At 47.5% G+C, this 43,059-nt stretch carries 32 protein-coding genes (1 of these 32 cut by a window edge); 23 read left to right on the forward strand and 9 right to left on the reverse strand.

Features of this window, described 5'->3' with window-relative positions; all coding sequences use genetic code 11:
* From AAGC78_RS09430 to AAGC78_RS09490, 13 genes are all read left to right on the forward strand, one after another.
* On the forward strand, positions 1 to 604 hold the end of the coding sequence (locus AAGC78_RS09430) for an ammonium transporter (protein WP_435783817.1). Its footprint begins 662 nt before the window's first position; only the last 604 of its 1,266 coding nucleotides appear in the window; the start codon falls outside the window, past its left edge; it ends in the stop codon at positions 602 to 604.
* Between the two features lie 198 nt (positions 605 to 802).
* Positions 803 to 1,141 carry a P-II family nitrogen regulator gene (locus AAGC78_RS09435; protein ID WP_007639554.1) on the forward strand — a complete coding sequence of 113 codons (339 nt, stop codon included), beginning with the start codon at positions 803 to 805 and terminating at the stop codon, positions 1,139 to 1,141.
* A gap of 617 nt (positions 1,142 to 1,758) precedes the next feature.
* A complete protein-coding gene (locus AAGC78_RS09440; RefSeq protein ID WP_435783818.1) occupies positions 1,759 to 2,079 on the forward strand; it encodes a hypothetical protein in 321 nt (106 codons plus the stop codon).
* Positions 2,080 to 2,386: 307 nt separating this feature from the next.
* A complete protein-coding gene (potA, locus tag AAGC78_RS09445) occupies positions 2,387 to 3,487 on the forward strand; it encodes a spermidine/putrescine ABC transporter ATP-binding protein PotA (RefSeq protein WP_435783819.1) in 1,101 nt (366 codons plus the stop codon).
* A complete protein-coding gene (gene potB / locus AAGC78_RS09450; protein ID WP_435783820.1) occupies positions 3,477 to 4,349 on the forward strand; it encodes a spermidine/putrescine ABC transporter permease PotB in 873 nt (290 codons plus the stop codon). Before potA ends, potB begins: the two co-directional genes overlap by 11 nt.
* Positions 4,333 to 5,100, forward strand: a complete 768-nt coding sequence (gene potC, locus AAGC78_RS09455) for a spermidine/putrescine ABC transporter permease PotC (protein WP_435783821.1) — start codon at positions 4,333 to 4,335, stop codon at positions 5,098 to 5,100. Before potB ends, potC begins: the two co-directional genes overlap by 17 nt.
* A gap of 1 nt (position 5,101) precedes the next feature.
* Positions 5,102 to 6,190, forward strand: a complete 1,089-nt coding sequence (locus AAGC78_RS09460; RefSeq protein ID WP_435783822.1) for an extracellular solute-binding protein — start codon at positions 5,102 to 5,104, stop codon at positions 6,188 to 6,190.
* Positions 6,191 to 6,332: 142 nt separating this feature from the next.
* On the forward strand, positions 6,333 to 7,274 hold the full coding sequence (hemC, locus tag AAGC78_RS09465; RefSeq protein WP_435783823.1) for a hydroxymethylbilane synthase: 942 nt from the start codon (positions 6,333 to 6,335) through the stop codon (positions 7,272 to 7,274).
* A gap of 3 nt (positions 7,275 to 7,277) precedes the next feature.
* Positions 7,278 to 8,126 (forward strand): uroporphyrinogen-III synthase, encoded by an 849-nt coding sequence (locus AAGC78_RS09470; protein WP_435783824.1) that lies wholly within the window; start codon positions 7,278 to 7,280, stop codon positions 8,124 to 8,126.
* Positions 8,127 to 8,130: 4 nt separating this feature from the next.
* Positions 8,131 to 9,231, forward strand: coding sequence for a uroporphyrinogen-III C-methyltransferase (locus AAGC78_RS09475; RefSeq protein ID WP_435783825.1), 1,101 nt, complete (start codon positions 8,131 to 8,133; stop codon positions 9,229 to 9,231).
* Positions 9,231 to 10,439 carry a heme biosynthesis protein HemY gene (locus AAGC78_RS09480; RefSeq protein ID WP_435783826.1) on the forward strand — a complete coding sequence of 403 codons (1,209 nt, stop codon included), beginning with the start codon at positions 9,231 to 9,233 and terminating at the stop codon, positions 10,437 to 10,439. Before AAGC78_RS09475 ends, AAGC78_RS09480 begins: the two co-directional genes overlap by 1 nt.
* A gap of 23 nt (positions 10,440 to 10,462) precedes the next feature.
* Complete coding sequence (pbpC, locus tag AAGC78_RS09485; protein ID WP_435783827.1) at positions 10,463 to 12,877, forward strand: penicillin-binding protein 1C; 2,415 nt, start codon at positions 10,463 to 10,465, stop codon at positions 12,875 to 12,877.
* 99 nt (positions 12,878 to 12,976) lie between these two features.
* Positions 12,977 to 14,233 (forward strand): dicarboxylate/amino acid:cation symporter, encoded by a 1,257-nt coding sequence (locus AAGC78_RS09490; protein ID WP_435783828.1) that lies wholly within the window; start codon positions 12,977 to 12,979, stop codon positions 14,231 to 14,233.
* A gap of 87 nt (positions 14,234 to 14,320) precedes the next feature.
* Here AAGC78_RS09490 and AAGC78_RS09495 read toward each other — a convergent pair whose 3' ends face one another.
* Positions 14,321 to 15,538 (reverse strand): DUF418 domain-containing protein, encoded by a 1,218-nt coding sequence (locus AAGC78_RS09495; RefSeq protein WP_435783829.1) that lies wholly within the window; start codon positions 15,536 to 15,538, stop codon positions 14,321 to 14,323.
* A 281-nt stretch (positions 15,539 to 15,819) separates the two neighbouring features.
* Between AAGC78_RS09495 and AAGC78_RS09500 the strand changes: the two genes are divergently transcribed.
* Genes AAGC78_RS09500 through AAGC78_RS09510 form a run of 3 tightly spaced genes read left to right on the forward strand, consistent with a single transcriptional unit; the run spans position 15,820 to position 18,086 of the window.
* Complete coding sequence (locus tag AAGC78_RS09500; protein WP_435783830.1) at positions 15,820 to 17,199, forward strand: MATE family efflux transporter; 1,380 nt, start codon at positions 15,820 to 15,822, stop codon at positions 17,197 to 17,199.
* Between the two features lie 34 nt (positions 17,200 to 17,233).
* A complete protein-coding gene (locus AAGC78_RS09505; RefSeq protein WP_435783831.1) occupies positions 17,234 to 17,623 on the forward strand; it encodes a hypothetical protein in 390 nt (129 codons plus the stop codon).
* 4 nt (positions 17,624 to 17,627) lie between these two features.
* Entirely contained in the window at positions 17,628 to 18,086 is a 459-nt protein-coding gene (locus AAGC78_RS09510) for a GNAT family N-acetyltransferase (RefSeq protein WP_435783832.1), read from the forward strand.
* Positions 18,087 to 18,282: 196 nt separating this feature from the next.
* Here the strand turns inward: AAGC78_RS09510 and AAGC78_RS09515 are convergent, their stop codons facing one another.
* From AAGC78_RS09515 to AAGC78_RS09545, 7 genes are all read right to left on the reverse strand, one after another.
* Positions 18,283 to 19,143, reverse strand: a complete 861-nt coding sequence (locus AAGC78_RS09515) for an HNH endonuclease (RefSeq protein WP_435783833.1) — start codon at positions 19,141 to 19,143, stop codon at positions 18,283 to 18,285.
* Entirely contained in the window at positions 19,130 to 20,707 is a 1,578-nt protein-coding gene (locus tag AAGC78_RS09520; RefSeq protein WP_435783834.1) for an AAA family ATPase, read from the reverse strand. Before AAGC78_RS09520 ends, AAGC78_RS09515 begins: the two co-directional genes overlap by 14 nt.
* A 311-nt stretch (positions 20,708 to 21,018) precedes the next feature.
* Positions 21,019 to 21,435 carry a hypothetical protein gene (locus AAGC78_RS09525; RefSeq protein WP_435783835.1) on the reverse strand — a complete coding sequence of 139 codons (417 nt, stop codon included), beginning with the start codon at positions 21,433 to 21,435 and terminating at the stop codon, positions 21,019 to 21,021.
* A 33-nt stretch (positions 21,436 to 21,468) separates the two neighbouring features.
* Positions 21,469 to 23,436, reverse strand: coding sequence for a putative bifunctional diguanylate cyclase/phosphodiesterase (locus AAGC78_RS09530; RefSeq protein ID WP_435783836.1), 1,968 nt, complete (start codon positions 23,434 to 23,436; stop codon positions 21,469 to 21,471).
* A gap of 145 nt (positions 23,437 to 23,581) precedes the next feature.
* Positions 23,582 to 23,935 (reverse strand): DMT family protein, encoded by a 354-nt coding sequence (locus AAGC78_RS09535; protein ID WP_435783837.1) that lies wholly within the window; start codon positions 23,933 to 23,935, stop codon positions 23,582 to 23,584.
* Positions 23,936 to 23,949: 14 nt separating this feature from the next.
* Positions 23,950 to 24,342, reverse strand: coding sequence for a hypothetical protein (locus AAGC78_RS09540; RefSeq protein ID WP_435783838.1), 393 nt, complete (start codon positions 24,340 to 24,342; stop codon positions 23,950 to 23,952).
* A 13-nt stretch (positions 24,343 to 24,355) separates the two neighbouring features.
* Positions 24,356 to 25,201, reverse strand: coding sequence for a 23S rRNA (adenine(2030)-N(6))-methyltransferase RlmJ (locus AAGC78_RS09545; RefSeq protein WP_435783839.1), 846 nt, complete (start codon positions 25,199 to 25,201; stop codon positions 24,356 to 24,358).
* Positions 25,202 to 25,374: 173 nt separating this feature from the next.
* Between AAGC78_RS09545 and AAGC78_RS09550 the strand changes: the two genes are divergently transcribed.
* From AAGC78_RS09550 to AAGC78_RS09565, 4 genes are all read left to right on the forward strand, one after another.
* Positions 25,375 to 27,165, forward strand: a complete 1,791-nt coding sequence (locus AAGC78_RS09550; protein WP_435783840.1) for an autotransporter assembly complex protein TamA — start codon at positions 25,375 to 25,377, stop codon at positions 27,163 to 27,165.
* Between the two features lie 65 nt (positions 27,166 to 27,230).
* On the forward strand, positions 27,231 to 31,328 hold the full coding sequence (locus tag AAGC78_RS09555; protein WP_435783841.1) for a translocation/assembly module TamB domain-containing protein: 4,098 nt from the start codon (positions 27,231 to 27,233) through the stop codon (positions 31,326 to 31,328).
* 102 nt (positions 31,329 to 31,430) lie between these two features.
* Entirely contained in the window at positions 31,431 to 32,525 is a 1,095-nt protein-coding gene (locus tag AAGC78_RS09560) for a glycoside hydrolase family 5 protein (protein WP_435783842.1), read from the forward strand.
* A gap of 294 nt (positions 32,526 to 32,819) precedes the next feature.
* Complete coding sequence (locus AAGC78_RS09565; protein WP_435783843.1) at positions 32,820 to 33,953, forward strand: pectate lyase; 1,134 nt, start codon at positions 32,820 to 32,822, stop codon at positions 33,951 to 33,953.
* A gap of 88 nt (positions 33,954 to 34,041) precedes the next feature.
* Here AAGC78_RS09565 and AAGC78_RS09570 read toward each other — a convergent pair whose 3' ends face one another.
* A complete protein-coding gene (locus AAGC78_RS09570) occupies positions 34,042 to 34,938 on the reverse strand; it encodes a hypothetical protein (protein WP_435783844.1) in 897 nt (298 codons plus the stop codon).
* A 372-nt stretch (positions 34,939 to 35,310) separates the two neighbouring features.
* Here AAGC78_RS09570 and AAGC78_RS09575 point away from each other — a divergent pair, with 372 nt between their 5' ends.
* The 3 genes from AAGC78_RS09575 to AAGC78_RS09585 all read left to right on the forward strand — a co-directional run.
* Positions 35,311 to 38,574 carry a glycosyl hydrolase gene (locus AAGC78_RS09575; RefSeq protein ID WP_435783845.1) on the forward strand — a complete coding sequence of 1,088 codons (3,264 nt, stop codon included), beginning with the start codon at positions 35,311 to 35,313 and terminating at the stop codon, positions 38,572 to 38,574.
* A 361-nt stretch (positions 38,575 to 38,935) separates the two neighbouring features.
* Entirely contained in the window at positions 38,936 to 42,079 is a 3,144-nt protein-coding gene (locus AAGC78_RS09580) for a TonB-dependent receptor (protein ID WP_435783846.1), read from the forward strand.
* Between the two features lie 149 nt (positions 42,080 to 42,228).
* Positions 42,229 to 43,059: tryptophan halogenase family protein (locus tag AAGC78_RS09585; protein WP_435783847.1), on the forward strand; the 831-nt coding region annotated here is incomplete at its 3' end.

The following is a 43,059-nucleotide window of genomic DNA, read 5'->3' on the forward strand; positions in this document are numbered from 1 at the left end:
GGCAACTTTGGGTACATTGATCCTCTGGTTCGGCTGGTTCGGCTTTAATGGTGGATCAGTGCTCAAACTGGGTGATATCGCCAGTGCCAACTCGGTTGCTGTGGTGTTTGTAAATACCAATGCGGCGGCGGCGGGTGGTCTTATTGGTGCATTAATCGTCGCGCGTATCCTGTTTGGTAAAGCTGACCTCACCATGATCCTCAACGGCGCCTTGGCAGGTTTGGTTGCGATCACCGCAAGCCCGGATACTCCAAGTCCATTGGCATCTGCTGTCATTGGTGTGATAGCCGGCGTATTGGTTGTGTTCTGTATCCTGACTCTGGATAAGCTGCGTATCGATGATCCGGTTGGTGCTATTTCGGTACACGGTGGTGCAGGCTTATTTGGATTATTGGTCGTCCCCTTCACTGCTGAAGGCACCAGCTTCCTCGGTCAATTAACCGGTGCGCTGACCATTTTCGGATGGGTATTCAGTGTTAGCCTGGTGGTGTGGTTTGCGATCAAACTCGTCATGGGCATCCGCGTTACAGAGGAAGAAGAGTTCGAAGGTGTGGATTTGGTCGAATGCGGTATGGAGGCCTATCCAGAGTTCACTAACAAGTAATTGCTCGACAAAACCGGGTGGCGATTGATGTGCTTACATCGGTCGCCACTGTAAAAACCCTTATCACTTACTAAAGTTGTTGTTGATTCGCGAAGCTTGGGTGTATCTTTACCTCAAGTTACCGGACTTAAGCTAACCCGATGTTAGTATGAGTTTTCCGGCACCAGCATTCACAAGACTCCAGCAAAGGAATTAATAATGAAACTGATTACAGCTGTTGTAAAACCTTTCAAACTCGACGACGTCCGCACTGCTCTGTCAGATGTTGGTGTTCAGGGGATGACGGTGACTGAAGTTAAAGGCTTTGGCCGTCAAAAGGGTCACACCGAACTTTACCGCGGTGCTGAATACGTAGTTGATTTTTTACCGAAAGTAAAAATCGAGTTGGCAGTAGACGACTCAATGGTTGAGCAAGCGGTAGAGGCAATTACCAAAGCAGCACAAACTGGCAAAATTGGTGATGGTAAAATTTTCATCGCTCCGCTGGATGAAATTATTCGTATCCGTACCGGCGAAACCGGTTCTGATGCTGTTTAATTAAACTGCTGGTTTACAGTCGTTAACAAACGGCTGTGGATAATAAAAACGTCACCTAATCAGTGGCGTTTTTTTATGGTAAAAATTCACTGCGTTAATTTGTATCAATCAATAAAGTTGTGCGCGGGATAAAAAATACGCAAAAAAAGTTGCTCATTTATACGGCTGGATCTATAGGTTGTATACAGACAGTGGTGAGCGATGCAGGAAAATTTTTTCTGCAACAAAAGCGTGTAATGATATTGAATTATGCTCGCGAGTTGCGCTCAATATTGGGTGAGCAATTACCGTGGATTGTGTCTATACAAAGGGATGGTATAGAGGTGCGGCCAGTGTTAGCCAGGACACATATAGCAGCCTGTTGAGTAAAAAATCAGCCACTGCTGTAACTTTTTTTCACGCTTAATGTCAGCTCTAGACTTGCGTAGGGTTAATAACTAAAATCCGCCGCAATGGCTGTCAGTAAGAGAAAAAAAGCCTAAAAATTCATCACCAATTATCATGACGTTTGAAAGAGTCTGCGCTATAAATTAGCCGGAGCCGTCAGCGAAGTGAAGTTAGGCTTCGGCGGGATGAAAATACTAAGAACTCACATTGTAAAAGTTTCAGGTGACATTATGACTGATGAAGATTCCATTAACGACGAAGAGCTGGATGATACTGGTGCAGACGGCGAGGATGATGCTGACGATGGCGATGATGCTGTTGATAGCGATAGTGATGGAGCAAGTTATGCCAGTTCGTCCTCCAAGGCGGCTGCTGAATCAGAAGCGCTAGAGGATTTCAGTATTGCATCGCGCCAGAAGGCACGCGATGAACTGGAAGATCAAATTGCGGCGTTCCTGGCGCGCGGTGGCAAGATCAACGAAGTGCCGGCTAACGTTACTGCTGATCCACCAAAAAAGCCGACCCCTGACTACGGTGGTCGCCCCATCTAAAAAGTCGCTGTCCGCTATCGGCTCCTAACGGGAGCCGATTTGTTTTCAGGGATTTGTCGGATCAAATCGTTTCTTCTTTAAATCCATAGGCTTAGCTCAAGTCGCCTGGTTGATTTTTGCGCTGCCGAATGCTGGATTTTTATCTCTTTCTTTGAGTAGAATGGCGTGGCTTTTGCGTAGGTTCCACACCTTACCCAGTGCCGGTTTTTACTACCACTTTTACTACTGTTGTTACTACCAATGTCCCGACTGCACATCGCGCGTGACTACTGATCCCTGTCAAAATAACTAGAGGAGCTCTGTCGAGGTGAATGAACCGCGCGCCCTGCTAAATCTCAATAATCTGTCCAAGACGTATGGCAGTAACCGAGTTCTCGACAATTTCGATCTCACCATTTTTGACGGTGAATTTTTCACCTTGCTAGGCCCGTCTGGCTGCGGCAAAACTACCGTGCTCAGAATGATCGCGGGGTTGGAAGATACTGATACCGGCAATATCCAGTTAGATGGCCAGGATATTGGCCAAGTGCCTGCTGAAAAGCGTCCGATCAATACCGTATTCCAAAGTTACGCGCTCTTTCCCCATATGACGGTGTTCGACAACGTCGCCTTTGGCCTGCGTATGAGTGGCGTAGCCAAAGAAGAAATCGCCCCCCGTGTGGCGGAAGCATTGGAAATGGTGCGCCTTGGTGATTTTGCCCAGCGCAAGCCGTCGCAACTCTCAGGCGGCCAGCAGCAGCGTGTTGCTATCGCGCGCGCGGTAGTGAATCGCCCCAAATTGTTATTGCTCGACGAATCCCTCTCGGCGCTCGATTACAAATTGCGTCAGCAAATGCAGATCGAACTCAAGCGCCTGCAGCGCAAACTCGGCATCACCTTTGTGTACGTGACCCACGATCAGGAAGAAGCGCTGTCCATGTCAGACCGCGTAGTGGTAATGAACAAGGGCAAGGTGCAGCAGTTGGGTACGCCGCGCGAAATCTACGAGCAGCCTGCGAATTTGTTTGTGGCCAAATTTATCGGCGAGATCAACCAGCTTGCCGGCGAGATTGTCGAGATCGATGGCAATCACGAATACGAAGTAAAAGTAGAAGGTTTGAAGTGGCGTTTGCACGCCGAGCACAACTTCAAAGTGGGCGATAAGGTAAATGTGTTGCTGCGCCCGGAAGATGTGCGCGTGGAATACATCGATGACCCGCATCCCGACCAGTATTTGGTGGGTACGGTGATCGAGCGCAACTATAAGGGTAAAACCCTCGACTCCCTGATTCGCTTACCTTCCGGTATTGAAGTTATCGCCAGCGAGTTCTTCGATGAAGATGATCCTTCATTCGATTACAGCCTGAACCAAAAGGTGGCGATCAAGTGGGTGCCGGGCTGGGAAGTGGTGTTGCCTCATGAAGACTAATGTCGGCCAGTTCCGTTTTTGGGCCATTGGGCTCGCCAGTGTCTGGCTGACACTGTTTGTTTTCTTTCCCAATTTATTGGTGATCTTCACCAGCTTTCTCACGCGCGATCCACAGGCGACCGTCAGTTTGCCGATCAACGCCGATAGCTACATCCGCACCCTGGATTTTCTGTATCTGAAAGTATTGTGGGATTCGCTGCGCATGTCGCTGCTGGCGATGATTGTGTGTCTGTTTATCGGCTATCCCTTTGCGATGGCAATTGTGAGTTTGCCCAAACGTTGGCAACCGGTGATTTTGTTTTTGGTGATTTTGCCTTTTTGGACCAACTCGCTGGTGCGTACCTACGCGATCCAATTTATTTTGGGTAACCAAGGCATCATCAATAAATCGCTCATAGGCTTGGGGTTGATCGATAAACCACTGCAATTGCTCTATACCCAGTTCGCGGTGATTCTCGGCCTCTGTTACATCCTGTTGCCGTTTATGGTGCTGCCACTTTATTCTGCGCTGGAAAAACTCGATGTGCGTTTGCATCACGCCGCGCGCGATTTAGGGGCGGGCCCACTGAGCCGTTTTTGGCATATCACCGTGCCGCTCACATCGCCCGGTATTGTGGCGGGTTGTTTGATGGTGCTGTTGCCAGCGATGGGTATGTTCTACATCTCCGACTTGCTTGGCGGGGCCAAAAACTTGCTGCTCGGTAACGTGATCAAAACTCAATTTCTGCATACCCGCGATTGGCCGTTCGGTTCGGCATTCAGCGTTATTTTGATTGTGCTGCTCGGATTTATGCTGTGGCTCTATTTCCGTGCATCCCGCTTTGTCAGCAAGCAAGGAGGACTCAATGGCTCCGATTTTTAGATGGGGTTTCATGGGGCTGATCCTGACGCTGATCTATATCCCCATTTTGGTGCTGGTCGTGAACTCTTTTAATGCATCCAAGTACGGCATTAAGTGGGGCGGCTTCACTTTCAAGTGGTACGAAAAGTTTTGGAACAATGATGGTTTAATGACGGCAGCCCTGAATTCGCTGACGGTTTCGATAGTGGCGGCCAGTGTCGCGACGATCATTGGCACGCTTGCTGCTGTTGCATTACACCGTTATCAGTTCAAGGGTAAAGCGCTGCTGTCGTCGATGGTGTTTGTGAGTATGCTGACACCGGAAATTGTGATGGCAATTTCGCTGCTGATTGTATTTATGGCGCTCGGTATCAAACTGGGCTTTGTGTCGCTGGTGATTGGCCACATCACTTTCTGTTTACCGTTTGTGATTGTGGCTGTCTATTCGCGCCTCAAAGGGTTTGATATGAAAATGCTGGAAGCCGCACGCGATTTAGGCGCGAGCGAGAGCCGTATTTTCTGGAAAATTATCCTGCCGCTGGCATTGCCTGCAGTGTCGGCGGGTTGGCTATTGAGTTTTACCCTGTCGCTGGATGACGTTATCGTGAGTGCGTTTGTCACTGGCCCCGGATATGAAATCCTGCCGCTCAAGGTGTATTCCATGGTGCGCGTAGGTGTATCGCCCGAGGTAAATGCGATATCGACGATTTTGCTCGTTGTTTCTTTGGTACTGGTTGTTATTTCCCAACTTCTCTTACGTGAGGATAAATAAGATGAAAAAATGGTTGGCTCTGGCCGCTGCCTTAATGATCGGTGGATGTTCCGATAAACCTGCAAATCAGGCTCCTGCTGAAACTGCAGCCACACCAGCAGCGCAAGCTCCTGCTGGCCCACAAAAAGTTGTGATCTACAACTGGACCGAATACATTCCCGCTGCCGTTCTGGAACAATTCACCAAAGAAACCGGTATCGAAGTTGAATACGCCACTTACGAAAGTAACGAGGCGATGTATGCCAAAATCAAATTGATGGAAGGTAAGGGCTACGACATCGCCGTGCCATCTACTTTCTATGTAGAAAAAATGCGCAAAGAAGGCTTGATCCAACCGATCAAAAAAGACTTGCTGACTAACTACGGCCATCTCGATCCAAACATGATGAACAAGCCGTACGATCCCAATAACGATTTCAGTGTTCCCTACCTGTGGGGCGCGACTTCGATTGCGATCAACAACAAAGACGTTGATGCCAGCAAAATCACCAAGTGGGCTGATTTGTGGAAGCCGGAATACAAGGGCAAGTTGATGATCATGGACGACGTCCGTGACAACTTCTACGTAGGTCTGCGCGTTGCTGGTTTCCAGAACAACAGCACCAATGAAGAAGAAATCAAAGCGGCTTACGAGAAGCTGAAAACCCTGTGGCCAAGCATCAAGGTGATCAACTCCGACTCGCCAAAAACCCCATTGATCCAGGGTAACGTCAGCATCGGCGCTATCTGGAACGGCGAAGCCTACATGGCGCAACAAGAGATGGAAGACCTGCAGTACATCTATCCTGAAGAAGGTGCGGTACTTTGGGTAGACAGCTTTGTGATTCCAAAAGGTGCTGCTAACGTAGAAAACGCGCACAAGTTCATCGATTTCATGCTGCGTGCTGAAAGTGCTAAAGCGGCTATTGAAGAGCTGGGCTACGCTGCACCAAACACTGCCGGTATCGCGCTGTTGGACGAAGCATTGCGCACCAACAAAACTGTATTCCCTGCGGCGGAAGATATTGCCAAAGGCAGCTTCCACCAGGATCTGGGTGATACCGTTCTGGTTTACGAAAAATACTGGGAATTGCTGAAAGCGGGTCAATAATCCGCCGCGCGATTCACGAAAAAGCCAGCCTCAGTGCTGGCTTTTTTTCGCCCTAAATTCCGCTCCGCCAATATCGACCGTCCCCATCCTGAATCAGAGTGGTATCATGGCCGCTATTAAACGAATAGCGTGATTTTTTGCCATGACCTACACCTCGCGCCCTTTGCGCATCGCCACCCGCAAAAGTTTGCTTGCCCTCTGGCAGGCAGAATACGTCAAAGCCGAATTGGAAAAACACCACCCCGGCCTGCAGGTCGAGCTGGTTCCGCTCACCAGTCGCGGTGATAAAATTCTCGACGTTCCCCTCGCCAAAGTCGGTGGCAAAGGCCTGTTCGTTAAAGAGCTGGAGCAGGCGCTGCTGGCCAATGAAGCGGATATCGCCGTGCACTCCATGAAAGATGTGCCGATGGAATTTCCGCAGGGCTTGGGCTTGTCGGTGATTTGCCCGCGTGAAGACGCACGCGATGCATTCGTCTCTAACCGTTTTGCTTCCCTTGATGAATTGCCGCAAGGCGCTGTTGTGGGCACTTCCAGCTTGCGCCGCCAATGCCAATTGCTGGCGAGTCGCCCTGATTTAGAGATCAAATTTTTGCGTGGCAACGTACAGACGCGTCTGCAAAAATTGGACGATGGTGAATACGATGCAATTATCCTCGCCGCCGCGGGTCTTATCCGTCTGGAATTGAAAGAGCGTATCCGCGCCTACATCACACCCGAGCAAAGTTTGCCGGCGGGTGGGCAAGGTGCGGTGGGAATTGAATGCCGGTTGGATGATGCGGCTACCATCGAATTGCTTAAACCTTTGCATCACCAAACCACTGCCGAACAAGTGCTGGCTGAGCGCGCGATGAATCGTCACCTGCAAGGTGGCTGTCAGGTGCCCATCGCCTGCTACGCGCTGCATCAAGATGACAATTTATGGCTGCGTGGTTTGGTAGGCTCACCTGACGGTAGCCAAATGTTATTTGACGAAATTACCGGGCCAGTCGCCGATGCTGAAAAAATCGGTATTGAATTGGCCGAGCGTTTACTCGCGGCGGGTGCGGATAAAATCCTCGCCGAGGTGTATGCGGACGCGGAATAAACCATGGTTGATTCGCTGCAAGAACATCGCATTGTAATAACCCGGCCAGAGGCGCAAGCAGCACCTTGGGCTGCGCAATTGGAATCATTGGGGTTTACCACCGCGCGCCTGAATTTATTGGCGATTAGCGCGGTGGAAGATGAAGCCAAAATCCGCGCGATTAAAAACAAAATCCTGGATTTTGATCTCTACCAGAAAGTGATTTTCGTCAGCCAGAATGCAGTCGACTATGGCATGGAGTGGTTGGAAAATTATTGGCCGCAGCTGCCGATAGGAATTGATTATTTTGCGGTGGGTTCGACAACGGCAAAAAAATTGGCCAGCTATGGATTGCGCGTGCAAGATTTGGCCGTAAGTGAAAGCGGCGGCATGACCAGTGAAGACTTGTTAAGTGCGGAGCACTTGCAGGGTGTCGATGGTGAAAAAATTCTGATCTTTCGCGGCTGTGGTGGGCGCGGTCATCTCGCAGAAGAATTGCGTAAACGTGGTGCCAAGGTTGAGTACTGCGAATTGTATGAGCGCCAATTGCCTGCAGGGGCAAACGCGCAATTAACGGAAATAATCGCCGCTGCAGAAACACAATCCGGTGCAATAATTTTGTGTTTGCACAGCGGCGAGAGTTTGCAGAATCTGCATCATTTAATTAATGGTTTGGGTTCTCCGCTTCGAGAAAAAGTGCTGGCTTTATTTCAATCCACTTTATTGTTAGTGCCAAGCCAGCGCTTGGTGAGTGCAGCCCAAGCAGCAGGATTCAAGCGCATCATTTGTGCAGAGAATGCTACGGATAACGCCATGACGGCGGCTTTGTTAAATTATTGTCGCACGCAAGAGTGCATTTCATTACAGGATTAACACAGTGACTGATTACGATTCGACCATCGAGCAACAACCTGTCAGCCCCGCGCCTGCTGCAGCACCAGCGCCCGCAAAAAAACAATCGGCCAACGTTGGCTTGTTGTGGTTGTTCGTAATTTTGATTATCACCGCAATTGGTTTTAGCGTTACCTTTTTCTATAAGCAGACGCAAACCCAGGAGCAAATCATTAGCGATTTGCGTGCGCAGGTTGAGCAGCAAACCCAGGCTGTTGAAGCTCGCCAACAAGTACTGGAAGACACGCTCGATAAAGAATTTGTTGAGCAGCAAGCGGCAGTGCAAGCAAACCTGAATGATCTGGCCGAACAGCTCGATAGCAACAACGCACGCTTGTTATCCCTGTCGAGCACCAATCGCGATGAGTGGAAGTTGCAGGAAGCCCAATATTTATTGCGCCTTGCTGACCAGCGTATTCTGTTGGAAAAAGACAGCCAGAATGCACTGGCGCTGGCATTGTCAGCTGATGATGTATTGCGCGATATCGACCAGGCAGATTTGGTCAGTGTGCGCAAATTATTAGCCGAAGAAATTGCGGTATTGAAACTGGCCGGTGTGATTGATCGCGAAGGTATTTATTTGCGCTTGTCGGCCCTGTCCAACCAGATTGATGCAATTCCTTTTATCGAACCTCTCGGTACCCAAGTTGATGTGCTTGAAGAAGATGTTGTGCCTGAAGATGAAACCCTTAAACAAAAAATCACGCGCGGTTTTTATGCGCTGCTGCACAAGTTAGGTTCCTATGTGCGTGTGCGCGACCATGGCAAAGAGATCAATGCTGTACTGCCACCCGCAGAGCAAAAATACTTACAACAAAATTTACGCTTGATGCTTGAGCAAGCGCAGGTTGCCCTGCTACGCAACGAAGAGGCGATTTATCAGGAAAGTTTGGTAAAAGCGCAAAACTGGATCAACCAGTATTACAACCTCAACGAAAAAGCGTCAGCGGCGCTAGAAGAATTGCAATCCTTGCAGCAGGAAGAAATTTCACCCGACCTGACTAATTTCAGTAACTCGTCATCCGCGCTGACTGAATATATCGACAAGCGCGAAAAAATGGCCGCTGCCCGTCGTGGGGTGCGCTAATGAGACGTCGCCTGATCAAAGCAATTCTATTCCTGCTATTTATTGCGGTACTGTTTTTTTTACTCTGGCGCGGTGATGGTTACTTACTGATTGCCTATGGTACAAAAACGATCGAGATGACCCTGTGGGTTGCCGCCTTTGCGCTGGTGATTTTATATCTGCTGGTGTGGTCGGTACGTAAACTGCTGCTGGGCGGCGCAGAGATGGCGCGCCGGTTCCGCGAAATGTTTCTGTTCGGCAGTGTTGAGCGCGCGCAAAAACGCGCTGCCACCGGCATGGTGGATTACCTCACCGGCGATTGGCTGGAAGCGCGCAAAAAATTAGTGCGCACCTTGGATAAGGTCGAATATCCACTCGCTAACTATATTGCCGCTGCACGCAGCAGCTTTGAAATGGGTGATGAAGCCGAAGCCGATAACATTCTGGATAAAGCGCTTACCATTGCACACAGCGAATTACCTGTTGCATTAACGCGTGCGCGTTTGCATGTGCAAGCGGCGCGCTACGAAAAAGCGATCGAAATTTTAAAACCGATTGATATAAAAATGCCGCGTCAGGCCGCCGTGTTGGACTTGATGCACCATGTGTATATCGCGCAGAAAAATTGGCGCGCACTGGAAGACATGTTCCCGGCAATGCGCAAAGCAAAAGTGTTATCTAACGTGGAATTTACCGCGTTGGAAGTGATGCTGGCCTGTGAAAAAATGAAAGCACTGGGCGAGCAAAGCAAATCCCTGCTGATTGCCGAGCGTTTGCCCGCGTTGCAAGTGCAGTGGAAATCCTATTCGCGCAGCCTGCAAAAAACACCTGCAGTTGTCACTGCTTATGCGCAAGCGCTGGCGGAAAATTATCATGACCAGGAGGCGGAGGTAGTTGCGCGTAGAGCCTTGTCCAGTAATTGGTATGAGCCATTGGTTAGCTTGTATGGTCGTTTGCAAGTGAAAGAAATTCACGGCCAGATTCGCACAGTTGAAGGGTGGCTGAAAGGGCGCCCACAGGATGCAGCTTTGCTGATCACCATGGGGCGCTTGATGCTGCGCAACCAGCAGTGGGAATTAGCGCGCGAGTATTTCCAGCGCAGTTTGAATCAGCAGCCGACGATGGAAGCAACCTTGGAACTGGCGCGCTTGATGGAAAAACTGGGCGATCACAAAAAGAGTGCCGATTACTACCAGCAAAGTTTGCTGCTTGCCGGGCACAATAAGTAACTCTGCGCTACACAGGCGTGTCAGTGCAAATTCCTTTTCTGCATAAATTTTCGCTGCGCAGCAAATCTTTTGTGGATTTGTTGCGGCGGCGAAAAATTCTGTCGTTTCTTTTGTTTGTTGTTATCTGCAGTTTTCTTGCCCTGCAGTTTTCACCATTACCAGCAAGTCTCACCCAAACTCCCTACGCCACTTTATTGTTAGCGCGCGACGGCAGTTTATTGGGCGCGAGTATCGCGGCCGATCAGCAATGGCGTTTTGCGCCAGTTGAATCCTTGCCTGATAAATACAAAAAATCGCTCCAACTATTTGAAGACCAGTATTTCTATCAGCATCCGGGCATTAATCCATTCGCCATCAGTCGGGCGATGTTGGGCAATATCCGCGATGGCAAAGTGACTAGCGGTGGTAGCACTATCACCATGCAGTTAGCGCGCATGTTGCGGCAAGCGGAATATCTTGCCGCTGATCAAAAATTACCGCCGCGCAATATCAGCAGTAAATTATTGGAAGCGGGCAGTGCGCTGCAACTTGAGTGGCGTTTTAGTAAAGATGAAATATTAATTCACTACGCAAGCCACGCGCCCTTTGGTGGCAATATTGTCGGCTTGCGCGCAGCGGCCTGGCGTTATTTTGGCAGGGCACCAGAAGATTTGTCCTGGGCCGAATCAGCACTGTTGGCTGTGTTGCCTAATAGCCCGGCATTAATTCACCCGGGGCGTCAGCGCGATTTGCTAAAACAAAAGCGCGATAAGTTATTGGTGCGTTTGCGTAACGAAAATTATTTTTCCGATCTGGATTTGCAGCTCGCCCTGATTGAGCCTCTGCCTGAGCGACCACAGCCTCTGCCGCAGATTGCAGCGCATCTATTGGCAACTCTAAAAAAATCCAATCCAACCCAGACAATATTTAATTCCACCCTTGATCCTTTTATCCAGCGCACGGTTAATCAAATTGTCGAGCGCCATGGCGTGCGTTTGGCAAGCGAAGGGGTAAATAATATTGCACTGGTGCTAATTGATCATGAACGAATGGAAACGCATGCTTACATCGGCAATCAGGCTTGGCAGCAACAACATCGCTACGCGCCGGATCTCGATATAGTGCAGCGCCCGCGCTCCACCGGCAGCATTCTAAAACCCTTGCTTTACGGTTTAATGTTGCAGGAGGGGCAGCTAGCACCGACCAGTTTAATTCCCGATATCCCCACTCAATTTGGCGGCTACAGCCCTAAAAATTATGATCGCAGTTTTCGCGGAGCAGTTCCTGCGCAATTTGCGTTAGCGCATTCGTTGAATATTCCTTCGGTGCGTATGCTGCGCGATTACGGTATTGGCCAGTTTCAACAGCAACTGCGCAACATGGGCATGAAAACATTATTTCGCCCGGCGGATGATTATGGGCTCACGCTTATATTGGGCGGCGCTGAAGGGACCTTGTGGGATTTAACCGGAATTTATGCGCAGCTTGCAGCTAGCGCGCGCGATGGTGATGTGGATCAATACGCTCCCGTATTATTGTTGCAGCAAAAAAAATTGCAGGGCAAACCGATCATTAAACAAGGCGCTGCTTGGCTTACCTTGCAAGCGCTGATCGAAGTGGCGCGACCGGGCAACGATAATTATTGGCGGGATTTTTCCGGCAGCCAAACAATCGCATGGAAAACCGGCACCAGTTATGGGCTGCGCGATGCATGGGCAATTGGCAGTAATGCGCGCTACACACTCGGGGTCTGGGTGGGTAATGCCGGTGGTGAAGCGGCGAGTTTTATCAGCGGCCAAACCAGTGCTGCGCCGATTTTATTTGATGTATTTGATGCGTTGCCGAGCACCAATTGGTTCGCCAAACCTGTGCATGCATTAAAAACGATTGCTGTCTGTAAAGATGACGGTTATCTCGCCGGTGGTCAGTGCGATGCAATGGATATTGAAATTCCTACCGCCAGCCATTTTGATAAGGTGACTCCATACCATCGCAATATCCATCTTGATCATGCGCAACAATTTCGCGTGCACAGTCGCTGCGAAACGGTAAGTAACATGGAGCCTCACGCGTGGTTTGTGTTGCCGCCGACACAGGAATTTTACTGGCGCCAACATCACAGCGAATATAAATCGCTCCCGCCCTGGCGCAGCGATTGCCTGAAAGATTTATTGCAGGTTGATGAGGATCAGCCCATTGAATTGGTTTATCCCAATGAAGAGAGCCGCATTTATATTCCGATGGATTTGGATGGCAAGCGCAGTCGCGTCATTTTAAAAGCAATCCATCGTAATCCGGCGGCGGTGTTGTATTGGCATCTCGACGATGAGTTTCTCGGCGAAACCAAAGTATTTCATGAGCGCGAAGCGGCGCTTGAACCGGGAGTACACAAGCTGTTGGTGGTTGATAAACAAGGCTACCGGTTAGAGCGGCGCTTTCGTGTGATCGGCAAAGAGTAAATTGCGTTGCTGGTCATTCCCGTTTGTGATGGCTAAGCGCGTTTGAGCTCTAGTCGATTTTCCGTTTTAATGACCAAACATTTTTATTGGATTTTTCCCATGCCCAGTTTGAATTTACAAATCGTTATTGCCGCTGTGCTCGGTGTCCTAATCGGCTCCTGGGCAAGTGGGCTCGCCGATGACTCGTTAACGAAAGATTATCTGCTTTACGGCGCGGGAATTGCGGGCAGTTTCTTTATCGATTTATTGAAGATGGTGCTGATCCCGCTGGTATTCACTTCTATCGTCGTTGGTGTGGCGAATTTGCAAGCGCATCGACAGGCAAACAGGGTGTGGAAATACACACTCATCTTTTTTGTCTGCTCTACATCCCTGGCGATGATTCTGGCTTTGGTTGCGACCAATATTGTTAAACCGGGCGAGGGTTTGCATTTATCTATGTTTGCCGATGCGATGGAGAATTTTTCGGCCAAGCAAATGACCCCGGGCGAGTTTTTTGTGCAATTCATGCACAGCCTTTTCCAGAACCCGTTCAGTGCCTTGGCCGAAGGTAATATTTTATCGGTAGTGGTGTTTGCGTTATTTTTGGGTGTTGCCTTGGTGATGAGTGGTGGGCGCGCCAAGAATGTATTGATCGTATTGCAAGAGTTTCTGGACCTGATCATGCGCATTGTGGGCTGGATTATGTATCTGGCTCCTCTGGGTATTTTTGCACTGCTGATTAAATTGGTTGCAACACAAAACTCCGAGTTGCTAAGCACCTTAAGCGTGTTTATCGCGTTGGTCTTTGTTACCACTATTGTTCATGGTGCAGTGGTGTTGCCTGCAATTTTATATGCGATTACCAAAAAATCGCCGTTGTGGTTCTGGCGTGGATCGCGCGAAGCCTTGATCACAGCGTTTGCAACCAGCTCCAGCTCGGCAACCTTGCCAATTACCATGCGCTGTACCGAAGAAAATTTAAAAGTACGCAAAGAAATTGCCGGTTTTGTGGTGCCCATGGGGGCAACTATTAATATGGATGGCACTGCACTCTATGAAGCCGCTGCTGCGTTATTTATCGCCAATCTTGTCGGCATTGACTTAACTCTCGGGCAACAGCTGATTGTGTTTATCACCGCGATGATTGCCTCTATGGGCGCACCGGGAATTCCCAGTGCCGGTATGGTGACTATGATTATGGTATTGCAATCCGTAGGTTTGCCTGCAGAGGCGATTGCAATCCTGTTGCCGATTGACCGTGTGCTCGACACTATTCGCACCGCAGTCAATGTGCAGGGCGATATGATTGGAAGCGTGGTAGTGGATAAACTGGTGGGTGATGACGACGCACAACCTGTATCCACCAATACATAATTACGTCTGTCAAAACATAAAGATAAAAAATGCCGCTCAATTGAGCGGCATTTTTTTTTGGGTCTGTTTTTCATTTCGCCAGCAGTTTTAAACTTCTCGTTTAAATGGCACTTTGGTGGTCATATAGGTTGCGCTGCGCCATACCCATTCAACCGGTCCGTAATAAAAACGTTTAACCCACCAGTGCGCCACAACAATTAATAAACCGTAAAACGCGATCCCAAACAAGAAACTGTTGGTTTGGCCGATGGTTTCATACCAACCCAACCCAAAGGGATAAAATAACGGAACACCAATCACCGCCTGAACCAAATAAATACTCAGGCTAATACGCCCGCAAGGTGTGAGCAGGTTAAGAATTTTCCCGGTGGGTTGCCAGAGGTAAAACTGCATAAACAAAAGCAGCAGCGAGGCCATAATCGCGGTGCTGGAATAGGAGCCGACTATCTGCTCCAAATACATTTTTGCCATTCCTTTTTCTTGCAGTGCATCAGCGGGCAATTGTTTGATATAGGTTTCGAGGCTGAAAAAAATGGCAGCGGCTGCAATTGCTATCACCACTGCGCGCGCCCGCGCTTTAACGAATTTTTCCGGCTGGGTAAAAAAGCCAATTCGTCCCAGAATCAAACCGATAATAAATAAACCGATCAACTGTAAGCCACGCCCGGATTCTACAAAATACAAACACTTGGCCATCAATCCATCCCAACTGTTAAGTGCGATCAAGTCAGAGAAACTGGCCTTGGCAATTGCAGCATAAACCTCGGGATAAACCGCCCAATGCGAAGGAGCATCATTTGCACCGGGTAAATTACTGAGCGCTGCATAAAATTGGTAGTAAAAAGGTATCTGCACCAAGCAGAGCAGGGCGGTGATTAACAACCAACGATTATTCAATCGCTGCACGAACAGCAAACTCAAACCTATAACGCCTAACACAAAGAGAATATCGCCGAGGTACAAGAGCGTATGCAGATAGCCGATGGCCAGCAAAATCAGCAATCGCCACGCAAAGCGATAACTAAAATCTACACCCTTGCGCGCCTGGTTATCCATGATGATAAAAAAGCTCAGGCCAAACATCAGCGCAAAAATCGCGTAGGCCTTGCCGGCGAATAAAAAGAATACGATGTTGTGCAGTGTGGTTGGATCTTGCTTGATCCAGTAAAGCTCAAAGTATTCCATAAAATGCACAAGGCAAATTCCCATGAGCGCAAAACCGCGTATAGCATCGACCAATTCGATACGTTTTGGTTTGGACGGAGCAAGGGAGAGTTCGGGCGGCGTACTGGGAATGTTTTGCATCGGCAATACCATTTATTAGCATGTAATTAATATTATGGGTTTAGTCTAGCGACCTTTATCATTTTGGCGATTCAAGAATGGTTAATCGTTCGAACTTGCGTCCGGATGCGTAGCACTTTTTAATAATCCAATATCACTTTTGTCGATTCCGGTTTCGCTTTACGCACTGCGTAAAGTGATCCCTCCGCTAAAATCGCGTCTTACCACTTTTTAACAATCGGTTTACACAAATACCCTCTATACTGCGAGCCAGGATTTCTTCCTCCTTCCTGGAGCTGTTTGTGGACTCTTCCCCTCCTTTAATATCGCTTAACGATAAGCGTGCGTTTCGGCGCGCGGTCATTTTTTTATCGCTACCGGTCGCAGCGCAAATGCTATTGCAATCCATGCTGGGCATGGCCGATGTGATTATGGTTGGCGATCTGGGCTCAACCGCAATTGCGGCGGTAGGCCTTGCGGCAAAAATCCATTTTCTACTGCTGGTGTTAATGAGCGGATTGGCAACCGGCTGCAGTATTTTGATTGCCCAATACAGCGGCGCGCGAGATTTTGCCAGTTGCCAGCAGACCTTAGCCGTCACTTTATTTGTGGGCACGCTGGTGATGTTGCCGCTCACGCTTGCGTTTGGTTTTGCATCCAACACCTGGGTGAGCTGGATTAATCCCGATCCGGAAGTAACAAAACTGGCGGCGCAGTTTTTAATTATTACCGCACCGGTTTTATTGTTGACCCAGTGGATTGTTATTTACGAGGCATCTTTGCGCGCGCTGGGCAGCACGACCATGCCGTTGATTGCTGGTGTGATTGCAGCGCTGATTAATATCCTCATCAACTATGCATTGATCAACGGTAACTGGGGTTTCCCTGCATTAGGTGTGGCCGGTGCAGCTTGGGGCACATTGATCGCGCGTGTTTTTCAATTGCTGATTATTGTTGGTTGGGTCTACGGGAAAAAACACGGCTTCGGTTTAAGTGTGGCGCAGATTAAAAAAGGTTTGGATAAAGTCCAGATTCATCGCTACCTCGCTTTTTCATTGCCGCTGGTTGCCAACTACGCGATCTGGGCAGTGGGCAATTCTACGTATCATTTAGTGACTGGTTATGCAGGAACGGAAGCGCTCGCAGTAATGGGCGTGATAGTGCCGATTGAAAGCGCATTCTTTGCATTATTCGTCGGCCTTGCCAATGCATCGGCAGTATTGATTGGCCGCGAGTTAGGCGCAGGTAACAATGAAACGGCATGGCACCTGCACAAATTCTTTGACCGCATTACGTTTATGTTATTAGTCCTGTTCTGCGCTGCGCTCTGGTTTGCGCGGCCATGGGTGTTGATGATATTTGACCAACTGGATGCAAAATCCACCGAGCTTTTATTTAGTACCTTGGGTGTGTTCTGTTTATTGGTTTCGGTAAAAATAATCAACATGATGCGCATCATCGGTGTGTTGCGCGCTGGCGGTGACAATCGTTTCACCTTGATCACCGATACCATTGTCATGTGGGTATTCGGTTTACCGATTTATATCGCCGTGGTATTTTTGACCAAAATATCGTTTGTCTATATTTACGCGCTGATGTTTTTCGAGGACGTCTTAAAGTTTATCCCGGTGATCCGCCGCATTGGCAGCCGCAAGTGGATGAACAACCTGACCCAACGTTAACAACCGATCTTCCCAAGTATGAGCCAGTCTGCAGATGCATAGAATAAGTATCAATGAGGCATGGATTCTTGTGGGGATCTATCGCGCGCAAATTGCTGGTGAAGGTAGTTTTGCAGCAATCATTTCCTCGCTACCGGATATTGGTTGGTCAATACCGAGCCATAGTGATTTTGCTGCGGCCTATAATAAATTTTTGTATATCCGTTTTATCCACGCAGAAGGCGATAACACATCGCTGACTGATGCAGCAAAACAGCTGGTGGAATCTGCAAAAAATTCTCTGCCAGTGGATAGCAATGAGCAGGAATGGGTCGATGGTGTTTACCAGGTTTTATCGACCTACAAATTAAAAAGCATGTGTGCGCGGCAGGTATGGACAGAAAACCAATACCTCGCGGCCACTGTCAATTTAACCAAGGAATAGATCAATGCTAATAAAAATAGATAACTTAACCGCTCCCGAAGTTGCCCAACTATTAAATGAACATCTGCAGGATATGTATGCAATATCACCGCCTGAAAGTGTGCATGCACTGGATCTGGAAAAGCTGCGCAAACCTGAGATCACCTTTTGGACGGTGTGGGATGGCAATAACCTTGCCGGTTGCGGTGCGATAAAACAACTAGCTAACGACCACGCAGAAATTAAATCCATGCGCACCGCCCATGCCTATCGCGGCAAAGGCGTTGCGGTAAAAATCATGGAGCATATTATGGTTGTGGCAGGAGAAAGAAATTACCAACGACTAAGCTTGGAAACCGGCCCACAAGATTTTTTCACCCCGGCACGCAAACTCTACGAACGCTTCGGTTTTGAATACTGCGGCCCCTTCGGCGATTATGGCGAAGATCCTTACAGTACCTTTATGACTAAATCGCTGATTTAAGTGTTAATAAAAAAGCCGTGCGAAATTTTCGCACGGCTTTTTCTATTCTTGTTGTTTATGTCAACGCTTAATTTTCTTTAAAATCTGAGGCGCACGGCAGTTAAGCCAGGTTATGAGCGGTTTTACCGGCAACATTTTCGCAGTTCGGTTGTCCTCCATAAGCGGAAATTTATATTCTTACGTAAATCGTTTAAATTTAAAATTCCGAATTAATTAATGCTTGATACATTGCAAACTGCCAATGATTTATAAATGTAGCGCCTTCCATTCCGGGCACAAGCAGCACATTTATGATTTCATCTTTAGAAACCTCATGAGATCGCATACGATCGATCTGAGATAATACAACTCTTAGTTGTTTAGCTGCTTGCTTAGAGTATCGACTTGCAATATTAAAATCATTGAAGTGCTTTTTGGCTCTTTTCTTATCAAGCTCTTTCCAATGTGTTGGTGGATTAACAAAGTACTCAAAATGACCAGGTTCATTGCCATCACCAATTTCGAATTTAGCATAAACCCACTGTTCGGAGAAAAAATGTGGTTGGTCTAGATATGGTTGAATTATTTGATCTTCTGGTCTAGAGGAATATGCGTGCTTTTTTTCAGCCAAATTGCAGTCAAGACATGAAGGTACTAAATTCGCAGGTAAAATCGAAAATTGTGGGAAATGAGCTTTTGGTAAAAAATGATCCAAATTCCGCGGAGTACCTATTCCCCCACAAAACGGACAGTCCTCTTGAGCAGAGTTTAATAATGCATCATATATTTTACGGGCAGGCTTTTTTTCTGGAACAAAATAGGTGGTGTAAAATTTATTCAGCTCAGACTTTAATAAGTTTCCAACGACCACAGGATCTTGACCTAGTTCGGGAGCTAATGCTGGAATAGTATAAAGCTCTCCTGTATTTGCAGAGCGCAGATAGACATTCTCGCAAGAATCAAGATCATTCTTGTGCTGTGTAAGCTTTGCATGTAAATTGGGATTTCCAGTGATTCCCTCATGACAAAGCTCAATGGCCTGAAGATGTGTATAGGCGATAGCATCAATTTTCATCATTGGCATCACCTCTTTCTCGATCAGCAATCATGGCTTTGAGAATTGCTCTTCCCTCAAAACCAAGATTGTTTTTATAGTCATTCAATATTTCATGATAATCTTTTCCACTAGCCACGGATGTGGCGAGTAGGCTATGGAAGCCAGACCTCTCAACTTCTAAACCGAAAACCTCACTCGTAAGAACTCCTACGTTTTCAGCAAACGTTTCAATTTTTGGTCTTTCATTTTGAACATCTTCACCCTTTCTAAATATTTTCCAAACACATAATTTTGGTATTTCTTGAAGTACCACTGGCGAGTGAGTTGCTATAATTGCTACACCATTTCGATCGTGCAGCAAATCTCCAAGCGCACGAATAAACGCTGAAAGAAGCGGAGGGTGTAAATGGCTTTCAGGTTCATCAAGTAAAACAAGTGTCTTTTCTTCAACTTTTGAAACCAACTCAGTAATAGTCAACAATACAATCGCATGACCGGAACTCATTTCCGATAAAAGCGGTTTTACTAACGAATAATATTTTTGTTTTGCATCAACGTGGACGAATGAATTGTAATCATCCTGAAGCTCTTCTAGAAAAAAAGAATGTAGGCGTTCAAGCCTCATAGAGGAAAAGTTATCGTCAGATCCAAGCTTTTCAATTGAGGATAACCATCTTTTAGATTTGGCACCATCTTGGAAACACTTTAAAAGTGCAGAAGCACAATCAAGATGAAGCTCATCGATTGTTTTGTGAAAATTAATATTCTTTTGATTCTTCAGCCCTATATAAAAATAGCATGTACCTTTTGCTGGGTCAGATTGCTCTGGTGGTGGTGGAAAAGGATCAAATGCACTAAACGAAACTGATACAAGGCTACTAAAATAATCTGTGTCTATATCTTGGTCTCCATACCAGGTAGTTTCATAAAACTTACCTTGAGAGCTAGCCTTATTGGTTATGGCTTGGATCATTCCGTTTAATAGAGTTGTCTTCCCCGCGCCATTTCTACCGATGATGGCATGAATGTTAGTACTAGGACTGGCTTCGGCATCTACATTAAAAATTAAATCCAAACCTCCAAATGTGTCCGTACTTGGTCGAATAAATTTAAAATTAAAATCAGTTAGTTCAACGCCTCCTTCCAGTACTCTCGAATACTGCCCTTTTACTATTGAGAGACTCTGGCTGCGAAGAAGTGAAGTTCCAAATACACTCTCTTCAGATATGGTCTCTATTATTGCAGGGTTCTGTACAATATCTCTAAGGGCAAGCAACATAGCTTTAGAATCGGGAATATCTCTCATTTTTTTGTAAAACTCGAGCCCGTCTCCAAGAGAGAAGTAGCTTTCATCTAAGTCTTCAAATGTATTTGGCAGTTTTTTATACGTTGGGATGTCTTCCGTTTGACCTTTAAACCCGATTTTGATATCTCCAATTTTATGAAGTACCCCTTCACGGTCATGAAATGAAAGGAAAAACATTGTGACAAATGAAAAATCATTCCATCGATCTATTTTTAAATATGCTGTATCACGTCCTGTATCAGGCACCCAACTATCGTGATTCAATACTCTAAACTGCATATACAGGTATCCTTAAATTTATACAGTGAAAGAACAGGAATTTATTTTCTATTGGCTTATCCGCGATAACTATTCGCTTCTTCAACGTATTCAATAAGCGCAAAAATTAGCACGATGATTCAATTTTTCAATTTATTCACTTCTACTATCCAAAAAATATTAAATTGAGGACGTTTTCAGATTCATCTTTGGGCACACTGCTGGCCTTAAGCGTTTTTTTGCAGTTCGTAAACTCACCAGCAACCTACAATCTCCCACGAGTTAAGCTGAAAAAATTATCTGTAGCAATTACGTCGAATAACAATATCGGTTTATCCCTCTTTAATCTCAATCCATTTTTTATTTGCGGTAGACATGATTACCAGATAGCGCTGTTCAAAATCGGCGGGGTCGAATTGGGCGTTGCGGGCGGTGAGTAGTTCGAGTTCGGTGTGTAGGTCCAGCAGTTGGTTACGGATATTGATTTCGTGAATCCATAATTTTTCGGGTGAGCGCAGTACCATGTAGCTGGTCACCATCGGCAGGATGATGGCGAATAGGGTGGCGATGCTTTTGCTGGCGATGTCGAACAGCGAGAAATCGAATGCGGTAGATACTGCAATCAATAGCGATATAAAAGAGGATGCTACCCATAAGCTGCGGTGCAAATACTTATGGCGTGCAGCTTGTTTGCTGTGGCTGCTTGCGGCCGCTTTGATGGTGGTGAGTAAAATATTGTTGGTGTCCATTGCATTCCTTCGTGTGGCCGTTTTGAGTAGGCATTAATTCTGTTCGTCTTTGCGCCAAAATTCAACAAACCCGGATATTTCATCCGCTGGCATTGGCCGTGCCCAGTAATAACCTTGTGCCTGGGTGCAGCCGAGGCTGCGCAGTAGTGCGGCTGTGTTTACATCCTCCACGCCTTCGGCAATTGTTTTTAAACCGAGGCTGCTGGCCATTTGGATAATCGCGCGGACAATCGCTGCATCACCCGCGTGGTCATCCATTTTGCGCACGAAGGATTGGTCGATCTTAAGTGCTTCCACTTCAAATTTTTTCAGATAGCCAAGGTTGGAGTAGCCAGTTCCAAAATCGTCTATCGATAAATGCACACCCTCGCTACGCAGATGGGCAAGTGTGGTGGCAAGGCGGTCGCTGTCTTCAATTAACAGTGATTCTGTGAGCTCCAATTCCAAATATTGCGGTGGTAAACCACTTGCTGCCAATGCACCCAACACAATCGCATCTATATTGCCGCGTTTAAATTGAATGGATGAAATATTAACGGCTACCGCGAATTGCAAAATGCCTTCGTCATACCAGCGTTTGGCTTGCTCGCATGCCTCGCAAATTACCCATTCACCCAGCTGGATAATAAGCCCGGATGATTCTGCCAGCGGGATAAATGTAGTGGGTGGGATAAAGCCTTGCTCCGGGTGATTCCAGCGCAGCAATGCTTCCAGTCCGCATACTCTATTAGTCTGCAAATCTATTTTGGGTTGGTAGTGCAAACTGAATTGGTTTTCTTGCAAGGCTTTGCGCATACCGGAAATTAAACTGATGTGATCCAGCATGTTGTGGCTAATGGCCGGATTAAAAAAGCGGAAACTGTTGCGCCCTGAATCTTTGGAGTGATACATGGCGATATCGGCCTTTTTAATCAGCGTATCGAGATCCTCTCCGTCTTGTGGCGCCAAGGCAATACCAATCGAACAAGTGCAAAAAATTTCGATGTTGCGGTAGAGATAATTTTCAGAGACCAGTTTTAGAATTTCCAAACTGGTTTTGGATATTTCATCGGTTGAGCTGACGTTAGGCATAAACACAATAAATTCATCGCCGCCGTAGCGACAAACCAAATCGACTTTTTTGGTATAGCTGAGCAAACGCAGTGCGACTTCTTTTAGAATTTGATCGCCTGCTTGATGGCCAAGTGAATCATTGATGGGTTTGAGATTATCCAGATCGATAAAAATAAGTCCCAGCAACTGTTGCTGGGACTGGGCTTGCTGGAAAATTCTATCGAAATTATTTTGCGCCATAATCCGGTTGGGTAAACCGGTGAGCGGATCGTGCATCGCCATGTGTTCGATATGGCTTTTAACGCTTTTCACCCGTTCATTTTCGCGCGCCAGGTCTTTAAGTGCGGTGCGATAATCATGGGCCAGCATCCACACCGCAAAGCCAACCACAATTAAAATTACGACCGTGATAAAACCTGTGGCGAGATTAATCGGTTCAATGGTGTTGTGATAAATCCCCGCTTCATTGACGTAGGCAATTACCAATAGCACTGTGACCATAATGGATAACAAAAAAACCAGCAGACGTTTGTTACCGAGCATGGCTGCAAAAATCATTACACCGCAATAACCCAACAGCGAACTGTCGCGGATGCCGCTGCCGGCCCAGGCTAAATGCGAGAGCATTAATGTGAGCGAAACCAGAAAAATGGCGGCGCCGGTAACGGGATGTTTTTTATAGATTGCCCAGTCCACACTAAATAAAAAAATACCGGTGGCGAGCATGACAATCGCATCGCTGTAACGACCTGCGCTGATGGTAATAATGCTGACTAGCAGAAGTGCAATCTGGGTAATGCGGAGGATCTGTATCAGCCGTTTTATCTTTTGTTTACTGAAGTCTTCCTGATAGGCAAGCAATGAGTGCCTGCCATTAGTTTGGCTGGTGGTGGGCTGATTTGTCTGGACATGATTGTTCGGTGATCGATCAAGATTTTGGTTGCGCACGCTAACACCCTGGGGTTGGTGAGTCTGGCTAACCTGCGGTAATTATTAGTTTCTCCATAAGTCTGGTGTTGCCCCAAAAAAGCGTGTCCGAGGTTCTCTTTATGTATAGCTGATTTGCGCCGGACTGCTACAGGTTTGTGTGTAATTAAACTGACATTTTATCTCTAAACATAAAGAAAACTGCGCCCAAAAGGCATAAGCCTGCCCAGAGGTAATCCAGCTTGAGTGGTTCCTTCATATAAAACACGGCGAAGGGAACAAATACGCTTAGCGTAATAACTTCTTGCAGGATTTTTAATTGGCCAACGCTCATAACGGTATAACCGATCCGGTTGGCGGGTACTTGCAGTAAATATTCAAACAGGGCGATGCCCCAACTAATCAATGCCGCAATAATCCAGGGTTTTTGGTTCAGTTCTTTTAAATGTGCATACCAGGCAAAGGTCATAAAGATATTGCTGCAAAACAGTAAGCCAATCGATATCAGTGTTGGATGCATAGTCGGTTATCCAATTAAGGTTGGGTTGAGGCCTGATCTATTTTTTGTCCGGCAAAATAGGAGCTGATAATACTCAGTATCCAGCTTGCCAATAATATCCATTTGCCCTGATCCCAATAGGGCGATGCAAACAGTGAGCCGTGTAAGGTGCTCCACATATGGGATATATCGAGTGCAAAATTTCCACGCGCTGCTTCTGCAGCCATCTCCTCATTTAATTGCAGTGCAACCGCAAATAAATTTTTAAATAACATCAGGATAATAATCAAGGCAGGCACTGCAAAAATGCAGCCGCGCACATAGCTGCGCAGAAAAAATAATCCTGCACCGGGAAAAATAGTGGCTGATAAAATTGCAGCGCGTTTGGCTTTGCTTAAACTTTCCGATGGTTTATTAGTGTTAGTCATAAATACCTGCGCGTTATTTTTCGGCGACTAATTGTTCAAGGCGATAAAAGCCTGTGCCATTTTCGGTCAGTGTATCAACCAACCATGGCAGTGTTTCTTCCATTGCTGCCCAGAGCGTCCAGGGAGGATTAATCACGATCATACCGCTGGAGGTCATGCCATGCTCCTGACTATCCGGTTGCATACCAAATTCCATCAGCTGGATATTTTTAATGCCGGATTTTTTGAGTGCCAATTCCATTTCGTCTATGCGTTGACGCAACACCACTGGATACCAGATCGCATAGGTGCCAGTGGCAAAACGTTTGTGCGCTTGCACAATTTGTTTAACCAGATGTTGGTAATCATTTTTAACTTCATAGGATGGATCAATCAAAACCAGCGCACGACGATCCGGTGGTGGCAGCAGGGCTTGCAGACCAGCGAAGCCATCTTCATTTTCTACACGAATGCGTTTGTCATCGCGCATGCAATCGCGCAGGAATTGAAAATCGGCAGGATGTAATTCATGCAGGAATAAACGATCAACCGGGCGCATCATCGTTTGTGCAAGCAGTGGTGAGCCGGGATAAAGTTGCAATGCGCCGCCGCTGTTGACGTGGCGCACTTGTTCTACAAATCGCGCAACCGCTTTGGGTTGCGGCCCGCTTTCCCACAATTGGCTAATACCCGAATCAAATTCGCGATTTTTTTGCGCCTGTGGCCCATTGAGTTTGTACACGCCTGCGCCAGCGTGGGTATCGATTATACGAAGCGGCTTATCTTTTTGGATCATGTAATCGAGCATGTGTACCAACACTGTGTGTTTGAGTACATCGGCAAAATTACCGGCGTGAAAGCCATGGCGATAGCTGAGCATAACGGGGTTCCAACGGGCAACTGGTTAAAGTACAGACGCTGCTATGTGCGCTATACAACAAAGGCTTGAATTATAACTATCTGGAGGAACAATTACCCGAACAAGATTGTCACAAAATTGGCCTTTTAGCGGTGGGATTTAGCAGTTAAAGTAACGGACGCCCTTAATTCATTGTGAAGATTCTGGATTTGCTGACTCCTTCCCCCATTTTTGCTCACCTATTTGCGTACCTGTGTGTTCTGGTATCGGCACTGGCAGCCGCGCCTGCTCTGGCGGCGGAGCCTGAGATTAAAATCCTGGGTGGTACCAAAAGCCTGCGCGAAAATATCCGTCAACATCTCACCCTTGCCGATGAAAGTTGTAAAACGCCGCTGTGGCGTTTGCATGCATTATTGGGTGATGCAGAAAATGAAATTACCCAGGCTGCACAGGCTCTCGGATTTTACGAACTCCAATACGACCCTAAATTTGTCAATGATAAAGACTGTTGGGGTTTGGAATTAAAACTCACACCAGGCGCTCCTGTACTGGTAACGGAATTGCGCATTGAAATTAATGGTGAGGGGCGCGGGGACGATATTTTCCAGTCGATCTACGACAAGCCCGGCATTACCGTGGGTAAACGGTTAAACCATGGTGCATATGAATCACTTAAAACGCGCTTTGGCACGCTCGCTTCAGTTCATGGTTACTTTGATGCGAATTTTGAGTATTCACAAATTACCGTGAATGTTGCCGAAAAATCAGCAGTCATAGCTTTGGTCTATAACACTGGGCCGCGTTACCGTATCGGTGCAATTAACTTGCAGCACGATATCCTTGATGGGAATTTTTTGCGCCGCTATTTAAATATATCCGAAGGCGATTATTACGATTCCGATAAATTGCTGGATTTGAAGACGCTCTATAACGCGAGCAATTATTTTTCCCTGGCAAGTATCTCTCCTGAAATTCAATCACTCAAAGACAATGAAGTTCCGATTAATATCAATTTGGAAGCGCGCAAGCGGCGCGAATATTCGGTGGGTGCGGGTGTAGATACCAACACCGGCCCGCGCGTGTTGTTAGGCTTTGATGATCGTTACGTGAATGATCGCGGGCATAGTGTTGCAGCTGACCTCAACACCGGTGAGAAAAAAACGACGGCCTTGGTGGCTTACACTATTCCGATGAGTAGGCCAGCATACGAATTTTTGCGCACCTACGTTGGATATGAAAAGGAGATCACCGATACCTCGCGCATTTATAAAAACACCTACGGTGCCAGCTACACTTACTATCAAGATAATAAATGGCTGCAAACCTATGCCCTGGATTATCAGCAAGAAAACTCGTTTGTTGGGGTCGAGTCTGAAAACAAAACTGATCTGGTTATTCCTTCAGTCTCAGTAACGCGTATCAAAACCGATGGTGCGCCTTACCCTTTAGCGGGTTGGACACTGATGGCGAAGTTATCGGGATCGCCCGAAAGTTTAGGTTCTGATTTTAGCTATTTACAATTCAATGCACGGGCAAAATATATAAAGGCATTCTCCTTTGGCAGAATTTTGTTGCGCTCTGAAATTGGTCTTACAGAAGTCAGTGAATTTAGTAAGTTGCCCGCATCCGTTCGTTTTTTTGCCGGTGGTGATTCAAGTGTGCGTGGTTATGATTACCAATCGCTTGGGCCAACAGAACAGCAAGTCGATAAAAATGGCGTGTCTAAAACGGTAGTGGTCGGCGGCAATAATTTGTTAGTTAATAGTATTGAATACGACTATTTGTTTAAAGATACCAAATGGGCCGCCGCTGTATTCTTTGATGCGGGTAACGCTGCTGACGATTCACACATTGATGTGAAGCGCGGGGCTGGGGTTGGTGGGCGTTGGATATCACCTATTGGGCCTATTCGTCTTGATGTTGCTAAAGCATTGGATGGTGACAAGGGTTGGCGCTTGCACATCACTATGGGGCCTGACCTGTAAACTGGTATCGCACCGGGCAATATTATTAAGTGTTTTGAGATTTAACACGACGGTCAATTACGCTGATGTTACGTAAAATTCGCAATATAGTTTTTAGCTTGCTAGCCGTATTTATTATTGTGCTAGCTAGCGTGAGTGCGCTGGTGGAAACCGAAACCGGTAGCCGCTGGGTTGTCGCGCGCCTCGCATCTGTGGCGGGCATAACAATTGGTGAAATGTCGGGAAATTTGCGCACCGGTCTGGATGTCAGCTTTATTGATTACAATGATGGCAAACAACATTATCGCGCAGAGCAAGTTTCATTTCGTTGGCATCCCGCTGCTTTGCTTTACAGCACACTGGCAGTCCAATCACTGCAAGCAAAAAACATCTTAATACAGCTTCCACCTTCCGCACCAATGCCTGCTCCTGCAGAACCCTTCAGCCAATGGCCATCTCTGGGATTGCCGGTGGCGATCAAATTGGATCAATTACAATTAATCAATATTAAGTTTGTGCAGGGTTCAACTGAGCTGTTGTGGAATAAATTGAGCGGCTCGCTCAGTCATGGGCAATTCAAATTGCGCTACAACAATCTTGCGCTCCTACATGATGATTACTTATTAAATCTAACCGGTGCCAGTGACTTGGCTTTTCCCTATGCAACCAAAGCAAATTTGCAGTGGCATTGGCAGGCTCCGGCAACTGAAACTCAGCTTGCACAAACGCAACCAGCGTCACCACCAGCACAAGTGCAGCAGGCAGCACAGCAACAATCATCGACATCTACTTCTGCTGCATCTTCAGCAAGCGCAATTGCAGCAGCGGAAAATTTGCCAGCATTGGTTTATGAAGGCACCACTGTAATTGAAGGTGATTTATCCAATCTTAAACTCAGTAACAAAATCACTTCGCCAGTGCTTCTCGATGCAGATGCCAGCGCACAATTGGTCAATGCAAAAAAACAATTGCAGACCGAGCCATTAATGACGCTCGCGTTAAATTGGAAACAGCAAACGCTTCCTGCGCAATGGTGGATGCCAGCGAAGCCTGCGCCTGTTACCAGTGGCAAAGTGACTGCTAGCGGTAATTGGCGTAGCTATAAAGTGCAGGTGGATGGTGATATCAGTTTGCCCAACACACCGTCACTGGCGATTGTCGCAACTGCGGCAGGCGATTTGGAAAAAATTCAGATTGATGAATTGCTTATTAATGAATTATTGCCGGTGCCATCACCCGAGGTTGTAGCAACAGCGTCTTCTGAAGCAACAGCGGTAGAAAAAGTCGATCAAATTGTTGCAGATGCCGTAGCAAATAAAGAGAACGCTACTGAAGAAACTATTGCCGCAGTGAAAAGTGATACGGGGCTATCGCTGAAAGGCAGTGTGAAATGGTTGCCTGATTTGCAATGGCAAATCGATGCTAATGCCCAACATCTGGATCTTGCGAGTTTAGTAGAAAATTGGCCGAGTGATCTTAACGCGACATTTTCCACTAGCGGCAAATTTGCCGATGAACTATGGAATGCGGAATTAACCAATCTGCATATTGATGGTGAAATGCGCGGCGTCAATGTGCAAGGTGATGGCAGTATAAAATTCGATGGGAAAAATATCAGTTCAGATTCCCTGCATATTGTTTTTGGTGCAAATCAATTGCAGGTAAATGGTTCTATGGGCGAGGCATTTAGTCTGGATTGGAATCTCAACGCCCCTATTTTGCAGCAGTTGGATGACCGCGTTACCGGCAGTGTGGCTAGTGTGGGCCAATTGCGTGGTGATTGGGAAAAGCCGCGTATGAGTGCCACTGCGAGCGCAGAGAAATTCAAATGGGGAAGTTATGGAGTTGATAAGCTGGAACTGTCCCTCGCGCCGCAAGGTAGTGTTGCAAATGCAAATGGTGCCGGGACAAATAATTCCCCAGAACAAGCAGATGAATCTGCGGAAGAAACTGAGTTATCAATAACTCAGGCGCAAAAAAAGCAATCACCAACAGCGGTCCAGCAAGATCCCCAAACACAAATCACAACCCAGGAAGCAGTGGCTGTGGTAGCGGATGCTTTGCGCAATGAAGATTACGACTTGGCATTTTCTGCAAACCAATTGCATGTGGGTGAAAACTATTTTTCCACCATTAAGCTAAATGGATCTGGTTCCCTCAATAAACATCAATTGCAATCGACAATAAGAAGTACTGCCTATGGTCGCGCCGATATTAAAGTCGTTGGTGCTTTTGATGGCACCGAGTGGCAGGGAACATTGGAACAACTGGCGATCAAATTGAAAAAGGTGCCGCGCTGGTGGTTAAAATCGAGCAAACCTATTCGTGTAAATGCTAATTCAGTTGTGCTCGGCGCCCAGTGCCTGACTACGCGTTCAAATTTAACTGCTGCGGTGGAGCGCTCGGAATTGGTCGAGCGTGAGCAACTCGTAAATGATTGGTTGCCAAATCAATCGCGGGTCACCAATACCTACGACTGGCTTGTCTCTGCTGCTCCTTTACCGGCGAGCGGCATTGAGCGTTATGCGTTACCGCAGTTGTGTATCCATGGCGATTGGGCTAGCACTGACGGCGCAAAATTTACGGCGCGTGTTGATTCAGTTCCTCTGCGTCAATTTCTCTCGCTATTTAAAACAGAAGTGTATTTTGCTGGTGTAATGGACGGTTACGTGAATCTCACCAGCAAAACATTTGCGTTAAACGATACCGAAGTAAGCGCAAATATCAGCACGCGCAATGCAGAGCTTCGTTATCAGTATGCCGGTGGCATTACCGAGGTCTATGCTTGGAAAGATTTTGCAGCACGTGCGGATTTGAAGAAGGCGCAACTCAATGCTGTCGCAGGAATGGAGTGGGTGGGCTATGGCACACTTAACGCAACCACGCATCTGGATTTAGCGCAGCAAAAAATTGTCGATGGCAAAATGGAGGCTCGCTTCACAAGTTTGGCTCCGCTTGAAACGCTGCTGACGTTTGCCAATGATGTTAAAGGGGATTTCCGTGCAGACTTGTTTGCAAGTGGAAGTTTCGCACAACCGCAAGTGCTGGGTGAAATTAGTTTGCGCAATGGTGTGGCGAATATTCCCGGTCTTGGTGTGGATCTTACCAATATCGATCTGCAGATTAATTCGACACAAGCGGGAAATATCAATTTAGTTAGTCAGCTGCAATCAGGTAAAGGAAAATTATCTCTAGTTGGAGATTTAAATCAATTTGGTACGCCGAACTGGACTGTGCAGGGGTTTATTAATGGTTCAGACTTTCAAGTTGTTAACTTGCAACAGTTAAAAGCCACCCTCTCTCCCGATATTAAAATTACCGCAAATAGTGAAGCAATAAGCTTATCGGGTGATGCGGTTATTCCCTGGGCGCGTGCCAATATAAAACGCTTGCCGGAAACTGCTACGGCAGTGTCCAGAGATGCAGTAATTGTCGATGAAAATTTTTCCCAAAGTAAATCGAGTATCCCGATTACGTTATTTACTAATTTGAATTTATCCCTGGGCAATGATGTTCAATTCCAAGGGTTTGGTTTGAATAGTAAATTATCGGGAAAAGTTAATCTGCTTAAAGAGGCTCAGCGACCATTTTTTACCAATGGTTATGTGAGTGTGTCGGACGGGAGTTATAAAGCCTATGGGCAATCGCTCACTATTGAGCGCGGCCGGTTGATTTTCCAGGGGCCGTATGAAAATCCCGGGCTGGATATTCGTGCATCACGCGTTATTAAAGGTGATACTGAGTATCAAGTCGGCTTGGAAATTGGAGGCACTTTGCAGCGGCCAAAAGCCGATATTTTTTCGGTGCCCTCAAAGTCGGAAAGCGATGCCATGATGATGTTGCTCACAGGCAAGCCCGTTAATGAGGCAACCAAAGCAGATGCATCTATGTTGCTCGGTGCGATGAGTGGTTTGGGTATGGATTCGAATAGTTCGATTACTACCGAGATTACCCAGGCGTTGCACCTTGATGAATTGGAAATAAAGTCAGACGACGGGATTAACCAAAGCCAATTGTGGATCGGAAAATATCTTACACCGAAATTGCTAGTGCGCTATGTTGTCGGGATTTTTGATCGCGCGTTTAGTTTAGGTATGGAGTATCGACTCTCGGAACATTTGCGCTTGGAGGCCGAGTCGGGTGAAAGTCAAAGCGTAGATATTGTTTATAAAATTGAGCGTTAATATAGCTCCCGTTATTAGCGCGTAAAATTGCGTTAATTCATGCCGATTGCTTTTTTATTGTGCTATTTCTAGCGCACTTTAAAAAACACACGAGGATCGGCAATGAAACCCCTGCATTACTGCGTCAAACTATTTTTATTTCCGCTATTTATTTTCATTAGTGAAAATACGCTGGCCGATGATGCCTGGCAAAACGCTAGCGGCTGGTGGAATGCAACTGATATTCCTGCCTTCGATAAGAGCAAAATTACCAAGCAGCTTTCATTGGTAAAAGTACAAGGCAATAAATTTGTTGATGAATCCGGCAAGGTAATGGTGTTTCGCGGGGTGAATATTTCTGACCCGGATAAAATTAGCCGCGATAAACATTTCACTAAAAAGCATTTTGAGGTGATTAAAGCCTGGGGCGCAAATGTGGTGCGTATTCCCGTGCATCCATCGGCGTGGCGTAAAAATGGCAAGCAAGCCTATCTGGCAATGCTTGACCAAGCGGTGATCTGGGCTAACGAATTGAATATGTATGTGATTCTCGATTGGCATTCCATTGGCAACCTGAAATCGCAGATGTTCCAAAATAACTCCTACTACACCGACCGCGGTGAAACCAACGATTTTTGGCGCACAGTTTCCGAGCGTTATGCCGGTATTAACGCCGTTGCGTTTTATGAAATCTTTAATGAGCCGACGGTGTTTGGTGGTCGTTTGGGAATTGTAAGTTGGGAAGAATGGAAAGCAATTAATGAAGAAATCATTACCGTTATCCAGGCGCACAACCCAAAAGCGATTTCGCTAGTGGCTGGATTTAATTGGGCATACGATTTAAAACCTGTCGCAACTGCACCTATCGAGCGTGACAATATTGCTTACGTGAGTCATCCCTATCCGATGAAAGTGCCTGCACCTTACGAAAAAAATTGGGAGCGGGATTTTGGTTTTATCGCGGATAAATATCCGGTTTTTGCTACCGAAATTGGCTACCAGCTGGCAACTGATAAAGGTGCACATGTTCCAGTAATTGATGATGGCAAATACGGCAAACGCATTACCGATTACTTTGGCAGTAAGGGTATTAGTTGGGTGGCCTGGGTGTTTGATCCGGACTGGTCGCCACAAATGTTTACCGACTACGAAACCTATGAACCAACCATGCAAGGCAAACATTTCCGCGAAGTCATGTTGCGCGAAAATAAAAACTGATTTTTATATAACCCTCTCCTGTATACCAGCACACAATTCTTTTGTGTGCTGCGTCCTGATTTTACATTTTGTCGCTTAATGGGATTGTAATCTGATTGCGGGAGCGTAGACTCGCCGCACTTGCATTGTCATCCTGCCACTTGATGTTGTCCTTGCAGCGCGTTAATAAAAATAATAGTGCAGTCGGCGTGGTTCCCGTTTTTCGTAGTATATGTTGGTTCAATACCTCATGAGTTTTGCAGCAGTGATTTTTATAAATTCACCGGGCTTCTAAATTTTACTGAGGGATTTTTTATGCGGTTACGAATTTTATTATCCGGCTTATTACTTGCCGGTATTGCATCCAGTGCATTAGCTGCCAATCGTCCGGCAGGTTACGTCACGATTTGTTCCGAAGGAAAAACTTGCTCGCTGGCATCGCCAACAACAGTTGCATTTGGGCGAGCGGATAAATTTACTTATAAATTATTGTCGGGCAATTTTATTTGTTCGGAAGTCACATTCGGTGCACGCATTGCCGGTGGCGTGAATGAATGTTCCATTGCGCGCAATGGCAATTCCACTAGTTCGGTGCCTACGCAATCATCTTCAAGTAAACCAGCGACCAGTGTGTCGAGTAGTTCAATTGCCAGCTCGCGCAGTTCATCGTCCAGCTCTGTTAGTAATCCACCGGTAGGTAGTTATTATCCCGGCTGTGAAAAACCGGAACCAAATGAAACTGTGCAATTTACCCAGACCCGTGTAGTGCTTCCCGGCGAAATTTTTGACGGCCAGAACAAGCGCTTTAACTTCACTGGCGGTAGCCAATCCGAAGGTCAGCCGCCGGTATTTGAAGTGCAGGAAGGCGGTGTGGTGAGAAATGTGATTATCGGTTCGCTCGCGGCAGATGGCATTCACTGTAAAGGCAATTGCACGCTCGATCACGTGTGGTGGGAAGATATTGGTGAAGACGCGGCAACGGCGATGGGACCAGCAGGCACCATCATGAATATCACTTGCGGCGCTGCGTTTAACGGCTCCGATAAAACCTTCCAATTTAATGGCCGCGGTGAATTACATATCAGCAAATTTTATGTGCAGAGCGCGGGTAAATTGGCGCGCACCTGTGGTGACTGCACAGCTAACGGTGGGCCGCGCAAATTAGTGATTAACGATGTGATCACGCGCGATGTCAGCACCATCGTCGGTATCAATACCAATTTTGGCGATGTGGCGACTATCCGTAATTTAACGCTGAATAACAGCGGTTCATCCAAAACAAAAATCTGTCAGGTCTACAAAGGTGTAGTGAAAGGATCTGGCAGTAGCTCGGCGCTCGGTGTGGAATTTGATACGCCGAATTGCGATGTGCGCCAAAGCGATGTGACCTTACTCGGCAATAGCCAAATGAATACCTCCGCGTGTGCGGGTTCCTGTCCAACTCCCTAAGCGCTTCGTCGTCCGTAGCGCATTGCTTCTGCCCGATCCGCAAGGATTGGGCAGTTTTTTTTGCAGGTAAATAATTGCGGTGAAGTTGTTAGTAAGCGAAGGCGGGTGGTTGTTCGCATTGCCCATCGTCTGGCAGGTAAGGAGATTTCAAACAAAATACTTTGCGTTGGCGCAGGTTGAGTTGCGCAATATCGGCGGCGTGATGCTGCCTGAACAAACGATCAAATTCCCCGCTTTGCTGCAGCTTTTTCAAACCCGCCTCTACTCTTTTTGCCAGCAGCGGAAATTTTTTACTGACGTATAAATGAATCGGATAGTTGTAATAGATGAGGATATCCGGCTCCACGACCAGAAATGGAAATTTGGTTTTCTGGTCGCGCCAGGTGTACATGACTTCATCGGCGCCCAGCGGTAAACACTCATAGCGTTTGGCGGCGAGCATATCAAACAGCGCTTCAAAGGTAGGTGCTTGTATCGGGTTGAGGTTGTTGTATTTGTAAATCTCCATATCCGCCCAGTTAAGCCCTTGGGCGATCTGCAGTTGGTTAAGTGATTGCAGTTTCTCGGCGGCGGGAAAGTTGGCCGGGTTGATCAGGCAAATCCGGTAGCCGAGCAGCCCGCGCAAAATATCGACCGGGATACTGATGACATCGGCACGCGAGATGACTGTGCCGGGCGATGCCCAGAGCAGGTTGAGGATTTTGCCCTCGCTGATCAATAAGGCTTGGCGCTTGGCGCTGGGCTCTTCGCCAAAGGGTGCGAGGGTGTAGTCACCATATTCGGCGCGCGTTACATCAAGGATGCGTGCGATCAATTCAAATTTATAGGCGTGGCGCGCGTCTTTCAGGCCGCGATCATAGTAGCGCACGACCATCGGTGAGGCGGTGGTTGTGGCAGGCGACGATTGCTCTGCTGCGCAGACGTCGCCAAAAAGCAGCGCTGCCAGAGCGGTGATGAGCCAGATAGAGTGGGTCTTGGTGAACATGCAACGCTTCCATTGTTGTATGACTTTATTTTAGAGGACGGGCGCCATTTGTCATGTTTTATTACCTGGTTCGTTTTTTGGTAGTTGCGAGTCCCAGCGCATGGGGAGAGCGAACCAAAAGTAAGATTTATCTGCAAGGTTCACCTTTTCGCCACCTAAAGTGAGACACGCCCAGTTTGCTTTTCGACGTCAACATGGGACGACCAGAATGAAATACAGGTGGAGGATGGCAACACTGGAGCGCAATATCCCCGGTCTCAGGGTGATCCACCACAGGACTCTAAGAACAATAACAGTGACGTAACAGTACGCCCCCCACGAGACGATTGGGCTCCCGGTTCAATAATCAATAACAATTATCGGGTCATTATTATGAAAAGATTCAACCGAGTCCTGCTTTTGCTGAGCGCGCTGGGTTTTGCCCATGCAAGCCAATCTGCAATATTAAATTACGGCGCTGGTAACATCAGCGACACTATCAATACCGCTGGCTGGAAATGTACCGTCGACCACGGCAACTGGATCCACAATGCCGGTGTAGTTAAACCCGGTGTGAGCAGTTGTAATCCTATCGGCGCACCAACCCCCATCTACCCACAAGAAGTGGCTCCTGCGAACACCAAGCCGACTATGACTCACCGTTGGTGGGGTTCAATCCCGTTCCTGGGTGAGATGAAAGTCGGTGTTTCTACCGATGCTGGCTACATTACGCCTGATCCGATCACTGCCCGTATTACCGAGCGCGGCGTGCGCATCCTGGGTATTCCCGGCGGCTTGCGTACCGGTACTAATGAGACTATTTATGCGATCCCAGATCCGTTCAGCGAAGTGTTTGACGGTATCGCGGTAGGCAACTCGTCTTACTCCAACCTTGAAGCTTTCCTGAAAGATTACAGTGATGGTTCTGTTACTGTGCAATGGAAAAGCGGCGCTACCGCGGTGATGGAAGCGACCTTCGTGCATGGTTCTCCTTATGTGTACTTCACCGCGCTGCAAGGCAATCTGGTGGTGCGCACCAAGTCTGCCGATGGTGGTGAGAAAGGGGTGTTCCATCAAAGTGGTAACAATCTGGGGATCTGGACTGAAGTGGCGGGCAACCGCAATGCGTTCCTGATCGTCGGCCACGATGCGACTACTTTTAGCGGTGTTAACAGCAATAGCATTGGTGTTAACAACAGCACCAAGCGCATGACTGTTGCCTGGTTGCCACAGCTGACCGGTACTCCGTCGGCGGCGATGATCTCAGCCTTCGCCCAATACGCTACCCAGCGTGTGGACAAGGTAAACATCAACTACACCGTTGATCGTGCTACCAACAAAGTGACCGTTAACCATCAATACCAATTCAATGGCGCTAACGTCACCACTATGGCTGGCCTGTTGCCACTGCACTGGAAAAACTCCACCCAAGGCGTGACCAGCTACAAAGTGCGCTCTGCCCGCGGTGTGACCAAGTTTGCGACCACCAGCAGCTACAGCTACACCATTCCTTATGTAGGTGTGTTGCCTTACTTCCCCGAGAATATCGGCGACTACAACGCTACCCAATTGCGTGCACTGGTGACCGAGTTTGTAAATCAAGGCACTGCTAACTGGAATGGCGCTACCGATACCTATTGGGCCGGTAAAAACTACGGCAAAGTAGCTGAACTGGCGGCGATTGCCCGCTCTATCGGCATGACCACCGAAGCCAACCAAATGATCGCCTGGCTGAAAGCCGAATTGCAGGATTGGTTCCGCGCTAATACTACCGGTGCCTTGGATACCACCAAGTACTTCGCGTATGACAGCAACTGGAACACTCTGTTGGGCTTTGATGAGTCTTTCGGTGCGCAACAACAATTGAATGACCACCACTTCCACTACGGCTATTTCGTTCGCGCTGCTGCGGAAATCTGCCGTGTTGATGCTGGCTGGTGTGGATCTACCCAGTACGGCCCAATGGTTGAATTGCTGATCCGCGATTACGCTGCCGGCCGCGACGACGCTATGTTCCCGTACCTGCGCAACTTTGATCCGGCCTACGGTTTCTCCTGGGCATCAGGCCATGCGAACTTTGCCTTGGGCAACAACAACGAATCGACTTCAGAAGCCGCTAACGCCTACGGCGCGATCATCCTCTACGGCATGATCACCGGCAACAATGCCCTGACCGAGCGCGGTATGTACCTGCATGCATCATCGACCGCTGCTTACTGGGAATACTGGAACAACATCGACCGTTACAAAGGGTTGGGTGGCGATTACGACAACTTCACCTCGACTTACACCAAGCCAACCACCTCAATCATTTGGGGCAACGGCCATGTGTTCTCTACCTGGTTCAGCGGAGCTTACGCGCACATCCTGGGTATTCAAGGCTTGCCACTGAGCCCGTTGGTGTTGCATATCGGCCAGCATCCGGCTTATCTGACTAACTATGTCACCTTGGGCTTGAGTGAATCGTCCAACGGCAAACCATCTGGTCTTCCAAATGGCCAATGGCGCGATGTCTGGTGGAATATCTGGTCAATGACCAATGGCCAGGCAGCAGTAGATGATATGTTGGCTTACGGCCTGAACAACCTGATCCCTGAAGAGGGCGAGACTAAAGCGCACACCTATCACTGGGTGTACACCTTCAAGCAATTGGGTCACTTGGCAACAGGTACTGGCGCGTTGACGGCCAACCATCCTGCTGCGGTAGCCTTTAATAAGAACGGCGTGCTGACTTACATTGCCTACAACTTCAGTTGTTCGGCGATCAATGTGGCTTACTCGGACGGCACCAACTTCTCTGTACCTGCTAAGGGTTATGCCTTGAAGCGCACCGGTCAGTCAGTGGTATCCAGCGGTGCGGGATGTGGCGCGACCAGCTCTACCCCAAGTTCAGCAGCGCCAAGCAGTGTGGCATCGTCTTCCAAGTCATCGGTAGCGCCTAGCTCGGTTGCCAGTTCAGTTGCGGCTACACCTTACGGCCATACCGTACTGACCAGCACCAGCGTGCGCTTCCATGCGAACAATGCGGCTTGGGCGGATATTCACTACACCATCAATGGCGGTGCGCAACAAAACATCCGCATGACCAATGCCAATAACAACAACACCTACACCGTGACCGGCATTCCAGCGGGTGCAACCGTGCGCTACTTCTTCACCATCGCCCAAGGCGCTGGCGCGATTGATACCGCATGGGTGCAATTCGGTTGCTGCTCTGGTGGTACCTCAAGTACTCCAGCAGCGAGCAGTACTCCGGCTTCCAGTGCAGCACCAGCGTTTACCCAGTTGGTACAAGCTGAAGCTTTCACTGCGATGAACGGCGTGCAGACCGAAGCAACCACCGATACCAATGGTGGCCAGAATGTGTCTTACATTGATGCAGGTGATTGGATGGCTTACGCCGGCATCACTATCCCGACTACCGGTAGCTATCGCATTGAATATCGCGTAGCCAGCCCATCAGGTTCGCTGTTGTCAGCTGACCTGAATGCGGGTGCAACCCAATTGGGTAATGTGTCGATTCCAGCGACGGGCGGCTGGCAAAGCTGGACGACAGTGAACCACACCGTCACCCTGACTGCTGGCACCCACAGCTTCGGAATTTTTGCTCAACAAGGCGGCTTCAACATCAACTGGTTCCGCATTACCAAGCTGTAGTCAAGTACGAATAAAAGTCTTAGGGTTCGTTTAACCCCTGTCAGAGTGTGTTCTGGCAGGGGTTTTTTATTTGTACCACTTTTTTTCGTGAGTAGAATTTACCCATCATCGGTAACACCAAAAATACAGTTAACTTATTGATTGGTAATGTAATTATGGTATCCCACTAGGCGAAGTAAAAAGTGACATGCGTCAGGTTTGAGTAAGTTTGAAGGTGGGACGACACCTTTGGTGCCAATTGTGATTATGCGCTCGCTAGAAAAGCGGTTGTGACCTATGGTTTTTCTTGAGCGTCTAATTAAACGCTTAATGAGCGAGGGTCATTACATAATTTCATACCAATAAATAAATGGAGAACTCCATGAATAAGACACTAACAACAAAGCAATCTACAGGTTTTAAGAAGAAGCTGATTGCTACTGCGGTTGCGTCTGCTCTCATCGGCATGAGCGGCATAGCAGTAGCACAGGACGATAGCATTGAAGAAGTTGTAGTAACCGGTGTTAAAGGTGCTCAACAATCAGCGGTTAATACCAAGCGTCAAGCAACTTCTATTGTTGATGGTATTTCGGCAGAAGATATCGGCAAGCTGCCAGACGTAACCATCGCTGACTCCCTGCAACGTATTACCGGTATCCAAGTACAACGTGATGCAGGTGAAGGTACCAGAGCTAACGTACGTGGTTTGCCACAAGTAGTAACCCTGTTGAACGGTGAGCAATACCTTACTGCAGGTAACCTGACTGGCGCTCAACCGAACCTGGGCGACATTCCATCCCAGTTGATGAAAGGCGTTAACGTTTACAAGTCAACTGATTTGAGCAATGCATTGAATGGTGTGACCGGTACTATCGACCTGCGTACCCGTCGTCCATCTGACTTTGAGGACGGCTTCACCTTTGCTGGTGCAGCTGAAGCATCAACCGGTGATTACACCCAAGAGACTGATCCATCAGTAAATGGATTGTTCAACTGGCGTAATGAAAACATCGGTGTTTTGATTGCCGCTACCCAAAGCGAATCTAACCTGGGCAACAACTATTCTGGTAACACCGCCAACCAAGTGACCACCGATAACGGCTGGGGTGGTGACGGCGCTGCAGACAATGCTTACAACTGGTTGCAAGCACCTGGTTACGACTCATTCAACCGTATCGTTGAGCGTAATCGTACCGGTCTTAACGCAGCGTTTGAGGCTGATTTCGGTGAAGGCTTCAAATTCATCGCTGAAGGTTTCTACACCAAGCTTGAATCCCATGACCGTAAAATGGGTTTGAACATTGGTAACCGTTGGGCAAGCCTCGACTGGATGGATCCAACCAAATTTACTGATACTGGCGTTCAAGGTGGAAAGAGAACCTGGGCTTCTGTTGATGAGTATGCGGTTAATGCGCTCTGGGTTAACTCATTCAGCGTAAACGATACTGTTAACAGCCAATCGCAAAACTATAACTTCCAATTGGATTACGACAATGGCGGTAACTTCACTTCCAGCGTTCGTGCAATCCGCGGCTCTGCCGATAATGATTTCGTCAGCGGTTCAACCCAGGGCGACCTGAGTAACTGGACAGACGATAACACCAAATCTCTGTACCGTTCACAATTGGGTCGTATTGGCGTAGACCCATGGTACGGTACTGGCACTGTTGAATTGCCTAACTTCTATCCAAAGAGCATTGCTGATCAATTCAGTGGCGATCGCTTCTTCAACGATACTGTAGGCAGCAATGGTGGCCGTTATATTCATCCTAACCCGCAAGGTTACGGTGAAAACCCACAATTGATTTACAACATCGCCGGTGATCATCCTGTATGGAGCGGTTTTGATACTCCAATTAAAGGTGGTTTGACTGATGCGAGCGGTGAAAAAACGCTGCGTGATTACATGGCTAACAAAAGCAGTTATGCGATTGGTGCATACGACGGTGGTGGTGCTCGCGCAACTGCTGACCTGAACGTATTCAGTGCCAAGGGTAAATACTCTTTTGATGAGCCAATCGGCGGCTTCCTGACTGCGGTTGAAGCCGGTATCAGAAACAGTTCACGTGATGTTACTAACCACGAATTTAAACTGTTCTCTTACATGTATCCGGGCAGTGCAACTGACGCCCAGGGTTGCGGCGCGCAATGGAAAGCGATCGACGTTGTTATGAACCAGGACCAGTGTGCTGCTGGTGAAATGGTTCCGCACCCATTGGCAGGCCAAGCCTGGTCAGCTAACGGCCAAACTGGTGTGTACCCGGATATGGTGTTCCAGGGTTATACCGCTATGGCACCAACTACTATCGACCAATACCAACCAGCTAAATTCGTTACTGACTTCGGTGGCGTAACTTCCGGTTTGCCTGGTGTGTGGGTGGCTGATGCTAAAGCGTTCGATAACATGGAAGCCTTCCTGATCGATACTTTCGGTTCGGCTGAGCGTGTTACCCGTCCAGGTGAGTCTTACGCTGTAACCTTGATCGAAAACAGCAGCTACATTGTTGGTGATTTCGCTGCAGGTATTTTCAGTGGTAATGCTGGTTTGCGTATTATCGAAACTGATTTGACTGTAAGACAAAACGAAACTGGCCCAACCAAGAACTACGGTGATACCGCCAACGACGTAGGTGATATCGTTAGTTCACGTAGCTACACCGATGTATTGCCATCGTTGAACGTTGCGGCTGACATTACTGATGACTTCAAAGTTCGCTTTGCTGCCAGCAGAACCATGACTCCGTTGGACCTGAAGCAATACGGTGGTGGTTTGACCGTTAATACTGCGGACGATCTGGATTTGAATATCCGTGTGGTAACTGGCGCTAACTCTGCTGGTAACCCGAACCTGAATCCATGGCGTGCGCATAACTACGACTTGTCTGCGGAATACTACATCGGTGAAGCGAGCTTGATTAACGCAGCTGTTTTCTATGTAGATATCAGCAGCTTCGTAAACAACAGCGGTCGTACTCCTGGTGGACGTTTCCCTGACCAAGACGGCGTAATCCGTAGAACGGTTGATATTACCGGTCCTGTACAAGGTGCTGGTGGTTCAATCGAAGGTTTGGAATTGGGCGGCAAGTTTGCGTTTAGCGACATCACCGATGGCTTCCTGGCTAACTTCGGTTTGGATGCTAACTACACCTACTCACCTAGCGAAGCCAACGTGAAAGATCTTAGTGGTAAAGCGTTGCCCTTCCAGGACAACTCGGAAAACCAATTCAATATCATCGGTTGGTATCAAAACGATAAGCTGCAAGCACGTATTGCATACAACTATCGTAGTGAGCGTTACGTAGGCGAGGCTATCCAAGGTACAAGAACCTTCGCTGAAGAAACCGCTTACGTTGATGCGAACATTAGCTACGATATTTTGGAAAACACTACCATTTATCTCAACGCTTCTAACGTAACTAACGAACAAGAAAAGTACTATGTTGATTTCTCTAAAGGAGATCATCAGTTCCTTTCTGTTAACGAGTTCGAAGCGCGTTATACCGTTGGTGTTCGTGCCAAGTTCTAATGTAGCAAGCTCAATGGTAGCCTGATAAAACAGGCTACCAACAGCTGTAGTCTCTGGAGCTGCTGCAAGGAAACCCAAGGTTTTTTTTGCAGCAGCTTTTTTTTTTGCAAGACACAACCTATAGCAATTAAAAAAATAACCTGGCTGCTATGAAAAATAATAATATCCAATCCATAGTTATCGTTGGTGGTGGCACTGCCGGCTGGATGACGGCTGCAAGTTTGCAGCAGCACTTTAAAAATCTCGTGAGCATTACGCTTGTAGAATCTTCCGAAATTGGCACCATTGGTGTGGGTGAAGCAACTATTCCCACCATTCGCCGTTTCTATTATGACCTTGGTATGAATGACCTTGATGTCATGCGCGCGACTCGCGCAACCTGCAAATTGGGTATCCAGTTTAATGACTGGCATAAACCCGGCTCATCTTTTATTCACCCCTTTGGATTGTTCGGGCAAGATCTTAAAGGTATTGGCTTTCATCATTTTTGGCTTAAATTGCAAAAAATGAATGCTGCAAGTGGGATTGGTGATTATTCCCTCGGCGTGACATTGGCGAAAAATAATAAATTTAATGTTCCCACCCGAACTCCCCCTTCATCACTTTCAATCTTTGATTGGGCATTGCATTTTGATGCGAGTTTATTCGCCGCTCATATGCGCGAATTTGCTACTGCGCGCGGTACGCGCCATATTGATGCAAAAATAGAGAAAGTTAATCTAAATCAACAGAACGGATTTATTGATTCGCTCACGCTCAATACCGGTGCGATAATTGAAGGCGATTTATTTTTAGATTGTTCCGGCTTTCGCGGTTTGTTAATCGAGGAAGCCTTGCACACTGGCTACGAGAATTGGAGTCAGTGGTTGTGGTGTGATAGTGCTTACGCTGTGCAAAGCCGCTCAGTATCTACTCCTTCGCCCTATACAAAAGTAACCGCTCGCCCAGCAGGTTGGCAGTGGAATATTCCGCTTCAGCAT

Source organism: Cellvibrio sp. (assembly GCF_039207905.1).
Taxonomy (GTDB): domain Bacteria; phylum Pseudomonadota; class Gammaproteobacteria; order Pseudomonadales; family Cellvibrionaceae; genus Cellvibrio.

Bases quoted from the DNA above. Each gene is read 5' to 3' on its own strand.
- AAGC78_RS09495 (WP_435783829.1), bottom strand. From the start codon at position 15,538: ATGCAAAACATTCCCAGTACGCCGCCCGAACTCTCCCTTGCTCCGTCC.
- AAGC78_RS09490 (WP_435783828.1), top strand. From the start codon at position 12,977: ATGCCCAGTTTGAATTTACAAATCGTTATTGCCGCTGTGCTCGGTGTC.
- AAGC78_RS09560 (WP_435783842.1), top strand. From the start codon at position 31,431: ATGAAACCCCTGCATTACTGCGTCAAACTATTTTTATTTCCGCTATTT.
- AAGC78_RS09520 (WP_435783834.1), bottom strand. From the start codon at position 20,707: ATGCAGTTTAGAGTATTGAATCACGATAGTTGGGTGCCTGATACAGGA.
- hemC (WP_435783823.1), top strand. From the start codon at position 6,333: ATGACCTACACCTCGCGCCCTTTGCGCATCGCCACCCGCAAAAGTTTG.
- AAGC78_RS09460 (WP_435783822.1), top strand. From the start codon at position 5,102: ATGAAAAAATGGTTGGCTCTGGCCGCTGCCTTAATGATCGGTGGATGT.
- AAGC78_RS09575 (WP_435783845.1), top strand. From the start codon at position 35,311: ATGAAAAGATTCAACCGAGTCCTGCTTTTGCTGAGCGCGCTGGGTTTT.
- AAGC78_RS09505 (WP_435783831.1), top strand. From the start codon at position 17,234: ATGCATAGAATAAGTATCAATGAGGCATGGATTCTTGTGGGGATCTAT.
- AAGC78_RS09480 (WP_435783826.1), top strand. From the start codon at position 9,231: ATGAGACGTCGCCTGATCAAAGCAATTCTATTCCTGCTATTTATTGCG.
- AAGC78_RS09535 (WP_435783837.1), bottom strand. From the start codon at position 23,935: ATGCATCCAACACTGATATCGATTGGCTTACTGTTTTGCAGCAATATC.
- AAGC78_RS09515 (WP_435783833.1), bottom strand. From the start codon at position 19,143: ATGATGAAAATTGATGCTATCGCCTATACACATCTTCAGGCCATTGAG.
- AAGC78_RS09580 (WP_435783846.1), top strand. From the start codon at position 38,936: ATGAATAAGACACTAACAACAAAGCAATCTACAGGTTTTAAGAAGAAG.
- AAGC78_RS09555 (WP_435783841.1), top strand. From the start codon at position 27,231: ATGTTACGTAAAATTCGCAATATAGTTTTTAGCTTGCTAGCCGTATTT.
- AAGC78_RS09510 (WP_435783832.1), top strand. From the start codon at position 17,628: ATGCTAATAAAAATAGATAACTTAACCGCTCCCGAAGTTGCCCAACTA.
- AAGC78_RS09565 (WP_435783843.1), top strand. From the start codon at position 32,820: ATGCGGTTACGAATTTTATTATCCGGCTTATTACTTGCCGGTATTGCA.
- AAGC78_RS09470 (WP_435783824.1), top strand. From the start codon at position 7,278: ATGGTTGATTCGCTGCAAGAACATCGCATTGTAATAACCCGGCCAGAG.
- AAGC78_RS09435 (WP_007639554.1), top strand. From the start codon at position 803: ATGAAACTGATTACAGCTGTTGTAAAACCTTTCAAACTCGACGACGTC.
- AAGC78_RS09570 (WP_435783844.1), bottom strand. From the start codon at position 34,938: ATGTTCACCAAGACCCACTCTATCTGGCTCATCACCGCTCTGGCAGCG.
- AAGC78_RS09525 (WP_435783835.1), bottom strand. From the start codon at position 21,435: ATGGACACCAACAATATTTTACTCACCACCATCAAAGCGGCCGCAAGC.
- AAGC78_RS09540 (WP_435783838.1), bottom strand. From the start codon at position 24,342: ATGACTAACACTAATAAACCATCGGAAAGTTTAAGCAAAGCCAAACGC.
- potC (WP_435783821.1), top strand. From the start codon at position 4,333: ATGGCTCCGATTTTTAGATGGGGTTTCATGGGGCTGATCCTGACGCTG.
- AAGC78_RS09440 (WP_435783818.1), top strand. From the start codon at position 1,759: ATGACTGATGAAGATTCCATTAACGACGAAGAGCTGGATGATACTGGT.
- AAGC78_RS09545 (WP_435783839.1), bottom strand. From the start codon at position 25,201: ATGCTCAGCTATCGCCATGGCTTTCACGCCGGTAATTTTGCCGATGTA.
- potB (WP_435783820.1), top strand. From the start codon at position 3,477: ATGAAGACTAATGTCGGCCAGTTCCGTTTTTGGGCCATTGGGCTCGCC.